A 57,671-nucleotide genomic window follows, 5' to 3' on the forward strand; every position below is an offset into this window, starting at 1 on the left:
GTATGGGCTGACCTCACCAACGAGGGCTTAGATCAGAAGCTCTTGTTGCGTAAGGACGGCACATCGGTTTATATGACACAGGACATTGGTACTGCAGAGATGCGTTTCAATGACTACCCTATCGACAAGATGATTTATGTTGTTGGTAACGAGCAGAACTATCACTTCCAAGTTCTCTCTATCCTCTTGGACCGTTTAGGCTTCAAGTGGGGTAAAGACCTTGTACACTTCTCATACGGTATGGTTGAATTGCCAAACGGTAAGATGAAGAGTCGTGAGGGAACAGTTGTCGATGCAGACGACCTTGTTGCTTCAATGATTGAGAATGCTAAGAGTCTTAGCGAGGATAAGGTGAACAAGTTGGAAGGTATCACTGAAGAAGAGAAGAACGAGATTGCACGTATCGTGGGTATGGGTGCTTTGAAGTACTTCATCCTTAAGGTCGATGCACGCAAGAATATGCTCTTCAACCCAGAGGAGTCTATTGACTTCAATGGTAACACGGGACCATTCATTCAGTACACTTACGCACGAATCCGCAGTATCCTCCGTAAGGCTGAAGCACAGAACATCACCTTGCCAGCATCACTCAACGACGATGCTCCACTGAACGACAAGGAGATTGCACTCATCCAGAAGCTCAACGACTTCGGTGCTGCAGTTGCACAGGCTGGTATTGACTATAGCCCAAGTGGTATTGCAAACTACTGCTATGAGCTGACTAAGGAGTTCAACCAGTTCTATCATGACTACAGCATCCTCAACGCTGACACCGAAGCAGAGAAGATTACCCGCCTTGTGATTGCCAAGAATGTGGCTAAGGTCATCAAGAATGGTATGGCATTGCTCGGTATTGAAGTGCCTGAGAGGATGTAAAGCCCCACCCCGACCCTCCCCGAAAGGGGAGGGAGGCAAATAGGATAAGAAAGGTCATAGTAGCCCTTTTTGAAGAAAGGGGAGGGAAACTAATTGGACAAGGGGTATAAAAGTAAGACTTGATTAGACTATGTATATCTACGAAACGGCTGATGAGATAGAGTATGAACTGCTAAAAGCGAATGCTATCAAGAACAGACAGTACGCTACACAAGCAGAAAATCTACTTTGGTTATACCTAAAAGGAAAACAAAGTGGATATAAGTTTCGTAGACAACATATCATCAAACAATACATTGCCGACTTCATCAACCTTAAGTATAAACTTATTGTTGAAATTGATGGTAAGTATCATTTTAATGATGATCAGATTATAAAGGATGAGGAACGGACTCGTAACCTTGAGCAATGGGGTTATACAGTCATCCGATTCACTAATGAAGAAATCTTCAACCATCGGGAAGAAGTTATCAAGAAGATTAAAGAAACCATAATGGCAATAGACTCACATAACACGAATCAAGCTGGTGGTGCTCAGCCAAACACACAGACGAGTTCTCAAACAAACTCTCAGTCAGCTATCCAACCACAGCAAACTGGGGCTTCCCCCCTTTCGGGGGGACTGAGGGGGGCTGGTGCTTGGGCTGTTGACGCTGCTTGTTCTGGCAACCCGGGACCGATGGAGTATCAATGTGTTGACCTACAAACTGGTGCAAGAGTCTTCCATTTTGGTCCAGTTATGGGAACGAACAACATTGGTGAGTTCCTCGCTATTGTTCATGCTTTGGCACTGATGGAGAAGCAAGGTATCAAGGATAAGGTTATTTATAGCGACTCTTACAATGCTATCTTATGGGTAAATAAAAAACGTTGTAAGACTACTTTTGTCCGCAATGCAGAAACTGAAGAACTCCATCAAATCATTGCTCGTGCAGAACAGTGGCTGCAGACGCATAAGGTTACAACACCTATTATAAAGTGGGAAACAAAGCAGTGGGGTGAGATCCCTGCCGACTTCGGAAGGAAGTAAAGCCCCACCCCGACCCTCCCCGAAAGGGGAGGGAGGCAAAATTGCCTATGGTTTGGTATGGAAAAATGATTTGAAATAACAACAGAAAATAAAAAAGCTCCAGCAAGTTTTCACTTACTGGAGCTTTTTATTATTTCTCTTAAAAGCTTCCTCAACAACCTTATAAAGCGGAATCACATTAGATAGTAGTAGAGAATTACCTCTATAAAGACAATCCCCTTTATCCTACCCATCCTCTATTTACACTCCCCTCCTTTCGGAGGGGTTGGGGGAGGCTTCTGTTAGGAGGCTTTTTATCCGTAGATAATATTACCATTCTCGTCCTTATACTCATCGAGACCCTTCTCGTATGTAGCCATAGCGCGAAGACTCATACCTACATTTGAGAAACCACCATCGTGGTAAAGGTTCTGCATTGTCACCTTACGGGTGAGGTCAGAGAACATTACGATACAATAGTCAGCACACTCATCAGCACTTGCGTTACCCAATGGAGACATACGATCAGCGAAGTCGAAGAGCTTATCCATACCCTTCACACCTGAACCAGCAGTTGTCATTGTAGGTGACTGAGAAATAGTATTGATACGTACGTGCTTCTCACGACCATAAATATAACCGAAGCTACGACCGATACTCTCCAACAATGCCTTAGCATCAGCCATATCATTGTAACCGTAGAAGGTACGCTGAGCAGCTACGTAAGAGAGTGCAAGGATAGAACCATATTCGTTGATAGCATCAAGTTTCTTAGCACTCTGAATCATCTTATGGAATGAAACAGCTGAGATATCAAGTGTTGTATCAAGCATCTTGTAGTCCAAATCATCGTATGTGCGGTGCTTACGCACGTTTGGAGACATACCGATAGAGTGCAGAACGAAGTCGATCTTACCACCCAAAACCTCCATTGAGCGCTTGAATACATTCTCCAAGTCCTCAACGTTTGTTGCGTCAGCAGGAATAACCTCGCAGTTTAACTTCTCAGACAGTGCATTTACTGTACCCATTCTTACTGCGATTGGAGTATTTGACAAAGTGATCATTGCACCTTCCTCAACTGCTCTTTCAGCAACTTTCCATGCGATTGACATCTCGTTGAGGGCTCCAAAAATAATACCTCTTTTACCTTTTAATAAGTTGTAACTCATAATCTTCGTTATTCAAATTTGGTGTAAAGGTAAACAAAAAAGGTTGATTTTCCAAGAAAATACACATAAATTACATCTAAATGCTATCCACAAGTGACAATTTGCACCTTTTCACATTCCCTCGTAAGCATAATTAACCCAATCACTTCACCCCTACCCCAAACTATCATAAGCCTATTTTCAACTCCATGAAACTATCTTTTAAAAAATAAAAGAAGCCTCTTCTGAAAGAAATTAAAGACCTTTAATCGTAGAAAGAACTATCGATAATCAAAAGACAATTCGCTTTTTTCATCATCAGAATTATCCTTTCGCGAATTATTTTCATGAAAATAAATATTTTTCTTCATGAACATAAATATTTCTTTTCATGAAAATAAATTCTTCTTTTCGTGAAAATAATTCCAAAAGGATAATTATCTGTAGTTGCACTGCAATGCTTTCTTATTAATTCAAGGCGTAAAATCTATTTTATTTTATGCCCATAAGCCTATGCAGCGATGTAACCTTTCATCTCTGTTTGTCCTATTTACCCCTTCTTACAAGGCTACGAACCGCATATATAAAGAACATTCCAGTAGAGCCAACCAGTGCCAAAGCCATATCCTTCTGTGCATCCCACATATCACCTTGCTGACCATTATAATAGTCAGCCTCCTCTGCTGTCATGACAATCGTCAGTAACCATTCAAATAGCTCGTAAATCAAACTACCCGTTTGAATCATCATCCATGCCACTACAACAGCAACAAACGACTGTTGTTTTACCCATTTCCTACAAAGATAGACGAAGTAAGGGAACATCAATGCCCCAAAAGAGAAGTGTACTAACCGATCATAATGATTACGTGGGTCTTGGAAGAAATCTTTATCAACCAAACCTAACGATACTGCCCACTCCTTATAAGGCACGTAAGAATAAATATAACGTGCGCCAATAACATGAAGCAACGTAAAACCAACAATACCAATAAACGCTGACATCGGTAGTTTCTTTCTAAACACATCTATTATCAGTGGTATCAATAATAGTACTGTACCAATATGCTGCAGCGTCTGCTCATTCGGGTAGATTGGATGAATACAAGTTATAACCGTCACAATCACTACCAACAAAACAAGCGTCAGTTTCGTTTTATCAATCATTTTACAATTCTATTCTATACAATATCTGAAGGACAAAGATAATTCTTTTTTTTATAGATTTGGTAATATCCAATTATTATTTACCAAAAGACGATACTCGATTTTGATATCTGAATAAAAAAGTGGATTACAAAATGATAATAAAATATTATCAAATCTGTAATCCACATAAAACCTATATTTAACCTAAAAGAAGAATCTATTTCATTAGGAACGTGAAATGCTTCTTATCCTTATCAGTAAGTCCCACATAATCCACCTCCATCTTGCCGTTTGCAATACGACATAACAAATAGGTGTTATTACTATTAGCCAAGTTAGGGAAGTTTATTATCTCATTTGGTTTCTGATAGCCAAAGGCATGAAGATGACCGGAAAGCATAACAGACACATTCATCTTATTAAGTTCTGGTGTCAATGTTTCCTGCATGTGATATGGACCATGCCAGTTCTCAAGTGTTGGTGGCATGTGCGAAAACACAACCAATGGGTATTTACCCACTTTCTTCTCCTCTCGAAGTTGACGCAACCAACGAGCCTGCTCAACACGATATTGATCATAATCCACAATGCCACTATATTCTATATCCTCATCAGGCTTATCCTCTCCAGAGTCTATGAACAAGAAATCAACACCTGCTACATGTTGTAGACGATAGTATTTACCTGAATTAGTCGGGAAATAACGATAGAGATAATCAGCAAACTGACCACGGAGTTCATGATTTCCACGATTGAAGAATAAAGGAGTATGAGTAGCAAACATGCTCACACAAGTATCCAAATAAGCCTCCATCATGTGTTGCTGACTTCTCAAACGATTTGACATATCGCCATTAAGCAGCACAAAATCAAGTTTTTTGAAGTCGATATTCTTACATAAATCCTTCATAAACTTGGCACGTTCATGAATATCATTTAGTACTAAGAATGTTATTTCACGTGATTGTGTAGGGAAGGTTGTAAACTCATGAGGTTTTCCACGCCATACATCAGTACAAGCTGTCTTACCAAATGTCACCCAATCATCATAACGCCACTCAGCAACTTCCTGTGTGAAAACGCGGTAACGATATTTTGTATTAGGCTTCAAACCTTCAATATGAACGCGGTGAACACTATCGGTGAGCACCTTACGCCCCTCAAGAATATCATAATAACGAGGACGAGCCTTACCATAGAAATGGTCAGGGCCATCTGGTGCTATCTCAACCCACGACTTTCCAGGCTTGTCTGTCACCCAAACAATTGTAACACTTGTACTATCCATGTCGCAAATCCAAGGGCCATGAGTTACCTCAATGCCCTTGGCACTAAATGAAAGCAGCAACAATAAACCTAACAATACATGTTTCATCTACTTTTACTTAAAATCATTAATCGTTTTTCCTAAAAAAGAATCTATAAATAATACGCAAGACAGCATACAAAGTACTATGTTTTATACAACTTTTTTGATATAAAAAGGTCACTGCACAATCAGCCACAACTATTATACTGGCTTTTCTTCACAAACAAATAGAACTTTATATACCATCTTTTCGTATTAAAGCTGCCCAATATAAGTCCGTCCTAACGCAAAGTTTAATCTCCTTTGGAGACATCCTGCATTATGCTTAACCCTACGCACCATTGGTGTTAACCACAAACACCAATGGTGCTGGGCAACAACACAACTATAGAAGATGATATGTGAGTATCTTGAATGTCATTATAACCCATCATACTATAAGCCACCAAAGATGAACCTATACATAAGAACCTTACCGAACAAATCCTTTACGCTTCTTTTATTTACTTATCTCCTTTCCAAATAGCTTCTTTCTTCTGCAAATCCTCACTGCTACTTCCCACCATAATCTCAAAGATTCCTGGCTCAACTACATATTGCATCTCATTATTCCAGAAACCTAAGTCACGAGCATTGAGAGTGAAGTCTACGCGCACAGTCTCACCCTTTGGTATGAAAACCTTTTTAAAGCCTTTCAACTCCTTCACTGGACGAACCATAGAAGCATGCTTATCTGCTACATAAAGTTGTACGATTTCCTCGCCATCATAACCACCAGTGTTGGTAACATCAACCGAAACCTGTAGTGTACCATCAACATTAAACTCGTTTGCACATTGTATCTCACCATAAGAGAACTTCGTATAACTCAAGCCATAACCGAAAGGATAGAGGTTTCTGTTAGGAACATCAATATGACGAACCGTTGAACTATGAGGCATATCACCTGGTCTTCCTGAACGCTTATAATTATAATAATTTGGAATCTGTCCCTCAGAGAGAGGGAAAGAGGTTGTCAACTTACCTGCAGGAACAGCATCACCGAAGAGAATATCAGCTACTGCATTACCGCATTGTGTACCAGGGAACCAAGCTTCAAGCAAAGCATCTGCCTGCTTATCAACCTTTTCCAAACAGAGAGGACGACCATTCATCAACACAACAACAAGCGGCTTACCAGCCTTTTGTAGTGTGTCAAGGAGTGCTTCTTGCTGACCTGGCAAGCGAAGGACTGCTCTACTGCGTGATTCTCCACTCATCAAAGCCTTTTCACCAACAACAGCTATCACAACATCACTTTGCTTTGCTGCTTCAAAGGCTTTTGAAAACTCCTGCGTTGAAGGGTCTAAGAAGTCGCAACCTTGTACGTAATTGATAGCTACACCACTACCCAACTTATTCTTAATACCCTCTAATACTGTCACAACATCTTTGTCTTCACCACGTGCCTTCCACGACCCCATCACCTCAGAACGATTATTAGCCAAAGGACCGATGAGAGCAATGCGGTTTGTATGCTTAGAAAGAGGAAGTGTACTTTGACTGTTTTTCAACAAAACCATTGACGATGCAGCAACTTTTCGAGCCAAAGTCATAACACTATTAGAACGAACTTCAGTACGTTCGCGCTTAGAATCAAGGAAACGATAGGGATCTTCAAAAAGGCCTAAGGCATATTTCGCACGCAGAATACGCTCAACTGATGCGTCAATAGCCTTTATATCGACACGCCCCTCACGTAAGGCTTTTTCCAAACAACGATTATATAAACCGTCTGTCATATTCATGTCTACACCAGCATTAAAAGCCAAAAGGGAAGCTTCTTCATCCGTTGCAGCTACACCATGGTCTTTCAACTCTTGTACAGCATTCCAATCGCTTACTACAAAACCTTGGAATTTCCATTGATTGCGCAGTAGATTGGTCATCAACCAACGATTACCAGTTGCAGGAACACCATTAAGACTATTAAAAGCTGACATAAAAGTCTTCACACCTGCATCAACACAAGCCTTGAATGGAGGCAGGTAAACCTCAGCCAAAGTAGACATTGAAATATCTACTGGTGCATAATCACGTCCTGCTTGTGGAGCACCATAGGCTACAAAATGCTTGGCACAAGCATAAACTGAGTTAGGTTTACCAAGATTCCATTGGAAACCACGCACACGTGCTTCAGCTATCTTACAAGCCAGATAGGTATCTTCACCAGCACCTTCTACGATTCTACCCCATCGCGGGTCACGTGCAATGTCAACCATTGGGGCAAATGTCCAATGAATACCTGATGCAGAAGCCTCTATAGCTGCAGCTTTGGAAGTCTCATACATAAAATCTAAATCCCATGTACATGATTCTGCCAAAGGCGTTGGAAATATCGTTTTATAACCATGAATAACATCGAAAGCAAAGAGAATTGGTATCTTCAAACGTGATAACTGCATATTCTTCTCCTGCAACTTTCGCAGATTATCAACCCCTCCGACATTGAGTATTGACCCCACCATGCCACGAATAAAGAGCGAATCAGAAAGAGCTCCACTCTGAGGACCTGTCAAAAGCGTTCCTCCTACATATTGAGACAATTGTCCTATCTTCTCTGTAAGCGTCATCTTCTGCATAAGTTCATGCACAAACTTTGTCTCACTATCTCCCACCTTAACTTCTTTTTTCTCTCGTTTCTGAGGAAGTAGAGAATTTACATTATGTGCATTACCTACACAGAAACAGCCAATTGCACAAGCAATAGCTACAATAGTTCGTTTCATATAATTGCAGTTGTTATATTATTCAGACTTAATATTTATTGTTTGTGGAGCTAAATCAACTCCCTTAGCAGTGAGTTGAATATTAGAAGGCTTCTTTCCTGCCTGCACCACAACCAAACACTTGCCAAAGAAAGCACGACGTTCATTAGCTTGGAAACGCTCTAATGAGAACGGACTTCCATTGTCTACACCTGCTATCTTCGCATCTCCTGATAATGAAAAATGGATATTATTCTCTGCCCATGGACAAAGGTTACCATCCTTATCAACAACCTCTACCGATACAAACGATAAGCTTCTACCATTTGCTTTTAGCACCTGACGATTTGGAGTCAAACGAATGTGATGAGGAGTACCTGCTGTCTTCCGTACCTGTTCACCAACAACCTTACCATTCTTTCTTGCTACAACGCGTGCTTCACCAGGTTCAAAGGTTACACGCCAAGCCACATGATATTCATGATCATTGCGCTTCTGGCGTACCCCCTGCGACTTTCCATTGATGAATAACTCAACTTCATCAGCTTGATTATAATAACACCAGAGGTCGATTGTCTGTCCTTCTATCCAATTCCAATGTGGGAAAAGATGCAAAACAGGTTTGTCGGTCCACTCACTCTGATACATATAGTAGCAGTCCTTAGGGAAACCTGCTAAGTCGACTATTCCGAAATAGCTACTACGAGCAGGGAAATTGAAAGGCGTAGGTTCACCGATATAATCAAAGCCTGTCCATATAAACTGTCCTGCACAATATGGAGTATGCTTCACAACATCCCATGTTTGCTCATGTGTAGAACCCCAATAAGCGCAAGAATTGTCATAAGAAGAACAAAGGAAAGTAGGATCTGTGAACGGTCGTTTCTTGCCCGGCATGCGGAAAAGAGAATCACTTGGCATCTTATAATAGCCACGTGTTTGCAAAGCAGAAACCGTTTCGGTCATCAGGAAAGGCTTACCAGGGAAATTCTGTGGTACATCTTTCACTTTTTTTTGATGATAGTTAAAGCCTATCACATCTAAGGCTCCGCTCTTAAATAAGTTGTTATTAGGCGAAACTTCATTACATCCAGCTGTAATCATTCGGGTCGGGTCATAACGACGAACTATAGCAGCCAAAGCCTGGGTAAGCTTTGAATTAAGATTGAGGGTATCACCCTGTGAGAGAGCGGACTTATCCCTTGTATTATTTAATAGGATATTAACATCCTCCAATGCCATTCCTGAGTTATTTACCTTATTCCATTGCTCCAAGACCTCGTTACCAATACTCCAAAGAATAATCGAAGGATGATTGCGATCACGCAGCACCATATCTCTCAGATCACGCTCAAACCATGACTTAAAATACAATGAATAGTCATAAGGGGTCTTTCCTTGTAACCAACTATCAAAGGACTCATCAACAACCAACACACCCAAACTATCACAGAGATTCAGTAACTCTGGAGCTGGAGGATTGTGTGAGCATCTTATCGCATTAACACCCATCTCCATCATCATTTTAACCTGACGATGAAGAGCATCTTCGTTAATCGCTGCACCTAAACAACCCAAGTCACCATGCAGACAAACACCATTAATCTTGATATTCTCACCATTCAAGAAGAATCCCTTTTGAACATCAAACTTTACAGTACGAAGACCTAACTTGAAAGTGTCACAATCGATGACACGATCATTCTCAAGAACTTCTGTTGTAACAGTGTAGAGATAAGGAGAAGAAAGCGACCACAACTTAGGTTTCTGCACACGCATTTGCTGACTAACCATTGTAGCTGAAGCCACAACATTAAGAGCCTTGGAACTTTGAGCAACAACTTCATGATTCTTATTCCAAACCTTTTGACGCACTATCAAACGACGATTACGACCACTAAGATTCTCTATCTGCGTATTAAGCATTACATTTCCAACACCTTTTTTCACTTCTGTGATAGCTTGTACACCCCATTGGGCTACGCGAACATCCGTTGATTTCATAAGATAGACATGGCGATAAATACCACATCCCGTATACCAACGACTGTTAGGTTGCTGGGAGTTATCAACCTTCACTGCAATAACATTATCTCCCTGCTTATTAAGATAAGGTGTAAGGTCAAAGCTAAAACTAATAAATCCATAAGGTCGAGTACCCACAAGCTGACTGTTTACATAAACAGAAGTGTTCATATATGCACCATCGAAATGAAGCGCATAACGTGAACTTGCATCCTTATCTTGTAAGACTAAGTGTTTTCTATACCATCCCTTACCACCAGGAAGGGCTCCTCCATTAGCCCCCGATGGGTGTAGAGCATGGAAGTCTTCTTCTATAGCCCAATCATGTGGGAGGTCTAATAACCGCCAAGCACTATCATCGAATACTGATTGCTGAGGACTATCATCTTGACAAATGGCAAACCGCCAACCATCATCCCATAAGTTACGTTCAAAAGCATGTCCTTCTAAACGATATAAACACAGTAGTAATAGCAGAACAAAACTGCTACGACGCACGAGAGAGAAGGTGGATTTTCTCATATTTTATTAAGTACATTTTTTTTATTCTGCTATTGTGTAAAAACTTCTCTTAAAGGGAAACATTAGTATCTTACTATGTACATAATGACATTAACGGTCCTTTCATACAATTTCCTACCTATGTATTGATGCTTAGCACCAATGGTGTTGACGCCCAGCACCAATGGTGCGGAGCCTTACACGCATTGCAATTTGTCACCAAGAAAAAAGCACTTTACTTATAGCAATTATATTTATAGAATGTTTATTTTCACAAGTTATTTAATGATTACCTTACGTCCATCAACAATATAGACCCCACGTGTAAGCTTGTTTGCCCCCCACCGTTCGGCTACCTTAATCCCATCAAGGGTATAAACAGCACCATCATGCTGAGCTGTGGTTATTATATTGTTCACAGCCGTACTGGCATTATTAATCAGACGAACACTACGCAAGTAATATCCATTACCTGTCACAGCTAAACCGTTATTCTTCAGTTCCTGTGCAGCAGCAGCGTTAATCGTAAACACATAGGCCATCTCGTCAGCACCCTCTGTCAGCTTGATAATATTACCGTATGGTTTATCAGATGAAAGAGCTGGTCTGTCACGCTGTCCCTCCTCTGGATTCTTGTTTTGACGTAAGAAAACCTTTGCACCTGGCTTAACATCTCTTACAATGACTTCTAACTGGTACTTATCTTCTACATCTTTAAATTGCTCTTTAGGGATGAGTGTTTCACCCCAACTAATTTGCTTAAAACCAAGCCATTTTGCAATATCTTTAGAAGAACGGCAAACGGAGAATAGTCGAAGATTCTCACCCTTCAACATACAACCCTCGCTTTTTAGCTTATTGCAAAGTTCCTCTGTATTGACAACAAAAGTCACCTGTGCATCGAGTTGAGCAAGTTCAGGTCTTACTGCAATAATATTTTCACCTTTTTTATCATAGATATCAAGCTTTATTTTACCAGATTCACGATGTTCTGATGCACTCAGCGTATCAATATCCATCACCAGCTGGTCGCCTACTTTCAGATTAGTAAAGCGTTCTGCAGGAATTACTAACTCAACCGTTTTGGTCTTCCAATCCCAACTAACAGGTGTAGAGCCAAGCCACAATGGTTGATTAGCACGTTTATATATACGCATCCAATCAACATTCATCTCATAATTATGAGGAACTTTATTAGGGTCACCACCATACTTAGGATCCATGTGTGGATAAAGAATACCACCACCATCCTCATCAGGCGTACCACCAATTCCACCATTTATAGCTACATCCCAAACACTATCAATGTCTGCGGTATATTTTTTCTTTAGAAATTCATTGTATTTATAAATAGAAGTTCCGTCAATAACATAATCTTTTGTAGAGAATACCGACCGTACTCTTCCATCTAATAAGAAGCTTATAGCAATATGTTTAGACGAATCACCCGGTACAGGGTCCATTTGTACACCGTACACATGGAAATCAGTAGCAGGATCAAAAGAGATTTCTCTTACACGCTCAGAGAAAGGATTATAGTTATATTTGTTTGTGAGCGTGAGCTTTTTATCTTTGTCTTGAAACCAACCCAATCCATGCACAGACTGATGAAGCGTTCTCTTACCCTTGAATTTATAAGTATGCTGTTCCCAATTATTCCATTTATCAGCATTGTCATCATTCACAAAGAACTCTAAAAGGTCTACCTCAAAAGTACTTGCACCTAAGCGATGACGAAGCCATAATGCCATCCAAGTTCCAATTTCATAAGGTACCTTTGCCTTTATTTCGATGCGAGAATAAAGTGGGTAATACCGCTTAACATCCCTACTGGACAAGAAGCCTGACCACCATCCTAAGTTTGTACCATTGTGATTAGGCTTTAGTGGATAACGAGGAATAACTCCATAATCCACATAAGGATCTGGAACTTCTGGTTTACTGATTCCCGTATTAATTGGGTCACGTGTAGCTCGAATAGTTAGAATACCATCCTTTACCGTAACCATTTGCTCACGATAAGTCTGTGCCATACCCTGTCCAGGGTTATTACCATAGGCATCATTGGCATAGTTTCGTTTAGGGTCACCATATAGTCCCCATATCTTTTTGTTTACAGAAGTACCATTAAACTCATCACCAGGCAAATTCTTCCACCCTGGTAAAGTAGGAACCTCAGATACTTCCGACTGCGCTCTTACGTTGATTACACCCATACTTAGGACGCAAATCATTGAAATAAGAATCCTCATAAGCTTGTTTTATTTTATTTGAAAAGTTTCTTTTTACTTTTATTTTAAGCGATTCTATCCCAATAACAGGGGGAATTTAATGTTATAGGATAGAGTTCGCTTAATCATTTGATAGAGAGTATAAGTTCGTTACATTAAGAACCTTAAGGCTCTACGATGGTAGCTTTCTTTGTTACGAAGTCAATAGTAACCTTTGTTCCTGCTTTCCAAACATAATCCTTATTAGGCTCTCCCTCACCATTCTTACGATAGAGAAAATCCTTTGTTTCTGGATTAACATATACCTCACGTTTCCAAGAGCTAAACTTCTTCGCGTTCTTGAACGCAGGAATATCTGGATAAATACGCATTCTACCCCCATTCGTAATCGTTGCACTCATAGTTCTACCATCAGCATTCGCTGCAAATACTACTGGAGCACCGCCACAATCGCCCGATAACTTAAGTGGCTGAATAGCGATATCACGAGAATCCAAGGCTACAAAGACAATATAAATACCATCACTTGGAACGACTGCACGATTGTTAGCAACAGTATAGTCTGTCAGTGTCTTCAATTGTGCAAAGTTTCCTTTACCGAATGCCTTTTCTGTTGAGAACTCAAGTGCAGTCCCTCCACGAAGATAAGTGATATAGAACCAACGAGAGTCACCCGCATAACCATTCTCAAATGACGCTACCTCTGGAGAACTCCAATCCCAATTACCAAAGTCATCACCAGTCATATAGAGGTGTTTAACACCTTCTGGAATAAGATTCTCAGGAGTTGTACCACCAAAGTCAGCTGTATTATTAGCAATATCAAGGCTTACCTTTGTACCCTTCGCTACAGGCAATACACTTGCTTCACTCGTTGCTACACCAGGATATTCCACCTTTCCATTACGAATTGTGAACATCATAGTTGACCAATCACGTGCATTCTGTTCAGAATTAGCAAAGAAGTTAAGCTGTCCTGTCTCAGTTGTCTCAACAGATAAGTTGCTACCATTGAGTTCTAAAGCCTGTTCCTTATCTCCTAATGCAGTGCCCGAAGCATACACCTTCGGTGTTTCAAAAGAAATCAACTTACGGTCTAAATTAACATAAACCAAATAAAGTCCAGAGGTATTTACAGTTGCCTTACCACTACCATCCACAGTAACTCCCTGCATTGTTGCCAATGAAGAGAAAGCCTGTGAACCATCTTTTGACATAGCCCACTCTACTGTTTGTCCTGCCTGCAGATAGCATAAACGCCAGAACTCACCATTGCCAACAGCACCTACAGGCGCCATCTTTACAACTCCATTCGTGTTCCAAGCACCGAAGTTTGAACCACCCATATAGAGTTCGTTGGAAAGTCCAGTAACTTCAACACCCTTACCACCCATACGTGCAGTAAACTTACCAGTCAAAACACTATATTGCACCTGAACACTGTACTGCCCTTTTAAAGGGAACTTCAACTTAACATTTGACTTATTTGTCAATGGCTGATAACTATCATTGAGCTGATTGGCACGTTCAGCCAAAGCAGTACCAGTGAAAACAGCCGACAAAGTGTCAACCTCCGTTTCGCTATCACGCAGATACAAAGTTGTACCATCATTCATATTGAAGACATACTTACTTGGCAAGAGCTGCTGAGTTGAGTCAGCATTGCTCCAAGTCACAACGTGCGTAAGCTTGTCATAAGTAACATTATTAAGTGGAATAGCCGTACTTCCATCTGCTGTAAGCGCATTATCACCCTTCATTGTAAACTGAATAGGAATGATGGTCAATTCCTTTCGTTGCTGATTAACAACAATCTGATACAGTCCTTCTGAAGGAACAGAGAAGCCTTCACCACCTTCTGTCAAACTATAAGCTGCCGCCTGAGCGTTAGAAAGCGGAATCTCACTTCCCTTTCCATAAACAATAGGTTTTCCATCAGTACCCACAAAGGAAATCTGAAAGCGACCATCTTTCTTCAACCAAGCCTTAAGACTTAACATATTAGCATGAGAGCCAGCAATCAGTCGTCCTGTCTCAATTGGGATAGAGAACTCTGATGAAGAACCTGAAAGATAGATTCCCTCTGGCACATTCACAACCTCATCGTAGGCTATATTATTTTCTGTACAAGCTGCAACGCCTAAGACGCACAACATAGTAAAGATATTCTTTAACTTTATCATGATGCTCTAATTTTGTTATAGTGCTGTCCGACAAACCATGTCCTTGTAAGTTAGTTATTAGTGTCTTACTCTATTTTTAATGTAAGTAATGACCCTATCTTACCATCTTATATCGTGGAACTTGTGCTCAGCACGTGTGGTGTTCATGCCCAACACCAATCGTGTTAAGGCTTTATCGGACAGCAGTAATTATATTACCAATCTCTATTTTGACTCCATTTCTTCAGCTTGAGTAGCTCAGACTCTGGAATTGGATACCAATACATTTTAGGTTGGAAAACTCTATGTTCTACTTCTGTAGGTGCATAGGTAAATCCACCTGTAGCCTTCTTGGCAATCTGTACTCCCATAAGTGGAGAACCAAGTGTAGAAGAAGCAATTTTCCAACGGCGTACATCCCAAGAACGATGCTCCTCGAAAGCCAACTCCACACGACGCTCATGCTGTATAACCTTACGCATCTCATCTTGTGAAAGTCCACTTACGACATTTGGAAGTGAAGCACGATTACGAACCTTATTCAAATAAATAGCAATATTAGGATTAGAAGGGTCATATTCATTGAGTGCCTCAGCATAGTTCAAATAGATTTCAGCCAAGCGGAACAATGGGACAACATGACCACCGCTACCTCCTCCAGTCTGAATATTAACATCCTCATTGAGGTACTTACGCAAGTAATATCCAGTCTTGGTTGCATTTGGATTAGGACTTGCATCTGCACCTCCAGGGAAAGTAGTTACATTCTTTCCCTTGAAAGAAGCTACATTCATCAAGATTGTTGCAGCCAATCGTGCGTCCCTATTTATGTAAGGCTGTGCTGCTTTAGCAGGATCGTTCCAATCAAAGGCTGTTCCGTCAAGCATCTCATACTCATCAACTAAGTTTTGTGAAGGATTAGTTCCCCCCTTTCCACCAAAGCTAATTGGGAAGTTACTCTTTTCAAAACTTGAGTTTGCACCATATCTACGTACGAAGATATATTCCTTATTTTGGAAGTCATTCTTAAACAAATCGCCATAAGAGGTAGCCAACTCATATTGATTGAGGTCGATAACAGCCTTAGCCGCATCAGCTGCAGCCTTCCAAAGAGAAGCATCAGACGGCTTATTAGATTCGTTTAAATCACCAAAATTAACGTAAAGAGGACTGGCAGCATAAAGTAACACACGACTCTTCAAAGCCAACGCTGCGCCCTTCGTTGCACGACCAAAAGCATCATTATTATTACGCCATGGTGTCAGTTCAAGTGTATCTGCAGCCGTGTCGCACTCTTTAACGATGAAGTCTACAACCTCCTTCATGTTTGGACGTGGAGTATTCTCATAATTCTCATTGAGACTGAGCGTAGAGGTAACAATTGGAGTTGGACCATAACGCTTCAACAATTCAAATTGGAAGTAGGCACGAAGGAAACGAGCCTCTGCTCGCCACATACGGATATCCTTCAAGTTATTAGCATACTCAACCTGCTTATTAGGGTCCAATCGTGTAATATCAAGATTGACATGATTGGTGTTTTCCAGTAGAGTACAACACTTAGAGATACCAGCATAGTAACGATTCCAATGGTCATCAGGATTGCTCAAAGCACTCCAAGAGCCATTATTAAACTGTTGAACATTTGCTGTTTCTATAGCAAACTCGGCATCATCTGTTGCAGCATCTAACATAGCTCCATCTGACAAACGGTTCAATCCCTCTGGAAGCAGTGAGTAAGCATAGGTAAGATATTGCTTTGTTCTATTGTAAGAATCAAACGTTGCAGTCTTATCTATAAACGAATCTTCCTCACGGTCCAAAAGACTATTACATGAACTTAGAACCAGTGCAGTGCTGATAGACACTGGGATGATAATATTTGAAAAAAACTTTGTTTTCATAGAATAAAGTTTCTAATATAAGACATAAATTAGAATGCAAGCTTTAAACCTACACTAACAGTACGCATAAGTGGATAGCTTAAGAGGTTATCTTGCTCAGCATCACCCAATTTTCCAAGATGATCCAGTGTGAACAAGTTGGTAGCATTCACGTAGAAATAAACACTACTTAATCGCAATGCACGTGTAACGGAATTTGCAAGTTCATATCCTACCTGAACATTACGTAGACGCAAGAAGTTTCCATTACGACGCCAGAAGGTTGAAGTGCGATAATTATTGCTGAAATTCATCGTTGACAAACGTGGGTAGGAAGCATCTGTATGTGTTGGAGTCCAACTATCAAGTGCTAAATTAGATGCTGTACCGTTGTTTTGGAAAGAGTAGATATTCGCTCCACGGAGATAGATATCACGCTGCGCAACACCTTGGAACATTACACTGAAATCAAAACCTTTGTACTTAAAGCCTCCACTAAACATGTAATTCCATGCAGGGACAGTACTATTACCAATAGGATGAGCATCATTCTCATCAACTACCTGGTCATTGTTATAGTCTTTATACTTGATATCTCCAGGTGCAACACGTCCAAAACGAGGTTGCGGAAGATTAGCATTAAGTTTTCCATTGCTATCGAAATCATTTGCTGTATAGTAGCCATCAGCCTCTAAAACAATAGGTTTCCACACAGAATTACCCTTCTTATAAAGGTAGCTTTCTGGCTTAACATCTTCTCCCTGCTCATCAACACGACTCATAGCATACCATGTTCCAGCCTCAGCAAAGTAAGAAAAGTTATCACGAACCTTACCCTGATAACGTGCTTTGAGCTCGAAACCGTGGTTTGTCACTTTACCCACATTCATCAAAGGTAGTATACTACCATAAGAAGCTCCAACAATACCCAATACTTGCGCATAAGGATAAGCAAGTATATCAGACTGCACCTCATGGAAGACATCAAAGTTGACAGAAAGATTTTTCCAAAGTGTAGCATCAATACCAACATTGAATACACGCTTCTTTTCCCATGTTACAAATGGGTTTGCCAAAGTCTTTTCTGTGAAACCAGAAGACTGCGAGCTACCTGTGCCGAACAGATAACTACCACTACCACCGTATGACTCATCATAAATATAGCGAGCAGAAGTCTGATTGTTACCAGTAAGACCATAAGAAGTACGCAACTTCAAGAAATCAACCCATGACAAAGACTTCATAAACGATTCGCTACTAACGACCCATGCTGCTGACATTGCTGGGAATATTCCAAAACGACGACCACGTGCATAGTTATCTGTACCCATATAAGAAGCTACAACTTCAGCAATATAACGTTTCTGATAATCATAGGACAGACGGCCTGCAAAGTTCACATAACATTCGTCATCACGTACATCATACACCTGATAACGGTCATTGTGCATCAACAACATAGCATGAACACCATGATCTCCAAACTGACGCTGATAATCAATCTGACCTTGTAAACCTATACGTGACTGACTGGTTCTGAAGCCTTCTGTAGCTGTCAAAGCTGCATCTGAGCCATACTGAGTATAATTGTAAACAGGGTTATTTTGTGCATCAACACCTGTTTGAGCCAGAGAATAACGTGCGTAGTCACGTGTCTTTGGAGATGATTCAGCCATAAAGTTGTAATAACCAAACATTACCTTGGCACTCAAACCGCGAACGAGCGCACTGAAGTCATACTGCAAACCAAAGATAACCTGCAACGAACGAGAGTTCTCCTTATACAAGCCTCTGTTCAAAAGATTTGCAACAGGATTGGTATACAATGATGTTCCACCAATACTTCCATTCGGATTGTAAACAGGGAAAGCATTAGGGGGAGTCGTCCAAACAGACTTCAAATAATCATCTGCACCACCAGCACCCGGTGTTGTCTTCTCTGCAAAGCTCACACCTGAATAAAGGAACGTGCGGAAATACTTTGTGATATCAACATCTAGATTTGCTCTGAAGTTATAACGTGCATAGTTTACATTGGCATTCTCTCGTTGCTTTGAATCTGTTCCACGATAAATACCATCATTATGCATTAATCCAGCCATTACATAGTAGTTCAGACCACCGCCACCACCACGGAAAGACAATTCGCCCATCGTCAGTGGTGTGGTATTCTTATACAACTGATTCTTCCAATTTATATTTGGATAAAGGTATTGATTGCTTCCTGACTGATAAGCAGCAAGTGCTTCATTCGTATATAAAGCCGCTTTTCCATCATTCTCAAGTGCTTGATTATACAGGCGTGCATAATTGTAAGCATCCATCGGTGTATCCATGATTGTTGGCATTTGGATACCCGTCTGCATACGAAAACCTATCTTAGGAGAAGAATGATAACCCTTCTTTGTAGTAATCAACAAAACACCATTTGCACCTCTTGAACCGTAGATAGCCAAGGCTGCAGCATCCTTCAATAAAGATACCGACTCTATTTCTTCGGCAGAGATGTTATCTAATGGAGCTTCAAAACCATCAACAAAGACAAGCATCTGCTGCTTGCTGTTGAACGAACTTACACCACGTGTGAACATATTCTCCATATAGAAGTCGTAACCAGGCTCACCCGATTTCTGTAGAATCGATAGTCCAGGAAGCATTCCCTTTAACGAGTTACCCACCGTTGGTGATGTAATCTCCATGAGACGCTCACCCTTTACGGTAGAAATAGCAGCCGACTGTGTTTTTGAAGACTGTACACCATAAGCTACATTTACGACTGTTGTATCAGTGATTTCTTGTGCATATCCAGAAAGACTGGATAGCATAAGAGCGCCTCCTATGATATGAATCTTATATTTCATTGTTCAATTATTTTACATTAAGATTTACACGTTATTACCATCCAGGGTTCTGAATGAGATAGCCCTTATTGACTTCTTTCTGGTCAATAGCATACAAGTAGCAGTTATCATTCCAAAAACGGTGTTCAAACACATATGGTTGATAATGGATATGTGTCTTATTACCGTCTGTTGAATTAATCTTCAAGCCATAAAATTTACCCTTCATCACTCCTTCGTCACCAGCGATAAGCCATCTTCTGATATCCCAGAAACGATGATCTTCAAATGCCAACTCTACTGCACGTTCATTACGAAGCTTTGTTCGGAAAGCCTCCTGCGGCATACCTGCAGGGAAGTCTGGCATACCTGCACGTGCACGAACAAGGTTAACAGCATCGTAAGCTGCTTGTGAAGGTGTACTCTCATATTCGTTAAGTGCCTCAGCATAATTCAAATAAAGTTCTGCCAAACGGAAAACAGGCCACTGTACATCGGTAGAATTACTGCCATTTACATGTAAACTACGTGGAACCCACTTATGAAGCAAATGAGCTGTACGGTCCATAGCAGACTTCTCAGAACCTCCGTCGAGGAAGTTGATAAATGGGATTTCATCATTCCAGCTACTGCTATGATAAGCAATAGTTTGCTTGAAACGTGGGTCAAGACTGTTATAAATATCAATGAGGTTATCACCACCATTCATATTCCAATCAGCAGGCTGACCATCTGCGCGCTTCTCATAACGCTGAACAAAATTGAATGTTACATATAAACCTGCATCTCCCCATGCCTTGTTCATAGCCCAAGTAGGCAAGTTTGCAACCAAAGGACGATTTGTTGTCTTGAAGTTTCTGTACTTCATATTACCTAAAATGATTTCCTCATTATTAGGAATAGTCCATACATCTTCATAGTCTTTCTCCGGGTTACCAGTATTATGAATCTTATAATGTCCTGAAGAAACTGCTGCATCAATAGCTGCCTTAGCTGCATCAGCTGCCTTCTTCCAACGCTCTTTATCATAGTTTCCATAACCAATGAGGTCTTCGTGACCAGGGAATGCCATATAAGGTCTGTTCGTATTGAACAATGGACTTGCTGCATAGAGTAGAACCCTTGCCTTCAAAGCTAAGGCTGCTATGCGCGTAGCACGACCTAACTTTGACTCATCAGTATAGTAATCAGGGAGAAATTGTGTTGCTCTATCACAGTCAACAAGAATAGAATCAACACAATCAGAGAACGAATTACGAGGACGTTTTGAGAAGTCTGTTGGATCAATCACCTCTCTTACGATTGGCATACCACCATATCGACAGACACCTTCCCATAACAGCATGGCTCTCATAAAATAAGCTTCGCCAGTAGCACGCTTATTAAATTCAGGGTCACCTTCATCAAAAGGCACTTCATTAATACGCTTTAAGATAAGATTTGCAACACGTGTTGTATGGTTTCTTAAATAAAAGCGACAATCTTCGTCCCATGTAAAGTTACTATTTGTATGGTTGCCTGCATTCCATGCAGCATTGCCCATCGCCCAAGTTGCAACATCTTCTCCCTCATCGCAAGCTGAAGCTAAGGTCGAAGAAGACAACAAACGACGATCTGTATTAGAACTACTCATACAAAAGCCATAGGGCATTCCTTCTGCATAGAGCGTTGTTAATAATCTCTCTGCATCTGCTCGAGTTGAGAAAACTTCATTCTCTCCATAGTCGACAGAGGGTGGAGTCTCTAAGTAGTCAGAACAGGATGCGAGCAAAATAGAAGCACAACTACATGCTATATATAAAAATTTCTTCTTCATACGAAAGGTTTTTAGAATTGAATATTTATACCCATGTTATAGATTTTCTGCAATGGGTAGGTATTAATCTCAGTTGCTCCTCCTCTTGATGGAGCCTCTGGATCCAAGTCAATAACATCTGTCCAAGTAAACAAGTTTGTTCCACTAATGAACACTCTCAAACTTTCCAATCCCAATGCCTTGAGCTGCTTCTTATTAAAGGTATAACCTAACTCTAAGTTTTTCAGACGCAAATAGTTAGCATTGCGAATCCAGAAGTCTGAATCCTGATAGTTGTTATCAGTATCACGTGATGGACTCATTGACAAACGAGGGAAACTAATGTTTTCACCACGGTCATAACGGTCTTGTGTCCAACGTTCCAAAATCAAAGTCTTAGCACTATTATGGGCATTGATGAATGGCCACAATGCACGACCAAAGTACTTAATAGAAACGTGTGAGGCACCCTGGAAGAGTGCTGAACAGTCAAAGCCACGCCAGTTAAATCCTGCAGAGAATCCATAGATTATCTCTGGAGTAGGTGAATAACCGATTGGTACCATATCATACATATCAATCTTTCCATCCTTATTTACGTCAACATAGCGGATATCACCAGGTTGCAAACGATTACCATTCCAACTGCTTACAGGGCGGTCGAGCGCATTGATTTCTTCCCAAGAATTATAAAAGCCATTAGAGAGAAGACCAAAGAACTGACCTACACGACGACCTGTACGCATCTGATAAGCATACTTTTCTGGAACTTCATCTTGGAAGAGAATCTTATTGCGCGCAAAAGAATAGTTGAAACGCCCCCAGTAGTTGAAGTCGCGTATCTTATTACGATAGTTTACGTCAAATTCGAAACCAGAGTTCTCCATCTCACCCATATTGTAAGCTGGCAAAGAAGCACCAATCAACATTGGCGCACTGTTTCGATTTGAGAGGATGTTATTACGACGCTCCTTAAAGTAATCAAACGAAACTGTCAAATGATTCTTGAGGAAGTTCATATCAACACCAAGATTCAACTTACGAGCTTTCTCCCATGTCAACAATGGGTTACCCAAACGTTTTTCCTCTATCATCTGCGAATAAACAGGGTTAGCTGATGAACCAAAGTTATAACCAGAAAGGTTTCCACTTGTTGAGCCATAAACAGAAGGCAGATATAAGAAGCGGTCACCACCAATCTTATCATTACCTACTTCACCATAGGTTGCTCTCAATTTCATATAAACAAGCCAATCATTCTTTGGGAAGAAAGGTTCTTCACTGACTACCCAACCTGCAGATACAGCAGGGAAGAAACCAAATCGACGACCTGCAGCAAAGTTCTCTGTACCATTATAACCCATGTTAAACTCTGCCAAATAGCGACTGGCATAACCATAGGTCACACGACCTACAATACCTTGATAGGCATTAGGCACATGATAGGCAAGGCTTGGTGAGTAATATTTACTCTGATTATAGAGCAAGAGAGCAGTGGCATGATGCTTTCCAAATGTACGATCAAAGTGGATTCCAGCCTCGAAATAAACCTTTCTGTTCTTTCCGTAATTGAATCCTCCACCCCAAGTACTTTCTTCGTTTTGTGGTACAAGGATGATATTCGTTGGATCACTTGGGTCTACCTTAGGAACGAAAGTCTGCATGGTTTTCACCGAGAGACGTTTACTGTAGTAATAGCTGTCATAAGAAGTACTTGCATGAACTGAAAGACCTTTCAACAATAAACGTGACAAATCATAGTCAAAACGCAAAGTTGAGTTAATGGTGTTAGCATAGGTATTGTTATAACCATTGTTCAACAATGCCTGCCATGGATTCTCATCATCAATAGTATTCTCAAGACGTACTAACTTTCCATCTACCATACCTGGAGTACCCAATGGTGTTGCCCAAGAAATCTCTTTCCAAAGTTCACTATTACCAATACCTGGAGTACGGATATTATTGATTTGTGTTGACAGTTGTACAGTTGCCTTAAAGTCCTGTGTGATATTAAAATCGAGATTTGAACGGAAGTTATAACGTGTGTCAGAAGCATTCACATCGTGATTACGATCTATCTTCGTATATTTGTACATACCTCCTTGATTGAAGAAACCAGCAGAGATAAAGTACTTCATACGATCTGTACCACCTGAAATATTGAAGTTGTGCTGTGTACGGAGAGAAGCCTTACGCAAGAACTTACCCACCCAGTCAGTACTTGGATGCATAATAGGGTCTGTTCCATCACGATAGAGCTGAATATCTGCTTCGGTAAAGCGTGGAACATAAGATGTACCCTTTGTGTAAGCATCATTTTTCAAAGCTTCATTATACATCTCACAATACTCTGCACTATTTAAATAATGTGGTAAAGCTGTAGGTGATTGAACTGCGAAATTACCAGAATAACTCAAGTGTGGCTTACCTTTCTGACCTTTTCGAGTTGTTATTAAGATAACACCATTCGCACCACGTACACCATAGATAGCAGTAGCAGAAGCATCCTTAAGAATACTTACCGACTCAATTTCATTAGGGTCGAGTCCATTGTAATTTGGACGCTCTACACCATCAATCATTACTAAAGGGGCTGTGTTGTCTGAGAACGTACTCACACCACGAATCAAAAGGGTTGAGTTGTCTTCACCCGGCGCACCACTTCTCTGCATAGCAATAAGTCCTGGCATCTTACCGACCAACATATTACTAATATTTGCCTGTGGGGTTTGTACCAAGTCTTTTGTTGACACTGATGCAATAGCACCTGTTACGGTTGCCTTCTTCTGTGTACCATAACCTACGACAACAACTTCATTAAGGGCTTGTGCTTCATCTTCCTTTAAGGTAATCTTCAGATTAGCACCACTCTTCGCAGCTACCTCACGAGTAGCAAAACCAATGTATGAAATAGAAAGTACGCTATTTGCTGGAGCTTCTATCGTAAACTCTCCATCGGTATTCGTAGCTGTTCCTATCGTTGTTCCTTTTACAAAGACACTCGCACCGATGATTGGATCACCATTTGCCTCAAGAACAACACCCGAGATTTTATGCTTCTCTGGTGTATACTGTTCCCGCTCATTAATAGCTACTGCCTTTTTTTGTTCAGAACTCTCAACTCTTTCCTTTACCACAGGGGCAAGGCTTAATACAATAGTATTATTGTTGAAAGAATATTGAATTCCATGAGGAGAAAACACATGTGTAAGGGCTTTCTCTAAAGGCCAGTTCTTACATACCAATGTTACTTTCGTCTTAGAGTTAAGTACATTGTTACGATACACAAATGTGTAATTCGTTTGTTTTTCAACTTGCCGAATAAACCGACTGATTTCTTCGTTTTGGAGATTTAGGCTCACATTACCACGCTGCGCCAACAACATTGTCGGTATAAGTGATAATACCATAACCAACAAGCAACGCAGAAGGAATCTCCTTCTTGTTTTTAGATTGTTTGCCATATACTATGTTTTTAGTTATAAGGGTTTAGATATAAAGATTTATTCTATGATTATTGTTCCATTATCTGTATGATAATTAAATTTATACTGCATCTTCAACGAACTAAGTACACTTTCCAATGATTCATTATAGAAGGTACCCGTGAGGAGGTCGTTAGCTAACTTCTTATTACGAAGCTGAATGCGTACGCCATACCAATCCTCAATTTCATGTAACACCTCAGCCAACGGCTTACTATTAAATGCCAGATAGCCTTCTTTCCAACGTGCATCAGTTGTCGCATCATTGTCACAGATTTTAAACTGATGCGAAGCAAGCTTATAGATTGATTTCTTTCCTGGATAAAGACGATAATCTTCTTTCAGCGCCTCTGATGTAAGTCGAACGGCACCAGAGAACAAGGCTGTCTCAATGGCATCTTCGTGATAGCGTACATTGAACTCGGTACCCAAGACTTCAATTTGCATATCGTTTACCTTTACACGAAATGGGCAAGAGGCATCTTTCGTTACATCAAAAAAAGCTTCACCTTTTGTCAACACCACTTCACGATGTTTTTGAGGTACTACATTATAACATAATTGGCTATTTCCATTGAGGGTTACTCGCGTACCATCAGGCAAGGTTATCGTACGCTTACTACCCGCCTTAACACTTACATAAGTGTAAACCGGAGCCGAAGGAGCCAATGAGTTTATCCACCAATAACTGCCACCTACCAATGACAACATCAAAACGAACATCGCCGCATAGCGCAAGAATCTGCGAACACGTGCCTGACGTTTCTCTTCTTTCACATTAGCATAGATATTTTGCAAGATTCTTTGCTGTGACTCACTACTCATCTTTACAGACTCTGACGATGTAGATAAATCATCACACATTAAATCCCACAACTCCTCATCTGATGTGAGCGGAACCTTATTTTTCAATAGCTCAAAATCCATTTGAGATATTTGTCCCGATAAATATTGCTTATATAATTCTTCGAATTTCTTTTCCATACGTTTTTAGCTTATATGATGTATACGTATAGATATGAAGATAATACCTAAAAATAACTTTTATTAACAAGCAACGTAAATTCAACAAGCAATTATGAAAAAACAAAAAAGGTTCTTCCGTTAAATGTATGGACGCGTTTCGTATTAATTTAATGGAAGAACCGAAGTTACTCTTTAAAAAAACATTGCTAAAACAGTCATCTATCTTTCCTATTATCATTCTCTAACATTGAAAACCATTTCATTTTAAAACCTCGAAAATCGACATATAAGTACTTGAAAAATCATTACATAATTTCGGATAAAACATCTATAAAGGACGGCAAAAACACATATAAAAAGCAAGTTTGCAATCAACAGAGAATCAATTAGTTACAGAGTAGTAAAATAAAAGGTGCTTAATTGGACTTCAAAAGGGCATTAGTAAGACCTCAAAAGGGCACCTATTGCAACTCAATTGGCCGTTTTTTAGAAACCAAAAGAGCATATATAGGTTACGAATCAGATAAAAATATTTTACATATATCGATTAATAAGAGAATATGCCGTTTGGTAAAGCCAGATAGAGATAGTATATATTTTCATTTTCAGCATATTATCTTGTAGTTTAGAATGCTATCTTGACAACTCTCTTCTAAATATTTTTAAAGTAGATGTAAGATAGTTTTTTACAGTCTGTGAAGATAAGTTCAGGGACTCTGCAATCTCTTGAATGGGCATATTCTTTTCACGACTCATCTCGTAAATCTGACAAGCACGCTTTGATAACAGTTTCTTTACCTGCCGAATTCTATCAACCGACTCATGGTAATCAAGCTGTTCTTCTGGTGTTGCAAATGAAGATACTTTATCACATGCTTGACGATAGTCCTCAAAATCAAGCTGTGCCACCTGCTTCCTAAAACTATCAATAATTAAATTACGAGCAATGGTAAATATCAAGGCATTTACATTACCATAGCAATCTAATTGTTCACGCATATTCCACAATTTCATAAAAGTTTCTTGAACGATATCTTCTGAAAGTGAAACATTCTTTGTCTGCGCCAATATGAAGCTATATAACTTATTCGAGTAATACATATACAATTCTGAGAAAGCCTCATAAGAACCTTCTCTCAACTGCATTACCCACTTATCATAAATGTCTTCCATTGCAATAGAACTTATTTGTCTTCGCACTAATCCAACACTTCTCACTCATACTAATTAGCCATTTAAATTACTATTTTTGGAGATAGGTTGATTAGTACTTAATATTGCTTAGCGATGCAAATATATACATATTCTTTTACAATCTATCACATTTCATCTTATTTTTTAAATTATATCGTAGACGAAAAGTCAATTAGCAACAAAGAATAAAGTTTCATATCTAAAACTAATTATCTGAAAATAAATGCGTTATACAATCTACCAAGTTATCTTCAGCACATTTACGAATCAAAAAATAAATTCATCTAATGAGCCTTGACTCAATCTTTAATAGAAAACACCTCCCTTTAAGTCATCTCCCCTTTCTATCGTCCCCTTTCTCTTATATCAAATTATTTTCAAGCAAAATACTACAACACCTCTTAAGTTAACCTTAAAGTGATTTATATTCGCATTGAAGGTTTCACCAGCTGCGGAGAAAAAAGACAAGTTCTTGGTATTCTTTTAAATTTCTGCAACTTTTATATTCCTATTAACAGCAACTTATCACTTTCTATAGACAATAATTTAATTTCCTGTCACTCCTGTCACTACCAAAAGAGACACAAGTTATTCATTATCAAAGCCTTTACAAACAATGTTAAAATGACAGGAAATGAATTTTAAACTTAATAGTACGATTAAATATGAAAGTGAGTTCTGAATAAAGGTTTGAGTGAGTTCTGATTTATACGGTTGTCTTTTCCTACCCTTTGGCTACCCGTAAAAACAAAATAGGCTGATAACCAGCAAGTTACCAACCTATATTTGTACCCAGACCCGCATTTGAAATATTAAATATGGGAACATTTGAATTAATTCTATTAAACCTTACAATTAAATATAAATCACTTGTAATCAACGAAATAAAGAAAAGCTATATTTATTCTGATTGAAAATAATAAAAATATATTTAGGATAATTGGGAACAATTTGGGAACAAATTAGTATCTTTGCAACAGAACTAAAAACAACGATTATGAAGGTTACCGCATTCATTCGCAAGACAGCAAAAAAGAACGATACAGATAGTATGGCAACAATCTATTTTCGCTTGCGTGATGGTAAGAAAGATATTAAGGCTGCAAGTGAACTTGTTATCAATCCGAATCATTGGAGTAGTGAGAAGCAAGGGTACAAAGACCGTGTTGCACTCGTCTCAGAAGAAAACAAGCTGCATTTATCTCAAAGTATTCAAGATATTGTTTCTGCAATTACAGAGCAATATTCTGAAGAAGCTGATAGTGAATGGTTGTCTATGATTATCGACAAGTATCATCATCCTAATCATTACAAGACTGAAGAGGAATTGATGCAGGAGAATAAACCTACTTTACTGGAACTATTCTCTAAATTCCTTGTAGAACATAAGTTATCCGCTGTGCGGGTAAAGAACTTCAAGGTTATTCAGCGTTCGTTAGCACGATACGAAATGTATGTAAAAACAGTTAAGCGTAGACATCGTGATTTTATTCTTGACGTAGATGATGTAACCTCTGACACTTTAAGGGATATGTGGGATTTCTTTGAAAATGAGCATATCTATTATGAGAAATATCCAAAGTTGTATGAAGCATTTCCAGAGAAGCGTATCCCATTGCCAAGAGGTAAGAACACTCTGATAGATAGATTTTCTCGCATAAGAACATTCTTTATATGGTGTTATGATAGAAAGATAACAACAAATCGTCCTTTCGATGAGTTCCCATTAGATGAATGTACCTATGGAACACCTTATTATATTACCTTAGATGAGCGTGACCAAATATTTGATGCGGATTTATCTGGACACCCACAGCTTGCTATTCAACGAGATATTTTTATTTTTCAAACCTTGATAGGTTGTAGAGTTAGCGATTTATATCGGCTGACCAAGAGAAACATAGTCAATGAGGCTATAGAATATATTCCTAAAAAGACCAGAGAGGGTAATCCTGTAACAGTTAGAGTACCCTTGAATAGCAAAGCAAAGACAATATTAGATCGCTATAAGGACTACGGGGGTGCAAAGTTATTTCCATTTATATCAGAACAAAAGTATAATGTGGCTATCAAACGCATTTTTCAAGAAGTAGGTGTAGATAGGATTGTAACGATCTTAGACCCTTTGACACATGATGAAGTAAAACGCCCTTTGTACGAGGTAGCAAGCAGCCATTTAGCAAGACGCACATTCATTGGTAATATCTATAAGAAGGTAAAAGACCCGAATTTAGTTTCCGCATTATCAGGACACAAAGAGGGGAGCAAAGCCTTTAGACGGTATAGAGATATTGATGAAGAAATGAAGAAAGATTTAGTAAAACTTTTAGACTGATTAGGCTATGAAAGGAAGTTTTGAAGATTTCAAACAACTTATAAAAGAGTGGCTTGATGCACATCCTAAAGAGTATGGTTCATTTGTTGAAGAAATGAACCGAACAAACAGTGCAGGGTTTCAGAAGGTGTTCATGTTAGTAGTGAGGTTAGTTCCCAAATACAAAGATGCTGTCAAAAAGAGAATGTCTGATGATACCTTGAAAGACTTTTCTTCCTTGGAAAGCATCTTGACTAATTCAAATCTTGCAGAGAACTTGGTAAATGAGTTCCAAAACACAGATAAACACTCTATAGTACCAGCTATGCTCGCATGGCTATATTATGGCAGAAGCTACGAGTGTATGGTAGAACAGGGTGAGAGCCTTATTCATAATAGTAAGACTAATAGAGTTCATAGATGGATTTTGTCGTTATTAGTCAAATACATTATTCATAAAAGTATATCTTCTGGAGAAAGAACCAAGGAAGATTGGGAGGAATTTAGATTGTATAAGCATTCCCTATCCACAGATACTGTTATTGAATCAACGTTGGAGAAAGCTATAACTTTTGGTGATAACAAGAATACTGGCACCAACAAGAAACGTGGCAGACCAAAGGATGAAAGGAATTTGAAGGAACTTCTTAAACCTGGAGCAAACGAAGAGTTGCTTTCTAAGATAAGGGATAGGATATTAACCAAGCCAAAAGAGAAAGATATTGTTTATCTCAAAATTGCTTTGGAAGAAGAGGGCTTGCTCTACGAATGTAATATAGCACCATTCTATAGAGCATTGTCCGAGCATTATAATATTCGTTTAATAGGACTTCGTGGTGTTCAGGATGCCTACAAAGAGCTTACTGAGACTATTGGAAAGACAGGAATAAGGTTGATGGATAAGGGAAAAGATCGTGCTTCGATAGATGAATTTAAGACCTTTCTATCCTAATAACAGTTCGTTTAATTCGTTTAATATTTAAGCGAATTAAACGTTTCGCAATTCGTTGAAAATCAATCATTTTACGATATAAATTTGCAGTCGTCATCTCAATCGAGGTGGCGACTTTTTGTTTGCAAACCACCGACAACAGGAAGTCAAACAAGCTGGTGGAGTCTAAAAAATATGACCGATATTTTATCTATCATTCAAGGCTCTAACGCACATGTGCGATTAGAGGTGTCTGGTGAGGATTTGTTGGCATTTTCCAACGACCTTATTAACCGTGCGAAAGACGAACTTACATCTATCGTTGAAGAATCACGGAAGGAACGTTTCCTTTCTAAGGAAGAAGTTAAACAACTATGTGGAGTCTGTGATGCTACCTTATGGCATTGGGGTAAGAAGAACTATCTGAAGCCTATAAAGGTAGGGAACAAGGTCAGATACAGAATGTCTGATGTGCAGAAAATCTTAGGTAACGCAACCTCAAAGATCTAATACTATGGAAAAGGAAGAATATATCCGAGTTGGTACCACCTTATATAAATTGGTAGACCAACCCAAATTAGGAGGTGGCTTTGTACGCAAGCGTATCGTGTGGAACAACGAAACGCTGCGCCAAGACCACGGAAAGGACTTTATGGCAAGTGTACCTAAGTACAATGGTTTCTGTACCTTGCCAGACCATGTGAACTATCAACCAGTTGTAGCAAACTTCCTCAATCTCTATGAGCCGATAGACCATGAGCCCAAAGAAGGAACATTCTCACACATAGAAGCCCTTGTATCGCACATATTTGGTGAACAGTACGAGTTAGGAATGGATTATTTGCAGCTGCTCTATCTAAAACCCATTCAGAAATTACCTATTCTTCTATTGGTATCAGAGGAGCGCAATACTGGTAAAAGTACTTTTCTCAACTTCCTTAAAGCCATTTTTAAGGACAATGTAACCTTTAACACCAATGAAGACTTCCGCAGTCAGTTCAATGCCGACTGGGCAGGAAAGCTCATCATCGTAGTAGATGAAGTGCTGCTTAACCGTAGGGAAGACAGTGAGCGACTAAAGAACCTAAGTACCACACATACCTACAAGGTGGAGGCCAAAGGAAAAGACCGCTCTGAAATAGCTTTCTTTTCCAAATTTGTACTCTGCTCCAACAACGAGTATCTCCCTCTTATCATAGACATGGGAGAAACCCGCTATTGGGTGAGAAAAATAGAAAAGCTGCAATCTGATGATACGGATTTTCTCAAGAAGCTCAAAGAAGAAATACCTGCCTTCCTATTCTTTCTCCAGCATCGCACACTAAGTACCCAAGAAGAAAGCCGTATGTGGTTCAATCCTAAACTCACGGAAACACCAGCTTTAAAACGAATTATTAGGAGCAATCGTAACAAGTTGGAGATTGAAATGGCAGAACTTGCCATTGACATCATGAAGCAGATGAATATTAAAGAGTATTCTTTCTGCCTAAACGACATAGTTACGCTACTCAACTATACGCAAGTGAAAGCTGAGAAAAGTCATGTGCGAAAGATAGTACAAGATATTTGGAAATTGCAGCCAGCAAGCAATACACTTTGCTACACCACCTACCAGATAGACTTCAATCGCCCAAACTATTATTCCGATGTAAGGAGAATGGGCAGGTACTACACCGTCACTCTCGAACAACTTTCAGAGAAATAAATACTATTATTTTGATGAAATGATGAAACAAGAATATAAGCTACTGAATATAAGGAGAATAAATGCTCATCAGAAATCCATCAGAAATAAATCATGGATGAAGTGTATAATTGCTGTCCAAAAGAGAAATAGTGTACTATGGTGCCAAGTTTCTCTTTTGGTAAGTAGTAAATCCTGAGAACATAGAGTAGCGATTTCACTACTTCCTGAAGTAGCAAGCACTTTTGTCTGCACAAAAGTACAACTTGCTCCCCAAGAAAAAATATCTTATCTGGTAAATAGTGATAAGATGAAACCGTGAAATAACGGAGTAAAGATATAAGGAAATAGTTGCACAAGCATCACTTCCCCTTTAGTCTATTTTTTTGATGAAGAGTTGATGTATAATATAAACACTCATTATCAAGCACTTACAAGTAAACGCATCAAATCATCAATTTTCTAACAACATCTAAGCCGTACAATTATGAACATTGAAACAGCAAAACATATCAAATTGCAGGACTTTCTGCAAAGTATAGGGCATACACCTATCAAAATTAGTGGCGAGAAGTTATATTATAAATCGCCATTTAGAAACGAAACACAGGCATCATTCAAGGTAAACACAAAGCTCAACCTTTGGTATGACTTCGGACTTGGCAAAGGTGGTAGTATCATCGCACTTGCAGAAGAGTTATATCATTCAAGAGATATTTCCTATCTGCTTGTGCAAATAGAAAAGTTAGCTCCAGGCATATCCACTATGAACTATCACTCCTACCAACCTACAAGGATTGCTACTCCAGAAGAACCTGCTTTTAAGAACATAGAAGTCTGCGAACTATCTCACCCTGCCTTACTTCGTTACCTCGCGGAGCGCAAAGTGGATATTGCGATAGCTCAAAAGGAATGTGTAGAACTACATTTTACCTATAAGGATAAAACCTACTTTGCTATAGGCTTTGCTAACAAGATTGGCGGCTACGAACTGCGCAACTCTTTCTTCAAAGGCTGCATAGCACCTAAATCATTTACAATTGTCAAGGCACAAGAGCAAGCCAACATCTGTTTGATATTTGAGGGTTTTATGGACTACCTTTCTTATATGACCTTGCAAAAGCAAGGAAAGGGTATCTTTACCTTTAGTGATGGCAAGCCAGCTGGAGTTTCGGACATTATTATCCTTAACTCTGTCACCAACTTGCAAAAGGTAAAGAGCTTTTTAGCCTCCTACGCACACATCGTTTGTCTTTTCGACAACGATAGGGCTGGTCAAACAGCCTACGTTGAACTATCTAAAGAGTTAGGTGCAAAGGTAGAAGATGGTTCCGTGGCTTACTCAAAGTATAAGGACATTAACGACCTACTTTGTGACAAGCCTATTACCACTCAACAACAACGAAAGGGAAAAGGGCTATAACTCCTCGCTTGCTGCCCTATGGATATTTCACAAGCGAAATACCATAGCTCATTAGGGCATTTTCTTTACGCAGCCGTTACACTCCTATGCTAAAAATGACCAATGAGCAAAGGGGAAGCCCCTTTTGAAACCCCGAAAAGAATCATCAACCTAAACGTAAAAACAAATAATGTAAAAGGACTATGGGATACGCAGTATTACATTTAGAGAAAGCAAAAGGAGCCGACACGGGTATGTCTGCTCATATTGAGCGCACCATTCATCCTAAGAATGCAGATGATAGTCGCACTCACCTAAACAAAGAACTCATTGAGTTCCCTGATGAAATCCACTCTCGAAGTGAAGCAATTAGCCACCGCATCAATACGGCTGGCATTACTCGCAAGATCGGTAAGAACCAAGTACGAGCAATCCGTATTCTGCTCACAGGAACACACGAGGATATGAAAAGGATAGAAGGTTGTGGACAACTTGATAGCTGGTGTCAGGACAATCTACAATGGTTGGAAGAAACCTACGGCAAGGAAAACGTTGTGTCGGCTGTTATACACATGGATGAGCATACACCACATATACATGCTACGATTGTACCTATTGTTACTTGTGAGCGGAGGAAAGCCGAGAAAGAGAAAGAAAATGGTAAACGTAAATACCGAAAGAAGAAAGTTGGTACACCCAGACTATGTGCAGATGATGTGATGGCACGCAACCAACTAAAGAATTACCAAGATAGTTATGCCCAGCTCATGAATAAGTATGGCTTACAGCGTGGTATTGATGGATCAGAAGCCAAACATATCTCCACTTCTGAATATTACAAATCACTCATTGGTGCAACCGAGAACCTACAAAGTGAACTACAAACACTTGAATCAAGCAAAGAACAGCTTCAATCAGAACTTAAAGAGGTGAAACAAGGAATTAAAGTAGAGAAACTGAAGAGTTCTGCAGTAACTGCCACAACATCGATTACGGATAGTGTATCTTCTCTTTTTGGAGGTAATAAGGTGAAACGATTGGAAGAGGAAAACAAGCAACTTAATGCAGACAAGGCTACTTTGGTAGGGAATATCTCTACACTCAAAAAGCAAATGGCTACTTCTGAAATGATGCATCAGCAGCAGATGGAAACTATAAAAGACGAGTTCACCCGATACTCAATTAGCAAACAACAAGAGGAAAGAAAGTTGGAAGAACTTATTCCTTACCTTGCAGATCTCAAGGCTATCGTTCGTGAGTGTTTGCAAATGGGTTTTGCTACGCACTTGATACGAGCCATTTCATGCTTCAAAAAGGTCAGCTTTAGTGGTTCGCTTTACTCCAAGCAGCATAATCGCAAGTTTACTACCGAGCAATCTGTGGCATATATCAAGAATGTTATTCAACTTGAAACAAAGAACAAATGGCGGTTATTCATTGATGATTTGCCTGTAGTAGATTGGTTTAAAATGAAATACCAGCAATGGAAGAAGAAAAATGAGCAGAATATTTTTCAAAAAAGACATGGAGTAATGAAAATGTAATGTGCAATCAGAACCATATTTTTCTTATGAACGTTTGGAGATTCGACAACAATGAGCTATATTTGCAAATAAAAAGGAAACACTTCATATGAAACAGGCTGATTACATCAAACAAATTGCAAGATTTGCTTTAGCAAACGACAATGCTCGTTTACTTGATTTGCTGTATCGGTATGTAGAATATTCGCAGCAAAATAACAGAGGTAAATTTGCATCAGAGATACTTTCTATCATTAAAGATACTGATAGAAGAAATTCTTTAGGTAAGCTCAGGGAGTTTCGGTTGAATAAGGAAATTGAGAGTAAAGCTGATGAGTTTATCATACAGACAGTAATGTCTTCGTTTACGATGAAGGATTTAGTCTGTACACCCAATATTCAAGAAGAACTAGAGTATTTTATTAAGGAGAGAAAGCAAGTTGAAACTCTCGCAAAAATGGATATTCCTGTTTCAAATAAAATATTGCTTCATGGTCCGTCTGGATGTGGGAAGACGTTAAGCGCTTATGTTTTAGCTGGCGAATTGGATCGTCCATTGATTATAGTAAATTTGGGTACAGTAGTTTCATCGAAGTTAGGAGAAACAAGTAAAAATCTCACCCAAATATTTAAGACTGCAGACAAAGAAAAAGCTATTGTCCTGTTAGATGAGTTTGACAGCTTAGGTAAGATAAGAGATTATGATCAAGACCATGGTGAAATGAAGAGAGTTGTAAATACAATATTACAGTTGTTTGATTTCATCAGTCAAGACACAATCATCATAGCTGCTACTAATCAATTACAGATGATTGACGAAGCACTTATTAGGAGATTTGATTTGACAATTAAAATAGATTTGCCAACCCCCATACAGGTGCATTCCCTTGTTCAATATACGATTAAAGATCGGTTCAAATTTGACAATGAAAAGGCTAAAGAGAAAATTATTAACAAAGAATGCAACAATTTATCCTACTATGTTATTAAACAAGCCTTGCTTAATGCTATTAAGCGGAATGTATTAGATGGATATGATAACAATGTTATCCGAACAGAGATTTGGAAAAAACTCTTACACGACAAAAGGATTGGTTAATACCAATCCTTTTGTCGTGTAGACTATACTTCAGCTTGAAGAGTAGCCTGAGCAATAGCTTCTACAGTATTCTCCTGTTCTAGGTTGTCGTATAGACTATTGCCATCTATTTCAACAGAATGATTCTGTTCAATTGTCAAAACGAATGAGAAAGGGTGGTCTGTTCCAACTAAAAAATCACGTCCTGTACAACGAAAAATAATTGATATCTGGTTGCAAACCTTTTCAATTTCGTCACGACTTACATTTAAAATCTTTTTCTGTACATTTGAAAATATTTTGCTAGACGCTGGGTAAAAATCATCAGACCATGCTCCAACACTAGACTTAATAGCCATTCTATCATTATTGTCAGATGCTCTTTGTCTTGCATACTCTTCTGCATTCTTTCTTGGATCATCATGGTTCATGCTGTTTCCCAAATTGAAGGCAATATGAAATGGGCAATAAGATAAAGCATCGCCCCGTTTAGGATTGAACTTATAGCAGAGAGTAGCAGTTAAAGTTAGCAATGTACCTTTCTTTGAGCATTGGAGTAAATAACTTGGGATATTCAGATTTATGACCTTATGACTATCGAAATCTATTCTATCTTCAATAACAAATGTACAACGATTATCAGTAGAATCTAAACATTTAGAAATATTGGGGACACCATGACCTGAAATATACTTTGATAATCGCTCTGAACTGTATTTCTTGGACAAACGAGACTTCTCGTTGCGATCTACATTTGGATAAGAATTATTATCTAAAGCTTTTAAATTATCAATTGTTCTATCAAGATAATACGTTTTTATCGGGTCGGAACTATTAATCATCAGAGCCTTCACGGATTGCATGCTAAGGTTAGGATACTTACGAACAATTTTAGCTGCAATATTAGCTGCTAATGGAGCAGCATAGCTTGTTCCAGAGTTCTGTTCTATTTTCAAGCCAACTCCACCACGTCTCGGCGATAAGACCAGCATTCTTGATGCAACATCCAATTGATCACCACCAGGCATAACGATATCAGGCTTGAAGAGATTCTTATTTCTTTGGTTGTTCTTGAAGCGAGTTCCATTAATCAAAGAATTATAATCCATGTAATATTTACGAGAATAAAATGCAGGGAGTTCCTTGCTCAAACTCAATCCATGACTCCTCTGGCTTGCATTATAGTTTTCAGCGATAGCACCAACTGACATGTTATTCATACTTTCACTAGGCTCGCAGAGATTCATGCATTCACCATCATGGCATTTAGTTTCCTCCAGTGTTATAAATGGGTTATAATAATGATTAGGATACTGCAAAAATTGTTTTACCTTTTGACTTGTTCCTAGTTCAGCAGCAACATTCTGCATTTCTTCAATATCTTCTACACTAAGGTTTCCAACAGAAATGAAAATCAAAAGATCATATTCAAAAGCTAATTCGTCAAGTATATATGCGTAAGTAGAAATATTCTGATTGTATAGCTTCCCACGGACTGACATGGAGAGATTGAAGATGCGAACACCGTATTCTTGATTAGCCTTAATAATAGCATCTTTTATATCGGCTATATTTAAAGATCCAGTTTCACCTCTCTGAACTTTTATAGAAAAAATTTTTGCGTCAACATTGATGGTATCAGCATTAATATCTTGGTAGAAGTTATTTCCAAATGCAGCCAATGTCGCAACCGTAGTACCATGAGTTGAATCTGACATTAAATCAATCTCATAAGGATGCTGTTCTTCCTTGCTCGTCAAATCAAAGCCATCCTGTTCTAATATTGGATCTAGCACGGCTAATCTCTGAACACCCGTATCAATAACGCCTATCGTCGGTGCTCCCTCAAGCAAATTCAAAGTTGCATCCGATACTATCTCAGAATCTCCGAATGTGTTAGGACGTATGCGAACGTTATACAACGATTGAATACTTTGTATCACATCAAAATTATCCAATAGAACATCCAAGTCATCTTGTCTTATGAAATCGATCTGATATATTCCAACTCCTATCTTTCTGTATGTTATATCCTTTTTATCTAGGTATACTTCCATAGCCTTCTCTATATCCTGTTGTTTGTTCAACATTCTTGATGAATTTTCCACCAACTCAAGAAGCACATCATTGGCATCTCCATCTATAACAAAAGAATACTTCATAGAATTACTATCCCAATAGCTAAAATCAGCGATCAAAGTTAAGGGCTTATACTCCGTACTTTCGTCATTATCTTCTGCAGAAAAGGAATTGATTTGAGTTATAAATACATTATTAAATCGGTTTACATCAGCTATAGCGAACAGGACCGTCTGATTCATATTGGAGTAATTAAGTTCTGATAAACCATAAACCTCACAATATTCTTTTATCAAAGCACTATCAGCAATTTTCAAAAAGTTAATCGATAGCATATCGAAATGATCAACGTTTATTTCTTGTGACCTTAAGTTATGACGATTTTCCATAGCTCGCTCAAATTTAGCACGACAACGAAGAAGTTTCTCTCTCTGCTGATGATAGTTCTTAACTTCTCCTGAGGTTTCTTCCTCATTATTTCTACCTCGTGTTCGTTTAAATTCTGGGCAAGTGCCAAATTCATTCTTTAAAAACAGATGACTTTTACTCATTGTACAGAGAATTTTAATATTTACAAACTATTCTTATACACAAAATTAGTAATAAGTATTGAAAATACCATATAATATATAATTAATTTAAGGTGAGACCAATGTAATAGTGACATCTGATTATTAGGAATAATGATCCATATAGTGGACTAATGGTTAGCACTATTCTTGGCTCACATAATATATTAAAAATATAAGATGGCTAGCTTTGTGTGGTTGAATGGGAACAATTTGGGAACATTTGCAAAACAAGAAAAAGCTAAGTATTGAATAATCAATTACTTAGCTTTTTGCTTAGTACCCAGACCCGGGCTCGAACCGGGATGGGTTGCCCCACTGGTGTTTGAGACCAGCGCGTCTACCTATTCCGCCATCTGGGCATAGCTGTTGTTTGAACAACGGGTGCAAAGGTAGAGAGAAAATCTGGATTTGGCAAATTTTTGAGGAATTATTTAATGACAATACTTTGATTAATGCATATTTGTGGTATTTTACAATAAAAGATTTGGAGGTATGAGTTATATAAGGTATCTTTGGAGAAACAAAATCGGTTAGCTTAAATAGATAATGACTACGAAACAGAACAACTATTGCGTGATTCTTGCCGGAGGCAAGGGAAGAAGACTATGGCCCTGCAGTAGAGATAAACACCCAAAGCAATTTATAGATTTCTTTGGTGTGGGTCGTACTCAGTTTCAACAAACTTTTGACCGCTTTGCAAATATTCTTCCAAAAGAGAACATTTATATTAATACCAGCTGTGATTATCTTGACCTTGTCAGAGAGCAGTTGCCTGAAGTGGCAGCCGACCATATCATGGCTGAGCCAATCCACAGAAACACTGCGCCGAGTGTTGCATGGGCTGTACATCGTATTATGATGTTCGACCCTAAAGCTAATATCATAATATCACCTTCTGATCATAACATTGTTAATGATGATGCTTTCTTTCGTAATATCAAAGAGGGATTATCGTTTGTTGAGAAGAATGATGCTATACTGACAATGGGGGTTAGCCCTACCCGACCAGAACCTGGATACGGATATATTCAGAAGGGCGTCTACACGGGTAATGGAGATATTTATAAGGTGCAAGCCTTTACTGAAAAGCCAGACCGAGAATTTGCACAAATGTTCATGGATAGTAAGGAGTGGTGTTGGAATACAGGACTCTTCCTCTCTAACGTCAATTACCTTCGTCAATGTCTCTATGGCTTCCTCCCTTCTGTTTTACGTGCAGGTGAGATGGGCGGTAAGATAACAACGATAGAAGACGAAGAAGCTTTCATACATGATAATTTCCCACGCTATCCAAACATTTCGTTAGACCATGGTATCTTGGAGAAGTCTGAGAATGTCTATGTGATGAGGTGCGACTTTGGGTGGGCAGACCTTGGCACATGGCATGGTGTGTATGAGTCGATGAGCAAGCGAGAGGGAGACAATGTTGTTATTGACTCGGATGTTATCCTTGAAGATGCAGCTAATAATATCATAAAGCTATCCAAAGGCAAATTAGGTGTTATCAACGGACTCGATGGTTATATCATTGCAGAAAAGGACAATGTCCTTCTCATCTGCAAGAAAGAAGATTCTTCTGCATTGGTAAGGAAATATGTCAATGAGATACAGATAAAGAAGGGGGAAGAGTTTGTATAGCCCCCAACCCCTCCAAAGGAGGAAAGTAGCAAGTTTGGGTAAAGGTGGGTAGTTATTCATCATTCAGCAACAAGTGTTGTTGAATAATACAAATCTTCTTTATACACCGCACTATCTACAACATACATCCCAAAATAACCTTTATGTAGATAGATATCACAAGCGGTCTTATCTTTCCAGTCATAATCGAACCCACTACTAATCACGACATTTCGCTTCATGTTGGGAAGATAAAAGCTATAACAAGAAACATTATTGCTCCTTGACACTCTTCTAACTTTCCCTGTGAATATAGCCCTCTGCGTTATTATCTCTTTGTTACCATAATTAGAGTTGGGGTACAGAATAGCAAAAGAAACGAAACCAAATAGGAAATAACATAAGACAGGATTGAAAAACATGAGCAAGAAGAACATAGTCACACGATTATTCCCTCTTCTCCAACGCTTATTTGAGACAATGATTGTAAAACTTAGGATGGCATCCAAGATAACAAAAACCATTGTATGATTAATAGGCAATCCACTGAAAGGCATTAAGGTATAGCTATAAAGTTTGTTACCCATATTAAGAATTAAGAAAGCTACAACAAGGATAGTAATGAACAAAAGACTACCCAATACAATCCCAGTCCACATGCTTACACGTTCTTTCCAACCAAACAAGCCAAATCTCTCCCAGCGGAGCTTGTCATTAATCAACCAATCTGACCAATTATCATCCCTCATTTCCTTCATAGAGATTTTTTATAAGCAAAAACGGAGATATAACCCTTATGATATATCTCCGTTTTGTTCGTTTTCTGTTTCAGCAGCTATCACTTAATCCAATTCCTGGAAAGCCTTGAAAATCTTTGCTGCAATCTCCTTCTGCTCCTCAGCCTCAACCTGTACGTGATGCTTGAAATTAACATCAGCCTCACTGTTCATTGGCAAGAGATGGATATGTGCATGATTAACCTCTAATCCTAAAACGACCTGAGCCACCTTCTTACATGGAAAGACAGTCTTTATAGCACGCGCAACTTTCTTTGCAAAAACCTCAAAGGCTGCAAGTTCCTCATCTTCCATATCGAAGATATAGTCAACCTCCTTACGAGGAATGACAAGTGTATGTCCCTTTGTTACTGGATCGATGTCAAGAAAAGCATAGAACTGTTCGTTCTCTGCACACTTGTAGCTTGGAATCTCACCCGCTGCAATCTTACTGAATATAGTCATACAAACCTCCTTGTTTTGTTGTTATGCATCAATTGAAATCTTGTCAATGCGCAGAGTGACAGTACCACGAGGAATAGTGATTTCAACCTCATCACCCACCTTCTTATTCAACAAGCCCTGTGCGATAGGAGTCTTAATTGAAATCTTATTCTGCTTCAGGTTAGCCTCAGTCTCGCTGACAATCGTGTACTTCATCTTAGCATTTGTCTTTACGTTTGTCATCTCAACAGTAGACATAATCTGTACGGCATCAGTACTCAAACGTGACACATCAACAATCTTTGCTTGTGCCACGGTCATCTTCATCTCAGCTATACGCGCTTCAAGATGACGCTGTGCCTCCTTAGCAGCATCGTACTCAGAATTCTCACTCAAGTCACCCTTATCGGCAGCCTCGGCAATAGCAGTAGATGCCTTTGGACGTTCAACAGATTCTAAATACTGCAAATCGGCTACGAGTTTGTCGTAACCTTCCTGTGACATATAAGCCATAATATCTTGTTTTAAAAATTAATCGTTTTTCAATAGACATAAAAAAGATAGAATTCCAACATCATCTCACTGAATGCCGGAATCCCATATCCTTAAACGCCTTAATCTCTTTATTTTTTTTTGCAAAGATAGGCTTAAAAAATGACATAACAAAGTTTTAGAGGATAAAATTGCATTTTTATAAGCCTTATTACAACTTTTCTTTCAGACTTTACGTTTTCTTTCATTTTTTATTCAACTCTCTTTATACCAGACCTCTGCACATTAAGCTTTCTACACCTAATCATCGCCTAATCTTCCCACAAAATCTCCCCCTTCAACAATAGTAAAACCACAGCTTTCTTTTCCCTGAAATCACTTGCAAATATAAAAATGTCTATGCTGTCGGCAGCAGAAAGGTTTGTGCTGATGCTGCACGCAAGTATGGAGCAAATGAGATTATCGACTACCACAATGGTCCTATTGCCGAACAAGTGATGAAACTAACTAAGGGACGTGGCGTTGATCGTATCGTCATTGCAGGCGGAACAGTTGATACCTTTGCAGAAGCTGTCACCATACTCAAACCGGGTGGAACTATCGGTAATGTCAACTATCTCGGCTCTGGAGAAACGATTAATATCCCTCGTGTTGAGTGGGGTGTTGGTATGGGACACAAGACCATTAGAGGCGGATTGATGCCAGGTGGTCGTCTTCGTATGGAAAAGCTCGCCAAGTTGGTTACATCAGGTAGACTAAACCTATCACATCTTTTGACTCATCGCTTCAATGGCTTTGACACATGGAGGAATCACTTAACCTGATGAAAGACAAACCACGCGATCTCATCAAGCCAGTTGTGGTGATTGATAATAAATTATATTAAACTATCAATTTGTCATATATTCTACTTGATATAAATCAATAATACATCATTTGCTTAAAAAACACATTGAAAAAGTTGCAAATATAAAAAATACTCTTTACCTTTGCAACGTGTTTTTCATAGTATTAGATTTAAGGTTAACAAAGGTTGGACTACAGCGGTAGTCCTTTTTTTATGTCTTTAAGTCTGATATTCCAAACATTTTATCGCTAAATATAGGCTTACAGAACTTATTAGTACAGCCCTACAAGCATCTTTCATAAAGCTACTTATTCGTATCTTATTATTATAATAACGACCAGCAAAAGCCATTTTTGCCATCTCCAACCAGTGTGTTTACATTCAGCACATCTCGTGTTGATGCTTAGCACATATTGTGCGGAGGGTAAACACCAATGGTGCGGAACACTTAACACACTGCAAGATGTGGCCAAACGGAAAGAAACTTGCTATGAAAATAAGGAATATGGGATTAAGACTCGGTAGAAAACATAAACATCTTGTTAATGGATTTTTTTCGTTATCTTTGCATCATAAACTTTAATATGAAAGAACTTGGCTAAAGATGACAACTTTAAGAACATTTCTATCAATACTTTCCTTATTCTGTTGGGTAGCTGTAAAGGCGCAGATAGCTGTTGTCCTACCTAAATCCCTTTGGAAAATAAAAGAAGATAATAAAACTGGGAAACTTTCGGTTTACTCAGAAGATGGTAAATTGCTTTTAAATAATATTGACAGCATTAAACCCTTAAAAGGTCACATGTTTATTGTGACTAAAAACCATCTGAAAGGAATTTACGACATTCAAGGGAAGGAATTAATACCTATAAAATACAACAAGATAGAACGTTTTGGCGATAGTTGGAGCTTTTTTTGGAAGGTATATCTGAATGGGCTACAAGGACTCTATACCTACGAAGGGAAGGAAATACTATCAGCAGAATACGAAAATATCTCCAGCATAGACAGAGGTTTTGGTAAAGCCGCTAATCTTATAGTAAAAGAAAAAAGTAAATACGGCATGTTCAATGCCGAGGGCGAACGTCTGATAAAGTCAGAATACGATGACGTAAAATTTGCTAACGGCCATTATTACTTCCAAAAAGGTGAGAAAAAAGATTATCTGAAAAGAGACAAACAAACACTGTTAAAAGGTATCTCAATAAAAGGACAAATAATCAATTGGATAAAAGAAAATGGTAATTCCGAACGACTTTCTTATTTTATATTCGCAGATAATGAAGGTAAGTTTGGCTTACTGAATGAAGAAGACAGTGTACTGATAAAGCCGCAATATGAGTCTATGGATTCATACTATAATATTTCGAGTGGTAAAACGGACTATCTTATCGTAAAACAAAACGCACGCTTTGGGGTTATCAACCTTTCAAACGAGGTTTTAATCCCATTAAAATATAAATCGTTTTCTAAGATTTATATACGTGACCATATTGCTTTGGAAGACGAAAAGGGCTATATACTTTGCTCTTTGAAAGACAACAGTATCTTTCAATCGCTGCATTTCAACGATATAAGAGAAACAAGCGGTCCGTATGCAGTCATTGAAAAAGAAGGGAAAAAAGCCCTTCTAAACAAGCTAACACTCGACCTACTCTTCCCGTTTAAGTACGAAGACATTTCAATAGCGGTAGAAGATAGTCTTTATTGCGTAAAATTGAATGGCAAATATGGTATAGTTGACAAAGACGACAAAGTCGTTATACCATATATGTACGACAGCGAGCTGTACAAAGTGGGGGATAACAAGTTTGTGGTAAGCAAAGATAACAAATATGGCATCATCGACTTTAAGAATCAACTCGTCTTTGGCATGATTCCCCATCCTATCCTGGCTTACGATGATTATTTCCAAGTTATGGACATAAGCAGAAACAATCCAGAATACGACTGGAACTTTAAGGAAATAAAAAAGGAATAACGAAAGTCTCCTCTCAAATTCATTAAAGCTACCAAAGAAAAGGCTGCCATAAGCATTTATAAATGTCTATGGCAGCCTATTTATTTTACGTTTGTTTTTACTTTTCTATCAAAAGTATCACTTCACCATTTCCAAGAAGTATTCATGTACACGCGTATCACTATCCAATTCAGGATGAAAAGCAGTAACAAGCTGATTTCCTTGACGAGCAGCAACGATATGACCATCAACTTCTGAAAGTATTTCTACCTCTCCAGCCGCTTCCTTTATATAAGGTGCACGGATAAAAGTCATAGGAATATTGCCCTCAATTCCCTTAAAAGAAGCCTCCGTATGGAAACTACCCAACTGACGACCGTAGGCGTTACGAGCAGCTGTCATATTCATTGTACCTAATCGAGGAGGAACAGGAGCAGACGGACTATTCCCCTCTACCTCACGAGCAAGGAGTATCAAGCCGGCACAAGTACCAAAGACTGGCAACCCAGTTTCGATGGCTTCACGAATAGGTTCAAGCAGTCCAAGTTCGCGAAGGAGTTTTCCTTGCGTGGTACTCTCACCACCTGGGATTATCAATCCATCTTTCTCCTGCTGCCAATCCTCTAATCGACGCACCTCAAAGCATTCGACGCCCAACTTATTGAGCATCATCTCATGCTCTAAGAACGCTCCCTGCAGGGCAAGAACGGCAATTCTCATTGTCCGCGCTCAGCCATGAGCACTTCAATCTCATGCTCGTTGATACCAACCATAGCCTCACCCAAGTCTTCTGACAAGAGTGCCAACTCCTTAGGGTTATTATAGTTTGTAACCGCCTTAACGATAGCAGCAGCACGCTTAGCAGGGTCACCGCTCTTGAAGATACCAGAACCAACGAAGACACCCTCAGCACCGAGTTGCATCATCAACGCAGCATCGGCAGGAGTAGCCACACCACCAGCAGCGAAATTCACTACAGGAAGCTTACCATTCTCATGTACATACTTCACGAGTTCGTATGGAGCCTGCAACTGCTTAGCAGCTTCAAAGAGTTCGTCCTCACGCTTGCTAACGAGTTCACGAATCTGACTCTGCATCAGACGCATGTGGCTAACAGCCTGCACAACATCACCTGTACCAGGCTCACCCTTCGTACGAATCATTGTTGCACCCTCTGCAATACGACGCAATGCTTCACTCAAATTACGCGCACCACATACGAATGGCACCTCAAACTGAGTCTTATCAATATGATAGATATTATCAGCAGGAGAAAGCACTTCGCTCTCATCAATGTAATCAATCTCTATTGCCTGCAGAATCTGCGCCTCAGAGATATGGCCGATACGGCACTTTGCCATCACAGGGATGGTTACAGCCTCCTGAATACCTTTAATCATCTTAGGGTCACTCATACGTGAAACGCCACCAGCTGCACGAATATCAGCAGGGATACGTTCCAATGCCATTACTGCACAAGCACCTGCAGCTTCAGCAATACGAGCCTGCTCTGGTGTTGTTACGTCCATGATTACACCGCCCTTCAACATCTGAGCGAGGTTGCGGTTTAGTTCTTGTCTATTTGTCATATTACTTTAAATTTTTAGATTTCTACCATGCTACATTCACAAATGAATGTACATAAAGAAGTTATATGTGTTAGTTAATATTAGAAAATCCCTTTAAAACGAGGAGAGAAGCGTAAGAACAATACATGGATTTATGAGCTTTAAAACCCAACATGCTGTCCCCTACTTTATCCCGTTAGGCACTCCCCTCCTTTGGAGGGGCTGGGGGAGGTCCCCCTACGACCTTCTCCACTCACTTGGAGTCTGCCCCATCTGCTTTCTAAAGAACTTAGAGAACTGAGCTTGTGAGGCAAAGCCATGCTCGTATGCAATCTCTTGTATTGTTTTCTGTGTCGTTCGAAGCTGACAGGCGAGGGCTTCTGCAAGCGTATGATCAATGATACACTTTGGTGATTTGCCAGATATACGATGCGCCACCTGCGACAAATAACGTGGAGAAACATTCAGACAATCAGCATAAAAAGCTACATCACGATTAGTATGATAATGCTCTTGCACTGCTTCTAAAAATTCATTGTATAGCTGACTACTTCGTCCACTGATATCACTCTTCCTTGCCACAAGCGTTCGTACATATTCCCGAGCATGTTGTAACGCCTCTTCCATTGGCTCATCTTGACTGAGATAGACTGCAAGTGCAGACGAAAAACTATTAGCAAGACCATGCTGCAAAGGGTCGTCCAACACAAACGAGCGGACTGTTCGACTCCCTTCTCCCTTCAATGAAGAGCAATCAAAGATTTTTTCTGCCTCTCCCTCACGCAAAATAACAAGCGAACAAAGTGGCAGCAATCGACAACGTATCTGCATAATCACGTCATCTGTCATCAATCTGTCACCATTACTTGCCGTCACAATTGGGTCATATATAATATGATGAGGACGATACTTCAACAGTGCATCCACCACGACAGCCAAGGTTTCTGTGGTTCTAATCATTCCCACCTTCACCGTGTCAGGCTGCATATCATTGATAATCGCCTCAATCTGTCCTCTAACAATCTCCGCAGGAAGGTCATAGAAAGCCTGAATACCCAAAGTATTCTGCACCGTGACAGACGTTACAGCCGACACAGCATAGCCTCCTAAGGTTGCTATCGTTCTGATATCAGCCTGCACACCAGAGCCACCAGTGCTATCTGAACCTGTTATTGTGAGAATTGTCTTCAACAGTTTAGGTTTATTGTTTTGCATACAAAGTAAATTGAAAATATTGAAACCTGCAAGAGTTATTCCTAAATTGACAAGAAAAACTACATTTCTGACTTTTATTAGGCTTATCAGTCTGATTAACCTTATTAGCCTTACAGCAATCAAAAAGCTTATAGACTCACATACATCAAAGGAATCTATCCACCCTATTATCATCCAATTTCATTGAAAACCTTTTCATTTTAAGACTTCGAAAACATGTAGATAAGGAATTGAAAAATCATTACATAATTTCAATTAAAACATCTGTAAATAATGGCAAAAACACATATAAGAAGCAGGTTCGCAACCAACAGTAAATCAATTAGTTATAAAATGGTATAAGAAAAGGTGCTTAATTGGACTTCAAAAGGGCGTTAATAAGGGTCTTAAAGGGCACCTTTTGCAAGCCAAAAGGGCGTCTTTTAGAAGCCCAAAGAGCATGTATTGGTTTTGAACTACACGAAAATAGTTTACAAACTTCAAGTAATAAGGGAATAAGTTGTTTGTGAAGACAGATAGACTTCGTACCTAATGACATTTATCATGTAGTTTATCCCCCTTTATAAAACCATCTTATTGGAGCTAATTATACCGGTGTTGGGTGATGGGTGTTGGGTGTTGGGGGATGGTTATTGGGTGTTGGGGGATGGTTATTGGGTGTTGAGCCTTTATAAAACAATCTTATTGGAGGAAATCATACCATGTATGTGGATGAATCTCATTCTATAAACAATCTACGTATTTAACGGAAGAACCTTCACAATACCTACTATTCGGTATTGACACGTTTATAAAAAAAACATAACTTTGCAAAGTTATTTACAAACCATATAATAACATAATGAAGAAATATTTACTAATCTTGACCGCCATGTTATGCTCTCTTGTATCCATGGCACAAAACACCGACGCAATGCTCTTCGGTGACGTAAAGGCAAAAGAAGGTGGACAACACCTCTCTCATGCTAAAATCCAAGTAAAAGGTACGAACCTTAAAACACAGTGTGATGCTACTGGACACTTCAAATTAAGTAATCTTCCTGTTGGAAAGCAGGTTATCATAGCTACACTCGCTGGTTATCAGCAGCAGGAAAAAGAGGTAGACATGGTTAATAATAAAGGTTCTGAGGTCTACTTTGAACTGGAAAAAGACCCATTGGAGTTGAGTCAGGTCGTTGTAACTGGTACTCGTACCAGCCACTTTGTAAAGGATGTACCTATCCGTACAGAGGTTCTTACATCACAAGCTATCACTAAGAAGAACGCCCAAAACTTATACGAAGCACTTGAAGGTGTACCAGGTATTCGCGTAGAACAGCAGTGCCAGTTCTGTAACTTCTCTGAAGTACGCATGCAAGGCTTGGGTGCTGAGCACACACAGGTACTCATTGATGGTGAGCCTATCTACTCTGGTCTTGCTGGTGTTTACGGTCTTCAGCAGATTGGAACCAATGATATCGACCGCCTTGAGGTGGTTAAGGGTGCTGGTTCTGCCCTCTATGGAAGTAGTGCCGTTGCTGGTGCTATCAACATTATCTCAAAGGAACCAACCTTTGAGCCATCTGTTAATGGTGATATTCAGTTTGGAAACTTTGGTTTCAAGAGCTATAAGGGTTCTGGATCTATGCGTTATAACAACATCGGTCTGAGTGTATTCGCACAGCGTACACAGATGGATGCTATCGACCGCACACAGAATGGTCTTACACGTAAGGAAGTAAAGAACAAGGATGGCATCTCTGATCGTGTAGACGAGACGATGAACAACCTTGGTTTTAGCCTTTACTTCTATCAGCCTTTTGCTAAGAACGATAAACTCGTACTGCGTGGTAAGGCGATTGATGAGCACCGTTTCGGTGGTGTCATGACAAACGATCAATATCTGAACCCATACACTGATGGTACTGAGGACATCCGTACCAACCGTCTTTCAGCTGACCTCGCTTACACCTTGCCTATCGGTAAGCACTCAGAACTGAACCTCACAACTGCTTACGTATATCACAAACGTCAAGCAACAAACGATACCTTCCTCCATGATTATATGGATTCTCACAAGGATCCAGCACATCCAGATGAGGACGGTGCAGAACCTGACGTTTCTATCATGCGCCCATACATTGCTAAGGAGAATACGGTGACACCATCGCTCACCTTCACTTCAATCCTTGGTAACCACACATTGCTTGGTGGTGTACAGGGTTATTTCACTCGTTTGCGTGAGACTGGACTCTATGTTATTTCTGCTGAGGACGAGAAAACAAGTCCTTACTATGGCGTTCCTTACACTTCTATCGGTAAGAAGCATGCTAACGAACTTGGTTTCTTCGTACAGGATGAGTGGAATGTAACACCAAAGTTGACCGTTGTACCAGGTATCCGCATCGATTCACATAGCTCTGGTGAGGAGTACACAACCAGCGTAAAGGTTTCAGACAGCGCCTTCCCAACAACAAAGTTCAGCAAAACAACAGTTAATCCACGTATTGCTATCAAATATGAATTGACTCCTTCTCTCGTACTTCGTGCCAATGTAGGTACTGGTTTCCGTGCACCTTACGGATTCTCTGAGGACCTCCACCTCTGTAGTGGTTCGCCACGTGTGTGGAAATCATCTAACCTCAAGGGCGAGCGTGCTATCAGCTATAACCTCTCTGCAGACTACTATGCAAAGAAGTATCAGTTCAGCATCAACCTCTTCCGTACCAACTTGAAGGATAAGATTCAGTTCTCTCCTGCAGACGATGAGGTTAAGAAGTTCGGTTACTCTTACCAGTGGGAGAATGTTGACGATGCTTACGTACAGGGTGTAGAATTAGGTGCAAAGGCAAACCTCTTCCGTAACTTCAATGCTGGTATTAACTGGACCTTCAATCAAGGTAAGTTCAAGCACGAGCGTGCCGACTGGTCAGACCCTAACGATGAGACTGTAAAGGAGTTCCCACAGCGTTTGCAGTATGCGAAAGACAGCCGTAACGTTTCTCGTTTCCCAGCAATGACTGGCGATATCGACCTCGATTATACTCCTGGCACATGGAGTTTCTCTCTCACAAGTTCATTGCAGGGAAGAATGTACATCGACTACAACTCTGAGGACGATGGTGCAACATCAAAGATTAAGAAGACAAACACCTTCATGCTCTTCAACTGCCGCGCTGCAAAGCGTTTTGGTTCATGTACTGTTTATGCAGGTGCTAAGAATATCTTCAGCTATATTCAGGACGAGAAACACACAGACGACGCAGCCTTCATGTATGCTCCAGTATATGGTGCAACATGGTATGTAGGTCTCAGCGTTAAACTATAAGACACTCTCTGAATTATTTTATTGAAACTTAGGTCGCAGTCGCATTGCCCCACTGGTAATGCGGCTGCTTTGTTTTATACAACTAAGTACAAAATGAAAACAAGCAAACCACCATGCGATAAATTTTGCTTTCAAACAAAAAACAAGAACTTACTGAACTTTTTGAGATAGAATTAGACTCACCTTTTTCTACTATTTTTTGCTCTTTCCAATACAAATCAGTACATTTGCATATTAAAATAAAGGTAGACACCACAACTAATTGTACAGCAATTATTAAACAAATTTGAAAAAGAAACAATAAAGCTATGGGATTAACAGATATTTTCAGACGCCAATTGCGAACTGTCATAGAATGGAAAGAGCAGAAAACTAACCTATTATTTCATCAATTGGAAACCACTACAGATGAAATAAAGAATGCAAGTAAACTTATCGTTGCTCCGGGACAAGGTTGCATCATCGTTTATGATGGAAAGGTAAAAGATACTCTTACCGAACCAGGCATCTATGAAATGGAAACCTCCAATCATCCCTTTATCACTTCGCTACTCAATCTTGCACAGCAAACAGATAGTGAACATAAGATGCGTTTCTATTTCTTTCGCACTGCTGAAATGGTTAACATTTTATGGGGAACACCTTCACCTGTCAAATACTTTGAGCCAGAATATAAGCTCCCTATAACCCTTGGTGCCTGTGGTAACTTCTCTATTGTTATTTCCGACCCAGAGAAGATGTTCGTAACATTACTTGGACCTATCAGCGACTATTATAGTCAAGACGTACAAGAGCTTGTATCTTCACGCATCATAACACCACTGACCACCTTCCTTGCAGAGAAGGCTTACTCTTATCGAGAAGTTGACACACATCTTATGGAGATGTCAGAGGACTTGAAAAACAAGACTGCAGAGGAACTCGAACGCTTAGGTTTGAAACTTACTGACTTCCGAATCAATTCAGTTACCTTCGATGAAGAAACTTTGGAGCGTATTGGAAGAATAGCTAACATGACCACAGAGAAGCAAGCAGCTGCAGAAGTCGACCTTGATTATGTTAGTATGCAGAAGCTTGAAGCACTCCGTGAAGCAGCACGCAACGAAGGAGGACTTGCTGGTGCAGGGCTACAAATGGGTGCAGGATTACAGTTAGCACAAGACATCTTCAAGACACAAGGTAAAGAAAATGCCACAGAAGGAGAAATAACAGAACGACTCAGAAAGCTGAAAAACCTCCTTAATGAGCAACTTATCACCGAAGAAGAATACGAAAAGAAAAAGAACGAAATACTATCAAAATTATGAAAAAGGTAATTATTCCAGCATTAGCCATACTCACTGTAAATATCATAGTAGGGCTCTTGCTATCTGCATATTCACTGACAAACATGCTATTCACCAGCATAGCAATTCTTGTCAATACCCTTCTAATTATCATACTCTTCCTTTGCCGCGCAGAAAGTACCCACAGATTGAGCTTAGGCATTATCTTCGCTCTGATTGGAATCATAGAGTATTTCAGTGGACTGATAGCTCCCGAACACTTGATGAACAACTGGTGGGTTATCATGTTTGTAATATTAAACGCCATTCAGGCTATACTTGTCTATCTGGCACTACACTATAAAAAGAAATAATAAACCCTGTAAAAATCCTAAATGGGAACAAAGATAAAACCAATAAAATGTCCGAACTGCGGTAGCGAGAAGCATACACACAAAGAAGATAAGTGTTATCTATGCCAAAGCTGTGGAACCGAATACTATATAGACGACGATGATATCAATATCAACGTCAACCATCGCTTTGACTATATCCCCTCATCTAATGACACTATAGATATAGTAAGGAAATTAGGAATGTATGCTTTGTTAGCTATAGCTATAGGAGTTTTCTTTGTTTTACTCCTCATTTTTTTATCATCATCGCCAAATTCTTCTTCAATACTATCCCAAAAAGATTCTATTGATGTTGACGAAGATACCTATATGGCTGTTACAATGAGCCATAAAGGCAATGCCTGTCTCTTTTATATTGTTGGAAGAGACTTCTCAACAGGTATGGATAAAGACCCAAAACACATTGATGGGGTTTATTATGGATTCCGTGATATTAAAACAGGGAAAATTCTTGCCGAACAATTATTGGGTACTGGTGAGGCAGTTTTTGACTTCCGCATGGCTTCATACGACTATTATAATCTAAGATATTTCAATCAGGCACACCGTTGGTTCTTTATAGTTTCCGAACGTTACATCTTTGAAGTATCCCCAGAACAGCTCACAATGAAAGATGTAACGAAGTCGCTCTTTGAAAAAAAGAATGCTATGAGTACTGGTGTTTCCAGTGCTAAGCTACTGTATGACGAGTATGGGGAGGGCATAAAGGTTGTCAACAACTTGGCAGAAATGTATTACTATTTCCCCGGAACAGATAGACTCTATACGGAAGAAGCTTTTAATTATGCCCAAGATTTGCCACCCTCACAACTTAATGGTGAATTTAGAGACAGCATTTACTATTGTCTTCAGAAGAAAAATGCTAATTCTTCAACTAATAATGGTGGTAAATACCGTTTTATCAAAATACACTTTAAGTACCATTTAGGAGATCCACAGAATAGATATTCCTTCGACGACATAGGTGAAAAATTGTGGATACATGATGATCGACTCGTTAGCGATAGCCCTATTACAGACTGGTTTACAGCCTTTAATGCTAAAATCATCTACCAAGATGCCAACTATATATTAATATCCTATACCCCTAACATATCAGAGACTACCGTACCTGTATTTCAGTTAAGGGCAACAAATGGCAAAATCTTATGGACACAAGCTCCAGAAAAAGCTATTAAGGATGTGAAATTTTGTACACTTAGTAATGGACAGATATGGTTTCAAGGTGATATAGCTCGTCCAAGTGAACCAACACTAAAAAACGTTTATAGTTTTAGCATAACCAATGGTCAGTTGACATACTATTTCACAATGCCCGATAGTTACAAAGTACCAGCAAATTAAAAGATACCAACTCTGGCGTATGACATTAAGAACATCATATATGAACACGAAATATATCCTGCTACTACTGTTATGCATTTTCTCTCTCCAAGCAAATGCACAGACAAAAGAGTTCGTTGATAAATATGACAATGGACAAATTAAAAGCATCTATCACAGAAATAAGGTATGGGGATTTAAAGAAGGCTCTTGCATTAATTACACAAAAGACGGAACACTTTATTCAGAGCTTAACTATCAAGAAGGAAAGCTACATGGGACGCTTAAGTTTTATAATGAATTTGGAAAGATAGAGGCTATCATTAACTATGACCGCGGTAGATTTGAAGGTAAATCAACAATGTACCACCCTATACAAAGTGCAGATGAAACACCCGCCATTCATTTTACGCAGATGTATCATAATGATAAATTAAATGGGATGACATACGAATATGACAAGAATGGCAAGGATATCATACGACGTGCAAGATACCGTAATGGAATATGCATGGCTGACACCATCATTTCTGACAAAGGTATTACCTATAAATATAGAGAATACGAGAGTGAGTACGATGATGAGTTAGAACCAATGACTACCCGCTTTGTTCCATTTAAGAAAAAATCAGCAACAGCACATAAACCTACGGCTAAGCCACAGAAGAAAACAGCTATCACACGCTCTAATCACTCTTCCTCTACAAGTAACAAGACAACTGTAAGTCGCAAAACAACCCCTATTAAACTAACAGAAACACAAACGACTACGCCCGAGAAAAAACCTCGTCTGAAGCTGAATAAGGATGGAGTGATAGAGTTTGAGTAACCTTCCCAGTTATCAATTCTGCTGACTTAATGATTAAAAATGGTCTGTAAAAGACTATTATCGTAAATAAAAGTAAACTAAGACATCGTGAATACAACGGAGAGCAGGTTTGAAATATATTTACAAATAAAGTTTGCTTTCAATAAAAAATAAGACAAAAAAGAGCTACTAAATCTGCACTTGTAACTAACAAGAATTCAAGTACTTACAAAACGGTGCGAGAAAAGGTGCTTAGTTAGGCTTCAAAAGGGCGTTAGTTAGCCTCTAAAAGGGCATCTTTTACAAGCCAATTGGGCGTCTTTTCGAAGCTAAAAGAGCATCTATCAAAACTCAAGGTGTGAAAAATCATGACAAAGTAGCAGACTATTAGCCCTATTAGGCTTATTAGTCCTATTAGCCTAATAGGGCTAATAGGGCTAATAAAAAATATTAGGCTAATTGGCCTAATTAGCCATATTAGCCCAATTAGGTCTATAACAAAATCGGGCCAAACGGATTCTTCCGTTTAGCCCGATTGTTTATAACCTTCTACTGAATTAAGTAATCAGCAAGAGAGGTCTTTATTTTGTCAGCTTAATAATCTTACAGCCATGTGCAGGAATGAGTGCCTCAATCTTATCGCTTACAGTTCCTTCATCAGCATGTTTCCAAAGGTCACGTGCCGACCAAGTACCAGTAATTCCCACCTTTGTCAGGTCGATAGAACGAGTTGCTGCTGCCTGATCACGATTGAAGAGACCGATAACCCAAGAGCCATCCTTCATCTGACCGTACCAAACCTCTCCATCAGTATTCCAGAGGTTACGCTCTAATGGCTGACCTACAAAGCCATCCTTCTGCAAAGCAAGCATCTCATCGTTCTGGAAGAACTTCAAGTCGTTGCCAGTTGGCATATCTGTGATAGAGATAGGACCACCTGCCATCAAAGGAAGAGAAATGACAGACATCTTCTCATTATCATCTGCATAGCTTGCAATACGGATAAAGTCGCCATCAAGACGAATCTTCTTACGGCCAGAAATCTTTGACCAATTGATGAAACCATCGAAAGCATTCTCAGAGTTTGGCCATCCACCACGAAGGTTACCACGATTGTTGTCAGAAAAACGATACCAGCCACCCTCAAGTGCATCGGCATCAATACGTACCATATTGCCCGCATACTTCTCGACAATAGCATTATTGCGGAGGTGAGGCATTACGAGTGAAACATATACGCCATACTTCTGTGCATACTTGTTAATCCACTGCATACCCTTTACATAACGCTCACGACCATAACCTTTATCGATAACGTCGGTATAATTCATACCATCTTCATACCAAGAGAGGAAGTCCATACGTACAAACTTCACACCTAAATCAGAATAATGCTTGAAGAATCCTTCAAAATACTGCTCTGCACCTGGGTGATCTGTTACTACCCAACCAAACTGATCCTTTGAGTTTGGATGCTTGATGTCTTTATCTTTTGTTGGATCATAAGCCAGACTGCTCACCTTAATACCATCAGTTCCTGGAATAACAGCATCAGGATTAGTATAATGATACCAGAACGGACTATCGTAAACACCAAGTTTCAGCCCCTTCGCCTTCAACTTAGCAACGATAGTTGTCAAAGGAACTTCTGGAGAACTCTCATCTTTCGCTGTGCGGCTATAACGTGTCATGTAGCCATCGTCACCACTCATTGAAGCGAAACCATCAGTGACGAGCATGTCATAGCCATGCGATTTGAGATTGGTTGCTACATAGTCAATAGCCTCATCCCAGTCTTGCTCTGTGAAGATATTTGGGAATGAGCCTGCCTTTTCTTGTGCACGAAGATGGCCATATACACTCCAATAAAGTGGTGCATAGTCCATACCTTCAGCCTCTGCAACAGGTGTGAGGCCCACTGTTGGGTCAGTCTTATCAACACTCAGATCGCTGGTTACATCCCATTCATTGCTGTTACAACTTGCCAGAAGAGCAGCGAAAGCCAAGCTTGCTAAAATATATTTCTTCATTGTTTTATTCTATCGTAAGTAGTTTTAACCGGCAGCTGTGTGCCTTTAGCCTAACGATACCCATGCATTACTATTACAAAACCCATGCATTGGAGCACCAGCTAACCGGTTATTTCTATTATTGAACTCTGTTATGCACTTATGTATTCAGCCTTGAACTTCTTGTTCTTCAAGTCGAGTGTGAGCTTATACTTTCCAGCCTTAGCCACCTTCCATTTCTTGTCACCATAAGAACTCTCAGTTCCATAGAAAAGTCCGTCTTTAGCAACACCCGATTCGTTGATGACAGTATTCTCTTCTGGAGCAAAGAAATAAGGCTTATCGCTTGAGAAACCATCTTTATTAAGCATGAACTTCATCTCTCCTTCTGCAAGTTGAACCTCTATTGAGAAAAGGTGGTCGCCTGTCTTTGTGATAGACACGCCATTTTCAACAGACCAACCTGCAGGAGTTGCGCTACCAATCAGATATACATTCTCAGTATCCCAAGGAGATGGTGCAGCTGGAGCAGGTGCATCAGCAACAAAGTTCGTTACCTTAATTTCATGCTTTGTGAGGTCGAATACAATCGTATAAGTACCAGCTTCTGTTACCTTCCACTTATTGTCATCGCCACCAACAACCATACCCTGCGTTGCAGGACCATCATGGTTGAACTCACAATCAGCTACAGGTGCCTGAATCAAGTTGTTCC

At 39.5% G+C, this 57,671-nt stretch carries 39 protein-coding genes, 1 tRNA gene and 1 pseudogene (2 of these 41 cut by a window edge); 18 read left to right on the top strand and 23 right to left on the bottom strand.

All coding sequences use genetic code 11. The features are described from left to right. The 3 genes and pseudogenes from argS to PMEL_RS12535 form a co-directional block, all read left to right on the top strand. A protein-coding gene (gene argS / locus PMEL_RS06095) for an arginine--tRNA ligase (RefSeq protein ID WP_120174428.1) crosses the window boundary here: on the top strand, window positions 1-876 show its end. It extends 945 nt beyond the left edge of the window; 876 of the gene's 1,821 nt are visible here — the last part of the coding sequence; its start codon lies beyond the left edge, outside the window; it ends in the stop codon at window positions 874-876. Window positions 877-1,006: 130 nt separating this feature from the next. Continuing rightward, window positions 1,007-1,357 (top strand): annotated as a pseudogene (locus PMEL_RS12530) (endonuclease domain-containing protein); the annotation flags it as partial. A 12-nt stretch (window positions 1,358-1,369) separates the two neighbouring features. Beyond that, window positions 1,370-1,906, top strand: coding sequence for an RNase H family protein (locus tag PMEL_RS12535; protein ID WP_317125171.1), 537 nt, complete (start codon window positions 1,370-1,372; stop codon window positions 1,904-1,906). A gap of 293 nt (window positions 1,907-2,199) precedes the next feature. On the opposite strand, the gene PMEL_RS06105 is transcribed toward PMEL_RS12535, so the two are convergent. The 13 genes from PMEL_RS06105 to PMEL_RS06165 all read right to left on the bottom strand — a co-directional run bounded on the left by PMEL_RS06105 (window position 2,200) and on the right by PMEL_RS06165 (window position 27,305). Next, a complete protein-coding gene (locus tag PMEL_RS06105; protein ID WP_120174430.1) occupies window positions 2,200-3,057 on the bottom strand; it encodes an enoyl-ACP reductase in 858 nt (285 codons plus the stop codon). A gap of 525 nt (window positions 3,058-3,582) precedes the next feature. Further along, window positions 3,583-4,203 (bottom strand): DUF2238 domain-containing protein, encoded by a 621-nt coding sequence (locus PMEL_RS06110; RefSeq protein ID WP_120174431.1) that lies wholly within the window; start codon window positions 4,201-4,203, stop codon window positions 3,583-3,585. A gap of 199 nt (window positions 4,204-4,402) precedes the next feature. Continuing rightward, window positions 4,403-5,560: an FN3 domain-containing metallophosphoesterase family protein gene (locus PMEL_RS06115; protein WP_120174432.1), complete on the bottom strand. Its 1,158-nt coding sequence runs from the start codon at window positions 5,558-5,560 to the stop codon at window positions 4,403-4,405. A 437-nt stretch (window positions 5,561-5,997) separates the two neighbouring features. Then, on the bottom strand, window positions 5,998-8,262 hold the full coding sequence (gene bglX, locus PMEL_RS06120) for a beta-glucosidase BglX (RefSeq protein ID WP_120174433.1): 2,265 nt from the start codon (window positions 8,260-8,262) through the stop codon (window positions 5,998-6,000). Between the two features lie 18 nt (window positions 8,263-8,280). After that, complete coding sequence (locus tag PMEL_RS06125) at window positions 8,281-10,788, bottom strand: glycoside hydrolase family 2 TIM barrel-domain containing protein (RefSeq protein WP_120174434.1); 2,508 nt, start codon at window positions 10,786-10,788, stop codon at window positions 8,281-8,283. A gap of 257 nt (window positions 10,789-11,045) precedes the next feature. Beyond that, a complete protein-coding gene (locus PMEL_RS06130) occupies window positions 11,046-13,019 on the bottom strand; it encodes a family 16 glycosylhydrolase (RefSeq protein ID WP_120174435.1) in 1,974 nt (657 codons plus the stop codon). A gap of 143 nt (window positions 13,020-13,162) precedes the next feature. After that, a complete protein-coding gene (locus PMEL_RS06135) occupies window positions 13,163-15,181 on the bottom strand; it encodes a SusF/SusE family outer membrane protein (protein WP_025839643.1) in 2,019 nt (672 codons plus the stop codon). Window positions 15,182-15,375: 194 nt separating this feature from the next. Next, entirely contained in the window at window positions 15,376-17,064 is a 1,689-nt protein-coding gene (locus tag PMEL_RS06140; protein WP_025839641.1) for a RagB/SusD family nutrient uptake outer membrane protein, read from the bottom strand. A gap of 29 nt (window positions 17,065-17,093) precedes the next feature. Beyond that, complete coding sequence (locus tag PMEL_RS06145) at window positions 17,094-19,904, bottom strand: SusC/RagA family TonB-linked outer membrane protein (RefSeq protein WP_120174436.1); 2,811 nt, start codon at window positions 19,902-19,904, stop codon at window positions 17,094-17,096. 34 nt (window positions 19,905-19,938) lie between these two features. Further along, a complete protein-coding gene (locus tag PMEL_RS06150) occupies window positions 19,939-21,699 on the bottom strand; it encodes a RagB/SusD family nutrient uptake outer membrane protein (protein WP_120174437.1) in 1,761 nt (586 codons plus the stop codon). Between the two features lie 11 nt (window positions 21,700-21,710). Beyond that, window positions 21,711-25,145: a TonB-dependent receptor gene (locus PMEL_RS06155; RefSeq protein ID WP_120174438.1), complete on the bottom strand. Its 3,435-nt coding sequence runs from the start codon at window positions 25,143-25,145 to the stop codon at window positions 21,711-21,713. Window positions 25,146-25,184: 39 nt separating this feature from the next. Then, the gene (locus PMEL_RS06160; protein ID WP_120174439.1) at window positions 25,185-26,150 is read right to left on the bottom strand and encodes a FecR family protein; all 966 of its coding nucleotides are present in this window, start codon (window positions 26,148-26,150) and stop codon (window positions 25,185-25,187) included. Window positions 26,151-26,765: 615 nt separating this feature from the next. Continuing rightward, window positions 26,766-27,305 (bottom strand): sigma-70 family RNA polymerase sigma factor, encoded by a 540-nt coding sequence (locus tag PMEL_RS06165; protein ID WP_036920931.1) that lies wholly within the window; start codon window positions 27,303-27,305, stop codon window positions 26,766-26,768. 1,018 nt (window positions 27,306-28,323) lie between these two features. Here PMEL_RS06165 and PMEL_RS06170 point away from each other — a divergent pair. The 7 genes from PMEL_RS06170 to PMEL_RS06200 all read left to right on the top strand — a co-directional run bounded on the left by PMEL_RS06170 (window position 28,324) and on the right by PMEL_RS06200 (window position 36,279). After that, complete coding sequence (locus PMEL_RS06170) at window positions 28,324-29,661, top strand: site-specific integrase (RefSeq protein ID WP_028898651.1); 1,338 nt, start codon at window positions 28,324-28,326, stop codon at window positions 29,659-29,661. A gap of 7 nt (window positions 29,662-29,668) precedes the next feature. Continuing rightward, the gene (locus tag PMEL_RS06175; protein WP_120174440.1) at window positions 29,669-30,592 is read left to right on the top strand and encodes a DUF6043 family protein; all 924 of its coding nucleotides are present in this window, start codon (window positions 29,669-29,671) and stop codon (window positions 30,590-30,592) included. A 174-nt stretch (window positions 30,593-30,766) separates the two neighbouring features. Then, complete coding sequence (locus PMEL_RS06180; RefSeq protein WP_028898649.1) at window positions 30,767-31,081, top strand: helix-turn-helix transcriptional regulator; 315 nt, start codon at window positions 30,767-30,769, stop codon at window positions 31,079-31,081. Between the two features lie 4 nt (window positions 31,082-31,085). Further along, window positions 31,086-32,276, top strand: coding sequence for a primase-helicase family protein (locus tag PMEL_RS06185; protein WP_004342658.1), 1,191 nt, complete (start codon window positions 31,086-31,088; stop codon window positions 32,274-32,276). A 466-nt stretch (window positions 32,277-32,742) separates the two neighbouring features. Continuing rightward, complete coding sequence (locus PMEL_RS06190) at window positions 32,743-33,678, top strand: toprim domain-containing protein (RefSeq protein ID WP_120174441.1); 936 nt, start codon at window positions 32,743-32,745, stop codon at window positions 33,676-33,678. A 182-nt stretch (window positions 33,679-33,860) separates the two neighbouring features. After that, window positions 33,861-35,201 carry a MobV family relaxase gene (mobV, locus tag PMEL_RS06195; protein WP_120174442.1) on the top strand — a complete coding sequence of 447 codons (1,341 nt, stop codon included), beginning with the start codon at window positions 33,861-33,863 and terminating at the stop codon, window positions 35,199-35,201. 88 nt (window positions 35,202-35,289) lie between these two features. Continuing rightward, window positions 35,290-36,279, top strand: coding sequence for an AAA family ATPase (locus PMEL_RS06200; protein ID WP_120174443.1), 990 nt, complete (start codon window positions 35,290-35,292; stop codon window positions 36,277-36,279). Between the two features lie 23 nt (window positions 36,280-36,302). On the opposite strand, the gene PMEL_RS06205 is transcribed toward PMEL_RS06200, so the two are convergent. Both PMEL_RS06205 and PMEL_RS06210 read right to left on the bottom strand, forming a co-directional pair. Continuing rightward, window positions 36,303-38,888: a S8 family serine peptidase gene (locus tag PMEL_RS06205; RefSeq protein ID WP_120174444.1), complete on the bottom strand. Its 2,586-nt coding sequence runs from the start codon at window positions 38,886-38,888 to the stop codon at window positions 36,303-36,305. A 298-nt stretch (window positions 38,889-39,186) separates the two neighbouring features. Continuing rightward, window positions 39,187-39,268 (bottom strand) — tRNA-Leu (locus tag PMEL_RS06210). 187 nt (window positions 39,269-39,455) lie between these two features. Between PMEL_RS06210 and PMEL_RS06215 the strand changes: the two genes are divergently transcribed. Next, complete coding sequence (locus PMEL_RS06215; protein ID WP_120174445.1) at window positions 39,456-40,547, top strand: mannose-1-phosphate guanylyltransferase; 1,092 nt, start codon at window positions 39,456-39,458, stop codon at window positions 40,545-40,547. A gap of 59 nt (window positions 40,548-40,606) precedes the next feature. Here the strand turns inward: PMEL_RS06215 and PMEL_RS06220 are convergent, their stop codons facing one another. The 3 genes from PMEL_RS06220 to greA form a co-directional block, all read right to left on the bottom strand. Beyond that, entirely contained in the window at window positions 40,607-41,284 is a 678-nt protein-coding gene (locus PMEL_RS06220; protein WP_120174446.1) for a hypothetical protein, read from the bottom strand. An 84-nt stretch (window positions 41,285-41,368) separates the two neighbouring features. After that, window positions 41,369-41,767 (bottom strand): HIT family protein, encoded by a 399-nt coding sequence (locus PMEL_RS06225; RefSeq protein ID WP_013264923.1) that lies wholly within the window; start codon window positions 41,765-41,767, stop codon window positions 41,369-41,371. A gap of 21 nt (window positions 41,768-41,788) precedes the next feature. Beyond that, window positions 41,789-42,259, bottom strand: a complete 471-nt coding sequence (gene greA, locus PMEL_RS06230; RefSeq protein WP_120174447.1) for a transcription elongation factor GreA — start codon at window positions 42,257-42,259, stop codon at window positions 41,789-41,791. Window positions 42,260-42,612: 353 nt separating this feature from the next. Here greA and PMEL_RS06235 point away from each other — a divergent pair, with 353 nt between their 5' ends. Continuing rightward, window positions 42,613-43,062, top strand: coding sequence for a zinc-binding dehydrogenase (locus PMEL_RS06235; RefSeq protein ID WP_317125172.1), 450 nt, complete (start codon window positions 42,613-42,615; stop codon window positions 43,060-43,062). Between the two features lie 627 nt (window positions 43,063-43,689). Then, a complete protein-coding gene (locus PMEL_RS06240) occupies window positions 43,690-45,066 on the top strand; it encodes a WG repeat-containing protein (RefSeq protein ID WP_120174448.1) in 1,377 nt (458 codons plus the stop codon). Between the two features lie 117 nt (window positions 45,067-45,183). Here the strand turns inward: PMEL_RS06240 and pdxT are convergent, their stop codons facing one another. The 3 genes from pdxT to PMEL_RS06255 all read right to left on the bottom strand — a co-directional run bounded on the left by pdxT (window position 45,184) and on the right by PMEL_RS06255 (window position 47,828). Beyond that, window positions 45,184-45,765, bottom strand: a complete 582-nt coding sequence (gene pdxT / locus PMEL_RS06245) for a pyridoxal 5'-phosphate synthase glutaminase subunit PdxT (RefSeq protein ID WP_120174449.1) — start codon at window positions 45,763-45,765, stop codon at window positions 45,184-45,186. Continuing rightward, on the bottom strand, window positions 45,762-46,634 hold the full coding sequence (pdxS, locus tag PMEL_RS06250) for a pyridoxal 5'-phosphate synthase lyase subunit PdxS (protein ID WP_120174450.1): 873 nt from the start codon (window positions 46,632-46,634) through the stop codon (window positions 45,762-45,764). The genes pdxT and pdxS overlap by 4 nt, the downstream gene beginning before the upstream one ends. 216 nt (window positions 46,635-46,850) lie before the next feature. Then, entirely contained in the window at window positions 46,851-47,828 is a 978-nt protein-coding gene (locus tag PMEL_RS06255; RefSeq protein ID WP_120174451.1) for a bifunctional hydroxymethylpyrimidine kinase/phosphomethylpyrimidine kinase, read from the bottom strand. Between the two features lie 841 nt (window positions 47,829-48,669). Between PMEL_RS06255 and PMEL_RS06265 the strand changes: the two genes are divergently transcribed. From PMEL_RS06265 to PMEL_RS06285, 5 genes are all read left to right on the top strand, one after another. Beyond that, window positions 48,670-51,135: a TonB-dependent receptor gene (locus tag PMEL_RS06265; RefSeq protein ID WP_120174453.1), complete on the top strand. Its 2,466-nt coding sequence runs from the start codon at window positions 48,670-48,672 to the stop codon at window positions 51,133-51,135. A gap of 308 nt (window positions 51,136-51,443) precedes the next feature. Further along, window positions 51,444-52,442, top strand: coding sequence for an SPFH domain-containing protein (locus tag PMEL_RS06270; RefSeq protein WP_120174454.1), 999 nt, complete (start codon window positions 51,444-51,446; stop codon window positions 52,440-52,442). After that, window positions 52,439-52,774 carry a transporter gene (locus PMEL_RS06275; RefSeq protein WP_120174455.1) on the top strand — a complete coding sequence of 112 codons (336 nt, stop codon included), beginning with the start codon at window positions 52,439-52,441 and terminating at the stop codon, window positions 52,772-52,774. Before PMEL_RS06270 ends, PMEL_RS06275 begins: the two co-directional genes overlap by 4 nt. Before the next feature lie 21 nt (window positions 52,775-52,795). Beyond that, window positions 52,796-54,160, top strand: coding sequence for a hypothetical protein (locus tag PMEL_RS06280; RefSeq protein WP_120174456.1), 1,365 nt, complete (start codon window positions 52,796-52,798; stop codon window positions 54,158-54,160). A gap of 40 nt (window positions 54,161-54,200) precedes the next feature. Continuing rightward, window positions 54,201-54,968 (top strand): toxin-antitoxin system YwqK family antitoxin, encoded by a 768-nt coding sequence (locus tag PMEL_RS06285; protein WP_120174457.1) that lies wholly within the window; start codon window positions 54,201-54,203, stop codon window positions 54,966-54,968. A gap of 560 nt (window positions 54,969-55,528) precedes the next feature. On the opposite strand, the gene PMEL_RS06290 is transcribed toward PMEL_RS06285, so the two are convergent. Together PMEL_RS06290 and PMEL_RS06295 are read right to left on the bottom strand one after the other, a co-directional pair. Then, a complete protein-coding gene (locus PMEL_RS06290) occupies window positions 55,529-56,977 on the bottom strand; it encodes a signal-peptide-containing protein (protein ID WP_120174458.1) in 1,449 nt (482 codons plus the stop codon). A gap of 131 nt (window positions 56,978-57,108) precedes the next feature. Continuing rightward, window positions 57,109-57,671, bottom strand: partial view of a SusF/SusE family outer membrane protein gene (locus PMEL_RS06295; RefSeq protein ID WP_120174459.1) — the 3' end only. Its footprint extends 676 nt past the window's final position; 563 of the gene's 1,239 nt are visible here — the last part of the coding sequence; its start codon lies off the right edge, out of view — the gene reads right to left on this strand; the stop codon is at window positions 57,109-57,111.

This window comes from Prevotella melaninogenica (assembly GCF_003609775.1).
Taxonomy (GTDB): Bacteria; Bacteroidota; Bacteroidia; order Bacteroidales; family Bacteroidaceae; genus Prevotella; species Prevotella melaninogenica_A.

Excerpts from the sequence above, each read along its gene's own strand:
- PMEL_RS12535 (WP_317125171.1), top strand. The coding sequence starts at position 1,370 with ATGGCAATAGACTCACATAACACGAATCAAGCTGGTGGTGCTCAGCCA.
- PMEL_RS06105 (WP_120174430.1), bottom strand. The coding sequence starts at position 3,057 with ATGAGTTACAACTTATTAAAAGGTAAAAGAGGTATTATTTTTGGAGCC.
- PMEL_RS06110 (WP_120174431.1), bottom strand. The coding sequence starts at position 4,203 with ATGATTGATAAAACGAAACTGACGCTTGTTTTGTTGGTAGTGATTGTG.
- PMEL_RS06115 (WP_120174432.1), bottom strand. The coding sequence starts at position 5,560 with ATGAAACATGTATTGTTAGGTTTATTGTTGCTGCTTTCATTTAGTGCC.
- bglX (WP_120174433.1), bottom strand. The coding sequence starts at position 8,262 with ATGAAACGAACTATTGTAGCTATTGCTTGTGCAATTGGCTGTTTCTGT.
- PMEL_RS06125 (WP_120174434.1), bottom strand. The coding sequence starts at position 10,788 with ATGAGAAAATCCACCTTCTCTCTCGTGCGTCGTAGCAGTTTTGTTCTG.
- PMEL_RS06130 (WP_120174435.1), bottom strand. The coding sequence starts at position 13,019 with ATGAGGATTCTTATTTCAATGATTTGCGTCCTAAGTATGGGTGTAATC.
- PMEL_RS06135 (WP_025839643.1), bottom strand. The coding sequence starts at position 15,181 with ATGATAAAGTTAAAGAATATCTTTACTATGTTGTGCGTCTTAGGCGTT.
- PMEL_RS06140 (WP_025839641.1), bottom strand. The coding sequence starts at position 17,064 with ATGAAAACAAAGTTTTTTTCAAATATTATCATCCCAGTGTCTATCAGC.
- PMEL_RS06145 (WP_120174436.1), bottom strand. The coding sequence starts at position 19,904 with ATGAAATATAAGATTCATATCATAGGAGGCGCTCTTATGCTATCCAGT.
- PMEL_RS06150 (WP_120174437.1), bottom strand. The coding sequence starts at position 21,699 with ATGAAGAAGAAATTTTTATATATAGCATGTAGTTGTGCTTCTATTTTG.
- PMEL_RS06155 (WP_120174438.1), bottom strand. The coding sequence starts at position 25,145 with ATGGCAAACAATCTAAAAACAAGAAGGAGATTCCTTCTGCGTTGCTTG.
- PMEL_RS06160 (WP_120174439.1), bottom strand. The coding sequence starts at position 26,150 with ATGGAAAAGAAATTCGAAGAATTATATAAGCAATATTTATCGGGACAA.
- PMEL_RS06165 (WP_036920931.1), bottom strand. The coding sequence starts at position 27,305 with ATGGAAGACATTTATGATAAGTGGGTAATGCAGTTGAGAGAAGGTTCT.
- PMEL_RS06170 (WP_028898651.1), top strand. The coding sequence starts at position 28,324 with ATGAAGGTTACCGCATTCATTCGCAAGACAGCAAAAAAGAACGATACA.
- PMEL_RS06175 (WP_120174440.1), top strand. The coding sequence starts at position 29,669 with ATGAAAGGAAGTTTTGAAGATTTCAAACAACTTATAAAAGAGTGGCTT.
- PMEL_RS06180 (WP_028898649.1), top strand. The coding sequence starts at position 30,767 with ATGACCGATATTTTATCTATCATTCAAGGCTCTAACGCACATGTGCGA.
- PMEL_RS06185 (WP_004342658.1), top strand. The coding sequence starts at position 31,086 with ATGGAAAAGGAAGAATATATCCGAGTTGGTACCACCTTATATAAATTG.
- PMEL_RS06190 (WP_120174441.1), top strand. The coding sequence starts at position 32,743 with ATGAACATTGAAACAGCAAAACATATCAAATTGCAGGACTTTCTGCAA.
- mobV (WP_120174442.1), top strand. The coding sequence starts at position 33,861 with ATGGGATACGCAGTATTACATTTAGAGAAAGCAAAAGGAGCCGACACG.
- PMEL_RS06200 (WP_120174443.1), top strand. The coding sequence starts at position 35,290 with ATGAAACAGGCTGATTACATCAAACAAATTGCAAGATTTGCTTTAGCA.
- PMEL_RS06205 (WP_120174444.1), bottom strand. The coding sequence starts at position 38,888 with ATGAGTAAAAGTCATCTGTTTTTAAAGAATGAATTTGGCACTTGCCCA.
- PMEL_RS06215 (WP_120174445.1), top strand. The coding sequence starts at position 39,456 with ATGACTACGAAACAGAACAACTATTGCGTGATTCTTGCCGGAGGCAAG.
- PMEL_RS06220 (WP_120174446.1), bottom strand. The coding sequence starts at position 41,284 with ATGAAGGAAATGAGGGATGATAATTGGTCAGATTGGTTGATTAATGAC.
- PMEL_RS06225 (WP_013264923.1), bottom strand. The coding sequence starts at position 41,767 with ATGACTATATTCAGTAAGATTGCAGCGGGTGAGATTCCAAGCTACAAG.
- greA (WP_120174447.1), bottom strand. The coding sequence starts at position 42,259 with ATGGCTTATATGTCACAGGAAGGTTACGACAAACTCGTAGCCGATTTG.
- PMEL_RS06240 (WP_120174448.1), top strand. The coding sequence starts at position 43,690 with ATGACAACTTTAAGAACATTTCTATCAATACTTTCCTTATTCTGTTGG.
- pdxT (WP_120174449.1), bottom strand. The coding sequence starts at position 45,765 with ATGAGAATTGCCGTTCTTGCCCTGCAGGGAGCGTTCTTAGAGCATGAG.
- pdxS (WP_120174450.1), bottom strand. The coding sequence starts at position 46,634 with ATGACAAATAGACAAGAACTAAACCGCAACCTCGCTCAGATGTTGAAG.
- PMEL_RS06255 (WP_120174451.1), bottom strand. The coding sequence starts at position 47,828 with ATGCAAAACAATAAACCTAAACTGTTGAAGACAATTCTCACAATAACA.
- PMEL_RS06265 (WP_120174453.1), top strand. The coding sequence starts at position 48,670 with ATGAAGAAATATTTACTAATCTTGACCGCCATGTTATGCTCTCTTGTA.
- PMEL_RS06270 (WP_120174454.1), top strand. The coding sequence starts at position 51,444 with ATGGGATTAACAGATATTTTCAGACGCCAATTGCGAACTGTCATAGAA.
- PMEL_RS06275 (WP_120174455.1), top strand. The coding sequence starts at position 52,439 with ATGAAAAAGGTAATTATTCCAGCATTAGCCATACTCACTGTAAATATC.
- PMEL_RS06280 (WP_120174456.1), top strand. The coding sequence starts at position 52,796 with ATGGGAACAAAGATAAAACCAATAAAATGTCCGAACTGCGGTAGCGAG.
- PMEL_RS06285 (WP_120174457.1), top strand. The coding sequence starts at position 54,201 with ATGAACACGAAATATATCCTGCTACTACTGTTATGCATTTTCTCTCTC.
- PMEL_RS06290 (WP_120174458.1), bottom strand. The coding sequence starts at position 56,977 with ATGAAGAAATATATTTTAGCAAGCTTGGCTTTCGCTGCTCTTCTGGCA.